Consider the following 56366-nt stretch of genomic DNA (forward strand, 5'->3'; position numbering starts at 1 on the left):
CCACAGGTCGAAGTTTCTTCGCATCTCGTCCAAGGCTCGATCTCCTTGCCTTTGCATGGTGGCTTTCCTTGAGATGGTAGATGCATGGTCAGACAACCCACCTCACTCGGAACTAGAGAGGTGGCTCGGAACCTCATGGCACTGCTGAGTCGAGTGGTCCGCTGGTTGTTCGATTGCTCCAAGGCCTGCTCGGTCGTCGTCGTGCCGAGGTGGCGCAGGTTAGATATCGCCGTGGCGATCGATGCATGGCCGATCCCGGGCTTGAACCGTAATGGGATGCGCTCCCTCGAGAGCCAGAGGCAGGACGCGTCACGCCGCAGGTCGTGGATGCGCCGAATCTTGCACCTATGGCACCAGGAATGACGCACAGCGCAGGACCTCCAGCGCCTTCACACTGAGAAATTCAGAGGTTCGAATCCCCTGGGCTCCGCCACTATTCGATCCTGATCTGTTTCGTCGGCCCGCTGTCCTCCGGCGGTGGCTTCTCCTGGCCATCCGCCTGATCGCTAACCTCGAGGCATGAACCGTTGGGAACGGCTGCTCGAGCCGACACCCTTCCAACGTTGGATCGACCGACGCGGACGCGCGATCATCCTCACCTCCCTCGCAGTGGCTGCCGTGTCTCTGTGGTTGTTCATCGAGATCGTCAGGCAGGACGGATGGGGATGGAGCGTGCTCTCGCCTCTCGCCTCTCGTCTCTATCTCGATCCTCGTGGTGCAGGTGCCCTTCACGGTGCGTCTGACGCGGCGGTACATCGCGGCCTACGAGGTGCAAGAGGCGCGATCCGCCGACGAGCGCTGATCTCCCGTGCCGCGGGCTCTTCCCCGGCCGCCCGCTGCTCCTGGATCAGATCCGCGTCAGTCCACCGGCTTCATGACGTCCACCCACGCCGCCCCGGTGAGCTCAGCGAGCTGGTCCGGGGTGGTCCGCACCGCGCTGCTCGGGCTGCCGCCCGCCGGGTAGACGACGTCGAAGGCGCGCAGCGACTCGTCGCAGCAGATCTCGACCCCCTCCGGATGGCCGAAGGGGGAGACCCCTCCGACCGGCTGACCGGTCAGCTCCTCGGCCTCCTCCCGCGCAAGCATCCGCGGCTTGGCGCCGAAGGCCGCGCGGAAGCGCGCGTTGTCCAGGCGTGCATCGCCGCGAGTGACCAGCAGCAGCACCCGCTCGCCCGCGCGCACTGCCAGGGTCTTGGCGATCTGCCCCGGCACCACCCCCAGCGCCGCGGCGGCCGCGTCGACCGTGGCCGTCCCCGCCTTCGGCTCGATCACCCGCAGCCCGGCGCCGCGCTCGTCGAGCCAGGCCTGCACGTGCTCGGTGCTCATCACGCCCCCTTCGCCCGTCCTGTCGACGTCGCCGCTCGTCACGTCTCGCCGCGATCCTGCCACGTCACCCGGAGCCGCTACCGTGGTCCGCAGGACCCAGCGACGGGGCCGCGGACGAGGGAGCAGTACCCGCACGGCGACAAGACTGACTCACGAAGGGGTGTCGTCATGGCCTGGTTGGTCCTCATCCTCTCCGGAGCGCTGGAGGCGGTGTGGGCCGCCGCGCTCTCCGCCTCCGAAGGCTTCCGCCGTCGCGGCCCGGCCGCCCTCTTCGTCGTCGGCCTCATCGGCAGCATCGGCGGCCTCGCGTGGGCGATGCGCGAGCTGCCCACCGGCACCGCCTACGCCGTCTGGGTCGGCGTCGGCGCCACCCTCACCGTGCTGTGGGGCTTCGTCACCAAGCAGGAGCGCCCGACCGCCGCGCGGATCGCCCTGCTGGTCGTGCTCGTCGGCTCGGTCATCGGCCTGAAGGTGGTGGGTTGAGCGATGCCGTGGATCATCCTGCTGATCAGCGCGGTCTTCGAGGCCGTGTGGGCGACCGCGCTCGGCATGACCGACGGGCTCACCGAGCCGCTGCCCACCCTCGTCTTCGCCGTCGCGCTGCTGCTGAGCATGCTCGGGCTGGGCAGCGCGCTGCGGCACATCCCGCTCGGCACCGCCTACGCGGTGTGGACCGGCGTCGGCGCGGCCCTGACCGTCGCCTACGCGATCGCCACCGGCGAGGAGAGCGTCTCGGTCGCCAAGCTCGTCTTCCTCGTCGGCATCGTCGGCGCGGTCGTCGGGCTCAAGCTCGTGCCGCACGACGAACCGGCCGAGGTGGACGGAGCCCCCGCCGACGCGGGCTGATCCGGTCGCCCTCGTGCCGGCTGCTCAGCCGCGGGTGATCTCGGCGACGGCTCCCTTCGCCGTCCTCCCGGCGCCGATGAGGGTGGCCGAGGCGAAGCCGGTCCGGTCGCCGTAGCCGAGCAGGTGCAGCCGCGGCTCGTCCAGGCAGCGGGTCACCTCGGTGCGCGGCATCCCGCCCTCGGTGGGCAGCCCGAGCGGCGCGAGGTGCGCCAGGTCGGGTGTGAAGCCGGTGCACCAGATGATCGCGTCGCAGGCGACGAACGAGCCGTCCTCCCAGGCCACCCCGTCCGGGGCGATCCGGTCGAACATCGGGTGCGCCACGAGCGCGCCACGGTCCCGGGCCGCCCGCACGCTCGGCACCATGACGATGTCCCCGAGCCCACCCAGCCCCTCGGCCTCCTGGCCGTGCCGGCGGGCGGCGGCGCGCTGGGTGGCGACGTCGAAGAGCACCCGCCCGTCGACGTCGTCCGGCATGAGCCGGGGCGGGCGCAGGGTGCACCACGTGGCCTCGGCGACCGGCGCGAGGTCGGCGAGGATCTGCGCGGCCGAGTTGCCGCCGCCGACGACGACCACCCGCTGCCCGGCGAAGGGGTCGGGCCGGCGGTAGTCCACGGTGTGCAGCTGACGCCCGGCGAAGTCCTCGCCGCCGGTCACCCGTGGGCGGTGCGGCCGCCGCCACGACCCGGTGGCGCTGATGACGTGCCCGGCCCGCCAGGTGCCGCGGTCGGTCTCCACGGCGAGCGCGTCGTCGTCGTCGCGGACGGCGCGCACGGTGACCGGCCGGCGCACCGGCAGCTCGTAGCGCCCCTCGTAGGCGGTGAGGTAGTCCACGACGTGGTCGGCGCTCGGGTACTCGACCCCGGGCTGGCGCGGCATCGGCCACCCCGGCAGCGGGCTGTGCGCCGCGGGGGAGAAGAGGTGCAGCGAGTCCCAGTAGTGCTGCCAGGCCCCACCGGGCCGGTCCTCCGCGTCGAGGATGACGAAGGGGGCTCCGGCCCGCCGCAGGAAGTACCCGGCGGCCAGCCCGGCCTGCCCGCCACCGATGACGACGACCTCGGTGTTGGTGACCTCCGGGTCGCTGACCTGGGGGCCGGGTGAGCTGGTCACGCGGGCCACTCTGCCAGCGCGGTCGGGAGCCCCTGCGGGATGATGCGGGCATGGACGTCGACGTCGCCGTGGAGCGGGTGATCGCCTGTCCGGTCGCCGAGGTCGCTGCCGTCGCCGGGGACCCGGGCAACGCGCCCCGTTGGTACCGCAACATCACCGAGGTGCGCTGGCGCACCGAGCCGCCGGTCGGGGTGGGCTCGCGGATGGACTTCGAGGCGCGCTTCCTCGGGCGGCGGCTGGCCTACACCTACGAGGCGGTCGCGCTCGAGCCCGGGCGGCGGCTGGTGATGCGCACCGCGGACGGGCCCTTCCCGATGGAGACGACCTACACGTGGGAGGCGTTGGGGGAGAGCGCGACCCGGATGACCCTGCGCAACCGTGGGACGCCGACGGGCTTCGCCGGCCTCACCGCGCCGCTGATGGAGCGGGCCATGCGCCGGGCGATGACCGGCGACCTCGCGGCGCTGGCCCGGCTGCTCGAGAGCTGATCTGCCCCGCCGTCGTCTCCCTTCGTCGCACCCTCGTCCCCCTTCACCGGCCGGCTGTCCTCGCGTCTGGAAGAAACTGCTGCTGGCAGCACGTTCGCCACCCAGCAGCAGCTCGAGGTGTGGCTGGCTCGCGGAACTGCTGCCGGCTGCTGACGCATTCACCCTGACGCATTCACCCTGACGCGCGCTACCACGCAGTAGGTGTCGTGATCACAGCACTTACTGCGTGGTAGCGCGCGTTCTAGGGGCGACACCAAGGTGCACGGCACAGGGCGAAGGGGGTTGGCCTCGGGACGAAGGGGAGTCGCTGGACACCGCCGAAGGTGCCCGAGCCGACCTGGCAGCATTGCTGGACGTGATCGCGCTCGTGCCGACCAAGGCGACCCAGGAGGCCAAGTCCCGCCTGGCGCTGCCCGCCCCGCTGCACGACGACCTCGTCACGGCGATGCGCGAGGACGTGCTCGCCGCCCTCAGCGAGAGTTCCCACATCGACCGGGTGGTCGTCGTCGACGAGGCGGGGGGCCTCAACGCCGCGCTGCAGGCCGCTTCCGCCCGGCTGAGTGCCACCGACCCCACGTCCCCGGTCGTCGTCGTCCCCGCCGACCTCGCCGCGCTCACCCCCGCCACCCTGGACGCGGCGCTCGCCGCCGCGACGACCGCGCTCGCCCCGACCGGGCTCGCCTTCGTCCGGGACGCCGAGGGCAGTGGCACCACCCTGCTCGTCGCCGCCACCCCGGACCGGCTCGACCCGCGCTACGGCCCGGGGTCGGCCGAGGCGCACGCCCAGATCGCCACCGAGGTCGACGCCGACCCGCGGGTGCGCCGCGACGTCGACACGCTCGCCGACCTCTACGCGGCCACCGCCCTCGGGCTCGGGCCTGCCTGCGCGGGCGCGCTCAGCGCAGCAGCAACGACAGGAGCTCGATGACCGCGATGAGTACCACCGCCGCGCTGTAGGCCGCCGCCCGCTGCCCCACCCGCAACCCCGGTGCCCCAGGCGCGAGCATCGCCGCCGCCACCGCGAGCACCCCGGCGGCAGCCACTGCCCAGGCGAGCGCTCCGAGGACGTCGACGTTCAGCCGGGCCATGAGCAGCAGCGAGACGGCCAGCGCCAGCCCGGTGCGGATCGCTGACAGCCTGGTCCGCTCCGGCTGCAGCCCCGGGTCCCGCGGCTGCCCCGTCTCCACGGTCACACCGCTCAGACCGCGACCGCGAGGATCAGCCCAAGCATCGCCATGAGCAGCACCGCGCCGGCCAGCACCAGGCCGGTGCGCATCCCGCCGATCGGTCGGTCCTCGCGCACCGCCCGCTCCACCCGCGCCCATCGCCGCCAGGCCATCACCGCGCTGAGCAGCGCGACGACGCTGAGGAAGCCCGCCGCGGTCCTGGTCAGCGGCTCGGGGTACCCGGTCGGCAGCGCGTCCACGGCCACCCCGGCCGCCAGCAGCGCGAGCGAGGTGCGGATCCAGGCGAGGAAGGTGCGCTCGTTGGCCATGGAGAAGCGGTAGTCCGGCTCCTCGCCGGTGCCGTAGACCGACCGGGGCCAGCGACGATCCGGCGCAGGTGACTCCACCTGCCCGACCTTATCCGTGCCCGCGCGGTCGTCCACCCTTCGCCGTGGGCCCGCCCTCTCGCGGCCGACCACGCGCCACTGGCCGCTAACGACCCGCCTACGCCGCGGGCTACCACGCAGTAAGTGCTGTGATCACGACACCTACTGCGTGGTAGGCGGGGATCAGGGGCCGCATCAGGTCAGCGCGTGGTCGCTGGGGATCAGCGTGGTGGCCGGGGGATCAGACCCAGCTCGGGAACCACATCCGCCAGCGCCAGTGGTCGTAGGGGATGACCTGCGCGGTCCAGATCGGCCAGAAGAAGGCGAAGTTGGCCAGCACGACGAGGCAGTAGGCGCCGACGACGAGGTACCCGATCTGCCGCCTTCGGGTGCTGGCGCCCGGCGCCCCGAGCGCCAGCCCCAGCAGGAAGACCACCGCGAGGATCACCCAGGGCTCGAAGGAGATCGTGTAGAAGGTGAAGATCGTGCGGTGCTGCAGGAAGAACCACGGCAGCCACCCTCCGGCGAAGCCCGCGAGGATCGCCCCGGCCCGCCAGTCCCGCTTGAAGATCCACCAGAAGAGCAGCACGACCAGCGCGATCGTGGCCACCCACCAGATCGAGACGGTGCCGACGCTGGAGATCGCCTTGCTGCACTTCTCCACGTCGCAGCCGGCCGCCGCCTCCGTCTTCGTCTCGTAGAAGAAGGACGTCGGCCGGGACTGGATCATCCACGACCACGGGTTCGACTCGTAGCTGTGCGGCGAGGTGAGGTTGTCGTGGAAGCTGAGGATCTCGGTGTGGTACTCCCACAGCGAGCGCAGCGCCGGCGGCAGCCACTGGATCCCTTCGCCAGGATGCTGCGCCGCCCAGTCCCGGTTGTAGCCCCGGTCGCCGAGGAACCACCCGGCGAAGGACCCGAGGTAGGTGGCCAGCACGATCACCGACATCGTCACGAAGGCCCACGGCCCGTCCTTGAAGATGCCCGCCACGACGAAGTTGCGCGCCCCGACCGCCCGCCGCGCCCCGACGTCCCACAGCACCGTCATCAGGCCGAAGGCGGCGAAGAAGTACAGCCCGGACCACTTCGTCCCGGTCGCCAGGCCGAGGCTGAGCGCGGCCACCAGCCGCCACGGTCGCCACAGCAGCCACGGACCGGTGGCGAAATGACGGACGTCGAGGCGGGCGACCTTGGTCGCCAGGCGTTCTCGTGACCAGTCACGGTCGATGAGCAGCGCGCCGAAGGCCGCCAGCGCGAAGAACATGAGGATGAGGTCCAGCAGCCCGGTGCGGCTGTGCACGAAGTGGTGCCCCTCGAAGACCATGAGGAAGGACGCCACCGTGCCCAGGACCGAGGAGCGGAAGAGCCGCCGCGCGATCCGGCCCACCATGAGGATCGAGATCGTGCCGAGCAGCGCCACGGCCACCCGCCAGCCCCAGCTGGAGTCGGCGCCGAAGACCCACTCGCCGGCCGCGATGATCCACTTGCCCACCGGCGGGTGGACCACCATGTCGCCCTGGGACTCCTGGAAGACGTCGATCGTCCCGGAGGTGAAGAGGGGGTCAACCTCCTCCCCTTCGCCGTCCCACTGCATCTCGGTGCCGAAGAGCAGCATCGAGGCGCCCTGCTTGACGTAGTACGTCTCGTCGAAGACCAGCTGGTGCGGGCGGTCCAGGCTCCAGAAGCGCAGGATCCCGCCGACGACGGCCATGGTCAGCGGGCCGAGCCAGCCAAGCAGTCGGTCGGAGGGGACGTACCCGAGCAGGCGCCATCGCAGCTGCTCCAGGCGGTCCATGGCGCTCAGCCTAGGTGAGGTCGCCGCGTCGGCCTGCAAGGATGCGCGCATGCCCCTGGTCCTGGCCGCCACCCCGATCGGAGACCCCCGCGACGCCGCCCCCCGGCTGGCCGACGAGCTGGCCGCCGCCGACGTCGTCGCCGCCGAGGACACCCGGCGGCTGCGCCGGCTGGCGGTCGACCTGCGGGTCGAGCCGCGCGGGCGGGTGCTCAGCTATCACGAGCACAACGAGGCCAGCCGCACCGAGGAGCTGGTCGCGGCCGTCGCCGCCGGGGAGCGGGTGCTGCTGGTCACCGACGCCGGCATGCCGTCGGTCTCCGACCCCGGCTACCGGGTGGTGCGCGCCTGCGTCGAGGCCGACCTGCCGCTGACCTGCGTGCCCGGGCCGAGCGCGGTGCTCATGGCGCTGGCCGTCTCCGGGCTGCCGGTGGACCGCTTCTGCTTCGAGGGCTTCCTGCCGCGCAAGCCGGGGGAGCGGGCGCGTGCGCTGGCCGCGCTGGCCGACGAGCCGCGCACGATGGTCTTCTTCGAGGCGCCGCACCGGGTCGCCGTCAGCCTGGACGCGATGGCTCAGGCGCTCGGCCCCGACCGGCCGGCCGCGCTGTGCCGCGAGCTGACCAAGACCTACGAGGAGGTGCGCCGCGGCGGGCTGGCCGAGCTCGCCGACGGCGCGCGGGAGGGCGTGAAGGGGGAGATCACTCTCGTCGTCGCCGGGGCCCCGCCGCGGGAGGTTCCGCTGCAGCAGGCGCTGGAGCAGGTGCAGGCGCTCGTCGCCGACGGGGTCCGGCTCAAGGACGCGACCCGCCAGGTGAGCGCGAGCACAGGGCTCTCCGCCAAGGCCCTCTACGACGCGGCCGTCGCCGCCCGCTGAGCCGCCCGCCCACCCTTTCGCAGCTGCCCGGGCAGTTGCGGGGCCGGTGCGAATTTGCCCGGGCAGTTGCGGTGGATCGTGTGAATTGCCCGGGCAGTTGCGGGGGCTGGTGTGATTTGCCCGGGCAGTTGCGGGGGCTGGTGCGAATCTGCCCGGGTGCGCGCGAGGCCGAGGTCACAGGGGACGTCTGCCTGACCCGGGGGCGAGAGCGGACCGCCTGCGCCACGATGGGTCGACATGAGGGTGCACCACATCAACGGCGCGATCATGACCCCTCCCGTCGTGGGACGGATCGTCGCTCACGTGCTGCTCGTCGAGCACCCCACCGGGCTCGTCCTCGTCGACCGGCTTCGGCCGGGCCGACCAGGCCGACCGCTCCCGGATCGGGCCGATGCGGGCGCTGCTGCGCCCGAGCCACGACGACGCCGACACCGCGGCCGCCGCGATCGAACGCCTGGGGCACCGCACCGAGGACGTCACCGACGTGGTGCTGACCCACCTCGACCTCGACCACGCCGGGGGCATCGCCGACTTCCCGGGCGCTCGGATCCATACGACCGCCGTCGAGCACCGGGCGGCGCTGCCGCGACCCCGTGGGCGGGATGCGCTGCGCTACCGGCCCGCCCAGCTGACCCACGACGCCCGCTGGGAGATCCACCCGGGGCCCCGGCGACCCGTGGTCCGGGCCTGGCGCGGCGGTGGATCTCAGCGGGATCGAGGTGCTGCCCGGCATCACCATGCTCCCGACCCACGGGCACACCCGGGGCCACACCGCGGTCGCCGTGCAGAGCGACCGGGGGCTGCTCGTGCACGCCGGCGACGCCGTCTTCGACGGCTCGGTGCTCACCGACGTCGACCCGGCCGGCCGGCGGATGAGGCCGCTGCGGGTGCTGCGCGCCTTCGAGCAGGTCATCGCCCACGACCGCTCGCGGATCGCCGGTAACCACGCGGCCCTGCGCCACCTTCAGGCCAGCGGCGAGGCGACGGTCATCCCGGCGCACGACCCACGGGTCTACGACGCGCTGCGTACGCTCGCCTAGTTCTCGCAGCTGCCCGGGCAGCTGCGCAGACCAGTGCGATTTGCCCGGGCAGTTGCGCAGGCCGGTGTGATTTGCCCGGGCAGTTGCGGGGGTGGGTGTGATTCGCCCGGGCAGCTGCGCAGGGAGGGTGGTGGGGAGGGCGGGCCACCCCACGGTGGCTTCTCAGGTGGGCCTGAGACACTGCGAGCATGGCTGCGCCTGACCTCGACTGCGATCCGGGACCGCGCGACCCCGAGGAGCCGGACCCGCAGTGGTCCGCACCGGACTCCGGCACCGACATCCCCGGTGCCCACGAGACCGAGCAGCAGGCCGACGCCGCTGCCGCCGAGGCCGCGGCTGGGCTCACCGAGGGCCACCACGAGGGCACCGCCCCGGTCGGCGACGAGACCACGGTGGTGCACCTGCTGCGCCACGGCGAGGTCTACAACCCGGAGAAGGTCCTCTACGGCCGCCTCCCCGGCTACCACCTCTCCGACCTCGGGCACGAGATGGCCGACGGGGTCGCCGCCCACCTCGCCGACCACGACCTCGGGCTCGTCGTGCACTCCCCGCTGGTCCGCACCGCCGAGACCGCCGCGCCCACCCTGGCCCGGCACGGGCTCACCGCGGTCGTCGACCCCCGGGTGATCGAGGCCGGCAACCGCTTCGAGGGGCGCCGCTTCCGCAAGCGCCTGCTGCTCGACCCGCGCCGCTGGTGGTGGATGCGCGACCCCACCAAGCCCACCTGGGGCGAGCCCTACCGCGCCATCGCCCGGCGGATGACCGCCGCCATCGAGGACGCCCGCGACCACGCCCGCGGCCGCGAGGTGCTCATCGTCAGCCACCAGCTGCCGATCTGGACCATCCGCAGCGCCCTCGAGCACGGCCGGCTCTGGCACGACCCGCGCCGCCGGCAGTGCAACCTCGCCTCCCTGACCAGCATCACCTTCACCGGCGACACCGTCACCGCCGTGGACTACACCGAGCCCGTCGCCCAGCTCTACCCGCGGGCGTCGGCGACCACCGGAGCCTGACCCATGACCCGCATCGCCCGCACCGCCCTGACGCCCCGCCCCACCGCCCGGCGCAGCACCCTCGGCCGCCGATCCGCCGTCGCCGCCCTCGCCGGTGCCGCGCTCGTGCTCACCGGCTGCACCGGGGGCGACTCCGTCGCCGAGCAGGCGAAGGCGGGCGACAACAAGGGCTACGTGGCCGGTGACGGGCAGATCGTGCAGTACGCCCCGGACGAGCGCGCCGAGCCGGTCGAGCTCGCCGGGGAGACCCTCGAGGGCGATACCTGGGAGACCAGCGAGCACGAGGGCTCGGTGGTCGTCGTCAACTCGTGGGCCAGCTGGTGCGGGCCCTGCGAGAAGGAGGCCCCCGAGCTGGTGGCCACCCACGAGGCCTACGCCGACGAGGACGACGTCGAGTTCATCGGCATCGACTACCGCGAGCCGTCGAAGGAGACCGGCCGCGCCCAGGCGCAGGCCTGGGGCCTGCCCTACGACTCCATCTACGACGACGCCGGCACCAGCGCCATCCAGATGCAGAGCAAGCTGAGCACCACCCCGGCGACCGCCGTGCTCGACCGGCAGGGCCGGATCGCCTCGGTCGTCCTCGGCCCGGTCACCGAGTCCACCCTCAGCTCGCTGATCGACGACGCCCTGGAGGAGACCTCGGGATGATCACCGCCCTCCCGGACACCGTCGCCGACGGTGCCCTGCCGCTCGCGGCCGTGATCGCCGCGCTCGCCGGGCTCGTCTCCTTCGCCACCCCCTGCGTGCTGCCGCTGGTGCCCGGCTACCTCGGCTACGTCACCGGCCTGTCCGAGACCTCCCTGGAGGAGCGGTCGAAGGGGCGGATGGTGCTCGGCACGCTGCTCTTCATCGCGGGCTTCTCCGCCGTCTTCATCATCGCCTCGATGTTCGTGGCGAGCATCGGCATGGTGCTGATCGAGCAGCGTCAGCTGCTCCTGCGCATCGGCGGGGCGCTGGTCATCGTCATGGCCCTGGTCTTCCTCGGGATGGGCAGCCAGCGCACCCTGCGGCTGCCGGTCAAGCCCGCCACCGGCCTGGCCGGCGCCCCCGTGCTCGGGGCGATCTTCGGCCTCGGCTGGGCCCCGTGCGTCGGCCCCACCCTCGGCGCGGTGCTGGCGCTCTCGCTGACCGAGGACTCCCTCGGCCGCGCCGTCGTGCTGGCGATCGCCTACTGCGTCGGTCTCGGTCTGCCCTTCCTGCTCATCGCCGCCGCCTACGAGCGCTGGGCCCCGGTCAGCTCCTGGCTGAGCCGGCACCAGCGCGGCATCCAGATCTTCGGCGGGGCGCTGCTGCTCGTCGTCGGCCTGCTGCTGGTCACCGGCGCCTGGGACAACCTCACCGCCTGGCTGCAGCGCCACCTCATCAACGACTTCAAGGTGATCATCTGATGGCCCGCGGCAGCGACGCGCAGATCACCCAGCCGCGGCTCGGGGTGGTCGGCTACCTGCGCTGGGGCTGGCGGCAGCTGACGAGCATGCGCACCGCGCTCTTCCTGCTGCTGCTCGTCGCGGTCGCCGCGGTGCCCGGCTCGGTCTTCCCGCAGCGCTCGATCGACCCCACCCGCACCGCCGACTGGATCGCCGAGCACCCCGACGCCGGCCCGATCCTCGACGACCTCGGCGCCTTCGAGGTCTACGGGACCCCCTGGTTCTCGGCGATCTACCTGCTGCTCTTCATCTCCCTCGTCGGCTGCATCGTGCCGCGCAGTATCGCCCACGCCAAGGCGCTGCGATCGGCCCCGCCGAAGGCCCCGCGCCGGCTCGCCCGGCTCGAGGCCCGGGCCGAGGGCGAGGCCCCCGGCACCGTCGAGGAGGTCCGCGAGGCCGCGCAGGCCGCGCTGAAGAAGCGCCGCTTCCGGGTGGCCAGCCACGACGACACCTCGGTCTCGGCCGAGTCCGGGCACGTCAAGGAGACCGGCAACCTCGTCTTCCACACCAGCCTGGTGGCCCTGATCATCGGCGTCGCCGTCGGCTACCTGTGGGGCTGGAAGGCCGACCTCATCGTGCCCGAGGGCACCTCCTTCGTCAGCACCTCGACCCGCTTCGACACCTACGCCCCCGGGCCGCTGGTCGACGACGAGTCGATCCCGCCCTTCCAGCTGACGGTCACCGAGATGACCGCCGACTTCAACGACCGGGAGCCGGGCACCCAGACCTTCGGCCAGCCCCGGGACTTCGAGGCCCACGTCGAAGGGAGCAGCGCGGACGGGACCCCGATCGAGGACGTCATCAAGGTCAACGACCCGCTGTCGGTCGACGGCGCCAACGCCTTCCTCCTCGGCAACGGCTACGCCCCCGTGGTCACCGTCGAGGACGTCGACGGCGAGGTGCTCTACGCGGGGCCGACCCCCTTCCTCGCCCAGGACGGCAACTACCGCAGCACCGGCGCGGTCAAGGTCGGCGCCGCCGAGCCGCAGCAGCTGGGCCTCATCGGGCTCTTCCTGCCGACCGCGGTGGTCGACCAGGAGCAGGGGCCGGTCTCGATCTTCCCGGACACCCGCAACCCCGCCCTGGCGATGAGCCTCTACGAGGGCGACCTCTTCCCCGACGGGGCTCCGCAGTCGGTCTTCTCCCTGGACACCGCCTCGATGACCGCGGTGCAGGCCGAGGACGGTGAGGACCAGGCGCGGCTGTGGCTGCAGCCGGGCGAGACCGCGCAGCTGCCCGGCGACCGGGGGAGCATCACCTTCGAGCGGATCGACCGCTACGCCGGGCTGTCCGTGCGGCACGACCCGGGGCAGGGGGTGACCCTCGTCGCGGCGCTGCTCGCGCTGGCCGGTCTGGTGGTCACCCTGACGATGAAGCGGCGCCGGGTCTTCGTCCGGCTGACCGACCGCGGCGACGGCACGACCGCGCTCGAGGTGGCCGGGATGAGCCGCGACGACGACGACCGGCTGGCCGAGATCGTCGCCGAGGTCCGTGACGACATCGAGGCCCGACGCGGGGCCGTGGGAGGATCGGGAGCATGACGAACGAGAGCCTGGCGACCTACGCCAACTACGCGCTGGCCTCGGCCGCGCTGGTGCTCACCCTGGCGATGCTCGGCTTCGCGCTCTATCTCGCCCGGGCCGTGCCGGTCCGCGAGGAGGCCGCCGCGCGGACCGCCGACCGGGTCGGAGCCCGCTCCGGCGCCGGGCGCGGCGGGGTGGACCTCGCAGACCGCGACGCGGACGGGGAGGGGTCCTCCGGCGCAGCGACCCGCGCCGACGCCGCTTCGGCGGCCGACGAGCCGGAGCAGACCTCGTTGCGCGGACGCCAGGCCGCCGGGATCGCCGGCTCGCTGACCTGGCTCGGCACGGGTCTGCTGCTGCTCTCCTCGGTGCTGCGCGGCCTGGCCGTCGAGCGCTTCCCGCTGGGCAACCTCTTCGAGTTCAGCGTCGTCGGCTGCCTCTTCGCCGTGGCCACCTTCAGCGCGGTCAGCCTGCGCCGGGACGTGCGCTGGCTCGGGCTCTTCGTCACCGGCTTCGTCGTGCTCGTGCTCATGGTCGCCCAGACCGCCTGGTACGTCCCCGCGGACGAGCTGGTGCCCTCGCTGAAGTCCTACTGGCTGCCGATCCACGTCACCGTGGCCACCCTGGCCGTCGGGATCTGCGTGGTCGCGGCGATCGTCAGCGCGCTCTACCTGCTCAGCGACCGGCAGGCGGTCTCGCCGCGCTTCTGGGCCAAGCTGCCCCCGGCGCCGCAGCTGGAGAAGCTCTCCTACGCGCTGCACATCATCGCCTTCCCGCTGTGGACCTTCACGATCATCGCCGGCGCGATCTGGGCGCACGAGGCCTGGGGCGCCTACTGGAACTGGGACCCCAAGGAGGTCTGGTCCTTCGTCATCTGGGTGGTCTACGCCGCCTACCTGCACGCGCGGGCGACGAAGAACACCTCGCGGCGCACCGCGAACTGGATCGCCCTGGCCGGCTTCGCCTGCATCGTCATCAACTACACCGTGGTGAACTTCTACTTCATCGGCCAGCACAGCTACGCCCAGTGAGCCGCGCGTGATCCGCTACACCCTCTTCCGGTTCCTCATCTTCTTCGGCTGCCTGGCGGCCCTCTGGCTGCTCGGGCTGCGCGGCCCGAACCAGCTGCCGTGGCTGGTGGTCATCGCCGCGTTGGCCTCGATGGTCATCTCCTACGTGGCGCTGCGACCGATGCGCGACGACGTCGTGCGCAAGATGGCTGCGCGCCAGGAGGAGCGGGCGCAGGCCAAGGCCCGTCGTCGGGACACCGACGAGGCCGTCGAGGACGGCAGCGGTGCGGACGGCACGCGCGAGGACGGGGCCGAGGACTTCCGCTGAGCCGTAGGTGCGCTCAGTGCGGTCGGCTGGGTAAGCGCGGTCAGCGCGCCAGCGGGTAGACCAGCAGCAGCGCCCAGACCAGCTCGGCGATGCCGGTGGTGGCGATCGCCGGGACCAGCGCCTTGCCGGTGGCCCCGGAGAGCACCGCCTTCAGCCCGGGCGCGGCGAGCAGCAGCCCGACGAGGGCGACCGGCGCGAAGGGGTGCCAGAAGGCCATCAGCCCGGTGGCCGCCGCGGCCACGACGAAGAGCCCGAGGTAGAGCCGTCGGGTCTTGGCGTCGCCGAGACGGACCGCGAGGGTCTGCTTGCCGGCGACGGTGTCGGAGGGGATGTCGCGCAGGTTGTTCGCCACGAGGATGGCGCTGGCCAGGCAGCCGACGGCGATCGCGCCGAGCACCCCGACGAGCGAGATCGCGTTGGCCTGGGTGTACTCGGTGCCGAGCGTGGCCAGCAGCCCGAAGAAGAGGAAGACGTAGACCTCGCCGAGGCCGCGGTAGCCATAGGGGTTGTCGCCGCCGGTGTAGCGCCAGGCCGCGACCACGGCCAGCGCGCCGAGCGGGATGAGCAACCAGGTCTGGGCCAGCGCCACCAGCGCGAGCCCGGCGAACGCACCGACGCCGAACCACAGGAAGGCCATGAGCTTGACGTTGTCGGGGTTGGCGATCCGCTGACCCACCAGCCGCACCGGACCGACCCGGTCCTCGTCGGTGCCGCGGATGCCGTCGCTGTAGTCGTTGGCGTAGTTCACCCCGATCTGCAGCGAGACCGCGACGATCAGCGCGAGGACGGCCAGCCCGAGCTGGGCGGTGTCCTCGGCGGCGGCCGCGGCGGTGCCGACGACGACGGGGGCGACGGCGGCGGGCAGGGTGCGCGGCCGGGCGCCGGCGACCCACTGGGCGAGGGATGCCATGACTGGTGGTGCTCGATCCTTCGGTGGGGCAGGGGCCTCAATCGTACGAAGGGGAGCCCGCGGTCGAGGTGATCCACGCCGTGGAAGGGGGCGCCGATCACCTCGACCCCGCTGCCGATGACTCAGGGGCAGATGACTCAGGGGCAGGTGACTCTGAAGCAGGTGGCTCAGGCGGAGGCGACGAGCTCGCGCGCAGCCGCCCGGTCCGGTTTGCCGGGGCCGCGGCTGGGCAGGGCGTCGACGACGAGCACCCGCCGCGGCAGGGCGTGGCCGGGCAGGTGCGGGCGCAGCATCTCCCGGATCTGCTCGACCCCGTCGGCGGGCACGCGGCCGGGCGGCGGGCCGCCGGGGGAGGTGACGACCACGAGGGTCACCGCCTGCCCCCACTCCGGGTCGGGGACGCCGACGGCCAGCGCCTGGGTGACCGCCGGGACGTGCGCCAGCGTCGCCTCCTCCAGCAGCCGCGGCGCCAGCTTGAGGCCGCCGGTGGTGATGAGGTCGTCGGCGCGGCCGAGCACCTGGACGGTGGTCCGGCCGTCGTGCTCGCCGACCTCGCCGAGGTCGTCGGTGGCGAACCAGCGGGTGCCGTCGGGTGCGGTGCGGAAGGAGGCGGCGGTCAGTTCGGGCCGGCCGAGGTAGCCGTGGGCGACCACGGGCCCGCCGAGCAGCAGCCGCCCTTCGTCGTCGGTGGCGACCTGCACGCCGTCGAGCGGCCGCCCGGCGTACACGCACCCGCCGCAGGTCTCGCTCATGCCGTAGGTGGTGACCACGCGGACCGAGCGCTCGCGGGCCCGCTCGAGCAGGTCGGGCGGGCTGGCGGCGCCGCCGACGAGCACGGCGTCGAAGCGGCGCAGCGCCTCGACCCCCAGCGGATCGTCGAGGAGCCGGGTCAGCTGGGTGGGCACGAGGCTGGTGTAGCGCCGTTCGCCGGTCATCGCCGCCGCGCCCTGGACGAGGTCGAAGGGGGTCATCCCCGCCGGGTCGAGGGCGATCGGGGTGGTCCCGGCGTGGACGGAGCGGGCCAGCACCTGCAGCCCGGCGACATGGTGGGTCGGCAGCGCGAGCAGCCACTGCCCCGGCCCGCCGAGCCGGTCGTGGGTGGCGGCGGCGCTGGCGGCCAGAGCGGCGGCGCCGAGCATGGCGAGCTTGGGGTCGCCGGTCGATCCGGAGGTACCGACGACGACCGCGAGGTCGTCGGGGAGATCGGTGTCGTCCGACCGGTCCGCCGCCGGTCCTGCGCCGGGCCCGCCGGAGCCATCGGCGGCGGGTGCGTCGTCAGCGGGGACGGGCCGGATCGGGGCACCACCGGCCAGCGCCCGCTCGAGCACCGGAAGCGCCTCGAGCACCGCGGGTCCGGTCGGCAGCGGCAGGTCGGTGATCCTCACCGCTCCATCCTCGCCCATGCCCGGCGGTTGCGCCGGGGCCCTCCACAGGCCCGGCGGGTCGCCCCCTTCACGGGTCGTCCCCGTCGAGCCATCCCCTTCTCGGGCCGTGCCGTTCTCCGCTGGACCTCTGCCGCGCCGTACCCCTGAGCGAACGAAACTGCTGCCAGCAGCAGTTCGGCGAGCCAGCCGCACCTCGTGCTGCTGCTGGCTCACGGAACTGCAGCCAGCAGCAGTTCCGTCGGTGGCCGCTCCGGGAGGACGTCGGCGCTACATCACCAGGCCGAGGGCGAGCACCATCGGCAGCGAGACGAGCGCGCCGAGGGACGTGGTCGCGGTGAGCGTCTTCAGCGCGCCCTGGGTGGACAGGCCGAGCAGGCTCTTGAACATCCAGAAGAAGTTGCTGTTGACGTGCAGCGCGAACATCGCGCCCGAGGCGATGGCCAGCCCGATCACCACCGGGTCGACGCCGGTGGAGGCGACGACCGGGGCGATGATCCCGGCGGCGGTGATCGCACCGACCGAGACCGAGCCGATCGCGAAGTGCAGCACCGCGGCGATGACCCAGGCGAGCAGGATGCTCACCAGCGCCGGGGCGCCGGCGTCCGCGGAGAAGAGGTCGGCCAGCGTGCCCTCCAGGCCGGTCTCGGTGATGACCGCGCCGAGCGAGCCGCCGATGCCGGTGATGAGCAGGATCTCGCCGGTGGTGCGGAAGCCGCTGCTCAGCGCGTCGCCGGTGGCGTCCGTGCCCAGCGACCAGCGGCCGATGACGAAGGCGAGCAGCAGCCCGATGAAGAGGGCGATGTTGGCGTCTCCGAGGAAGGCCAGGCGGTACTCGCCGAGGAACCGGACGAAGGGGTTGTCCGGCTCCATGAGCCCGGCGAAGGTGCCGGTGGCGATGAGCACCAGCGGCACGAGGATCGGCAGCAGCCGGACGATCAGCGGCAGGCCGAGCGCCTTCGCCGGGACGTCGTCGACGGCGAGGTCCTCGTCGAGGTCGGCGTCGGCGCCGGAGCGGCGGGCCGGCTGCGCGTCCACCTGGTGGCTGGCGAGGAAGGCCGCGTGGCCCGGGTTGTCCGGGTGCTCGGCCTCGTTCTCGTCGATGTCGGTGGCCGGCTTCCAGTAGCCGGTCTGCAGGATGAGCCGGAAGAGGAGCGTCGTCAGCAGCGCGGTGGCCAGGCCGATCGGCAGCCCGAGCACGAGGTAGCTGCCGAGGGGGACGTCGAGCAGCCCGGCGACGGCGACCGCTGCCAGGCCGGGCACGACGAAGACGTAGCCGGCGAAGATGCCGACGCCGATGGCGCCGGCCAGCCACGGCAGACCGCGCTTCTTGTCGATGACCGGGGCGGCCTGGCGGGCCATCGGCGAGGCGAGCACGACCTGCACGTCGACGTAGATCGACGGGAAGATCGTCGCCAGGGCCGCGGACATCGCGTAGGGCAGCTTGCCGCCGACCCGGTGGGCGATCACCTCGACGAGGGCGCGGAAGGTCCCGGTGGCCTGCAGCAGGCTGCCGGTGAGCACGCCGAAGCCGATGAGCAGGCCGACCTCGGCCATGATCTCGCCGAAGCCGGTGGTGATCGCGGTGACCGTGCCGGTGTAGCCGACGCCGGTGGCCAGACCGAGGTAGACCGAGCTGATGATCAGCGAGATCACCGGGTCGACCTTGAACCGGATGATGAGCAGGATCGCGGCGAGGATCGCGATCGCGGTGTGCAGGACCTCCATCCTGCGCACCCTAGGGTCTGGTGACCTGGCTCACGACCTGGGAGGACGCTGGGGCGAGGCGGGTCGGTCGGGGGAGCGCCGAGCGGTCGCCGTGGCGCGCCCGGCGGTCGTCTCGAGGTGGTGGCCGCCGGTCCGGCCGCGGGGCACCTGTCTCAATGGTCGCTGTGCGCGTGGGTGTCAGCCGATCCAGCCGAGGCCCTCGGCGATGAGCACCGCGCCGAAGGCGAAGAAGAGGACCGCCGCGCCGATGGTGATGGCCCGTTCGGGCAGCTTGCGGCCCAGCAGGGCGCCGACGGCGATGGCCAGGGCGTCGGCGGCGACCATGCCGAGGGTGGAGCCGATCCACGTGCCGAACCATCCCTCGCGGGTGGCCAGGGTGATCGTGGCGAGCATCGTCTTGTCGCCGAGCTCGGCGAGGAAGAAGGCGGTGCCGACGGCGAGGATCGCGGCCCCCTTCGCCCGTCTGGCCTTGTCGGCCTCCTCGTCGGTGAGCTCGTCGCCGCGCAGGGTCCACAGCCCGAAGACGACGAAGGCGAGGCCGGCGATGATCGCGATCCAGTCCTGGTGCTCGGCGAAGGCGTCGCCGATCCAGAAGCCGATGCCCACCGAGGCGAGGTGGACGATGAGGGTGGCGCCGGTGATCGCGAGCAGCACGTCGCGGGCGCGGTAGCGGGCGGCGAAGGTCATCGCCATGAGCTGGGACTTGTCGCCGAGCTCGGCGACGAAGATCACGGCGGTGGAGATCAGGAAGGCGGTCACGCGGGTCCTCTTCGTGGTGCTGGTGCCGGACCGGGGCTGTCGGTGACGACGACCTCGACCAGGCACGCCGTCATGGGTCGTCGTGCTGGTCGACAGTCTCGTCCGCCACGGGTCCGTGGCCTGCCGTGCCGGTCGCCTCGCCCGTGGGCTCGGCGGCAGTGTGTCGACACGACCGTTGAGGACTACTCCCTCTCGATGGGGCGAGTCTACGGGTGCGGTGAGCGCCAGGGTGCACCGGGGCGCCGAGAACCTCTCGCTCCCCGGAGAAGCCTTCCCCGGGGAGCGAGCCTTTATCGGGTTACCCGATAAAGGCTCGGAGGGTCAGAAGTACCAGGGGAAGGGGGACCAGTCCGGCTCGCGCTTCTGCAGGAACTGGTCGCGGCCCTCGACGGCCTCGTCGGTCATGTAGGCCAAGCGGGTGGTCTCGCCGGCGAAGACCTGCTGGCCCATGAGCCCGTCGTCGAGGAGGTTGAAGGCGAACTTCAGCATCCGGATCGCCTGCGGCGACTTGCCCATGATCTCTCGGGCCACGCCGAGCGCCTCGGCCTCGAGCTCGGCGTGGTCGAAGACCATGTTCACCGCGCCCATGTCGTGCATCTGCTCGGCGGTGTAGGGGCGGCCGAGGAAGAAGATCTCCCGGGCCCGCTTCTGCCCGACCTGCTTGGCCAGGTAGGCGCTGCCGTAGCCACCGTCGAAGGAGCCGACGTCGGCGTCGGTCTGCTTGAAGCGGGCGTGCTCCCGGCTGGCCAGGGTCATGTCGGCGACGGCGTGCAGGCTGTGCCCGCCGCCGGCCGCCCACCCGTTGACCAGGGCGATGACGACCTTCGGCATGGTCCGGATGAGCCGCTGCACCTCGAGGATGTGCAGCCGGCCCCCCTCGGCCTTGACCCGACGCTCGTCGACGCCCTCGGCGGTGGCGTCGCCGCCGGGGTCCTGCGCGTACTGGTAGCCCGAGCGCCCCCGGATCCGCTGGTCGCCGCCGGTGCAGAAGGCCCAGCCCTGGGTGGTCGCGCTCGACCCCTCCCGCGGGGACGGGCCGTTGCCGGTGAGCAGCACGACGCCGACGTCCGGGCTGCGGCGGGCGTGGTCGAGGGTGCGGTAGAGCTCGTCGACGGTGTGCGGGCGGAAGGCGTTGAGCACCTCCGGCCGGTCGAAGGCGATCCGCACGACCCCCGACGCCGCGCCCTCCCCGGTCGCCCGGTGGTACGTGAGGTCGGTGAGGTCCGCGAAGCCGGGGACCTCCTGCCAGGCCTCGGGGTCGAAGGTCTCGCTGACGCCGTCCAGTGCACTCACGGTCGGCGAGCCTAGTCGCCGTGCCCGGATGAGCGACGTCTGCTTGGCTGACGACATGGTGGACGTGCGGTGGATCTGGCTCTTCCTGCACCACGAGGTGGGCGAGGACGGCTACCGCTCCGCGCGTGCCGACGCGGCCTGGGCCTTCTGGGCCCAGCAGACCGGCCAGCAGCCGTCCCCGGCCCGCGGCACGAAGGGGGAGTTCACCACCCTCGTCCCGGCCGAGGGCGACGGTTGGATCAAGCTGCAGCGCACCGGGTCCGGTGACGGCATCCACCTCGACCTCGTCGTCGAGGACGTGGACGCGGCGGCCGAGGAGGCGGTCGGGCTGGGCGCGACGCTCGTCGACCGCTACGCGCGCGTCCGGGTGCTGCGCAGCCCGGGCGGCTTCGTCTTCTGCTTCACCGACTGGGACGCCGAGGGCCGCCCGTCGCTGCAGCTGCGCACCGGCGACGAGCTGGTCGACCAGGCGTGCCTGGACATCCCGGCGCCGCGCTACGCCGACGAGATCGCCTTCTGGTCGACGCTGACCGGCTGGGAGGCGGTGCAGAGCACGCGGGCCGAATTCCGCGCGCTCCGTCGACCCGAGTCGCTCCCGGTCCGGGTGCTGCTGCAGCGGCTCGAGGACGCCGCCGTGGACGAGCCGGTGACCGGGCACGTCGATGTCGCCTGCGACGACCGGGCCGCGGCCACGCCGCGCTGGGAGGACGCCGGTGCCGACGTCGTGGCGCAGGAGGCCTTCTGGACGGTGCTGCGCGACCCGGCCGGGGTCCCCTTCTGCCTCACCGACCGCGACCCGCAGACCGGGCTGCTGCCCGGACCCGGCTGAGCAGCGCCGACAGTCGAAGGGGGAGAGCGGCGGTGGTCGACGTGCTGACCTGGGCGGCCTGGACGCTCACCCTGGCCGGCGGGCTGCTGCTCGCGGGCGCCGCGCTCGGGCACCTGCGCGACTCGGCGATGCTCCGGGCCACCCTCGCCGCCCAGGGTCTGCTCCCGGCACGCCAGCACGCCCTCGTCAGCGTGACCCTCGGGCCGGTCGAGCTCGGGCTGGCCGTCGCGCTGCTGCTCGGCTGGCTGCTGCCGCTGCCGCTCCTGGCGCGCGTCGCCGCGCTGGCGACCGCCCTGCTCATGGCCGCCTTCGCGGGCTACCTCGCGCTGCTGCTGCGGCGCCGCCTAGGAGCTCCCTGCGGGTGCTTCGGGTCCGGGACGGTATCTGTGACGGCGGTGGCCCGGGCCGCGCTGATCGCACCCTTCGCCCTGCTCGCGGCCGTGCTCGGTCCGGCCGGTCCCGATCTGGTGACCGCCGCGTCCGCGGTGCTCGTCGCCGCGATGCTCTGGGTGCTGCCGCAGATCAGCGCGCTGAGCTCCGAGCGACCCCCCACTGCTGCATGAGGACCAGCGCCTCGTCGCGCGAGGACGGCATGGTGACCTCGCGGGCGGCGCCGCTCTTGTCGAGCAGCAGCAGCACCGGCGGGGAGAGATGGGCGATCTGCTGCCAGGCGTCCTCGTCCTGGACGTAGCGCAGCCGCTCGTCGAGCTCGCCCCACTCCTCGCGGGCCTGGTAGCCGAGCACGAGGGCGGGCGCGTCGAGCTGCGCGTGCTGCTCCGCCAGCGTCGCGGTGAGCAGCCGGCACATCGGGCAGCTGCTGTCCGCGGCGAGCACCAGCGTGGGACCGCCGGAGCAGGCGAGCCCGGGCATCGACACGACCTCGTCCACCTCGCGGGGGTCCCACGAGGTGGTGGCGGTGGCGACCTCGCGGCGCAGCATCCGCACCTCGCGCAGCACCGCCGCCAGGCCGAGGTAGAGCACGACGATCGCCAACCAGCTGAGGACGACGAGGGCGATCAGGGGGTCCATGCGGGTGTCCTCTCATGACGGTGGTCCCGGGGTTGCCGGGCGGCGCTGGCGGGGACAGGGTCATCCGCCCAGTCCCGGGATGCCCAGCGGGCCGGCCAGCACGACCACGGTGGCCAGGGCGTAGAGGGCGGCCAGCGCGACGTGCAGCGCCCGCTGGTGGGCCACCCAGGCGTCGTCCCACTCCGCGTCGGCGCCGTAGCCCAGCGAGGACAGCGTCATCAGCGCGCGCCCGGCGCCGAAGCCGAGCCCGGCCAGCAGCGCCTGCCACGGGTCGGCGACCAGCGCGAGCGCCACGAGCAGCGCGTAAGGGAGCCCGCTGGTGACGAAGGTCCGCATGCCCGTGCCCATCTCGATGCCGAACTGCATCGGGCCCAGCACCGGGCCGTGCCGGAAGACCGTCTCCGGGACGAGCCGGGCGTTCTGCGGCAGCGCGAAGGAGACCAGCCCCAGCTCGCGGACGAGGATCACCGCCGTCCAGGCGATCACCAGACCCGCCGCGACCGGCACCGGCAGCGGCCAGCGCAGCAGCGACCCCACCAGCATGATGCCCAGGGCGCTGATCACGCCGCCGATCAGTAGACCGGCGCTGAAGCCGTACTTCCCACGATCTCGCCAGACCGACGAGCTCAGCACGAGGGCCGAGTTCCGCGATCATGTCGAGCCGCTCGTGGAGAAGCCGGCGAGCATGGCCAGCGCGAGCCAGCCCACCGGCCCGGACCAGGCGTCGCCGCGGACCCCGCCGGTCACGCTCAGCAGGGTCACCGCCGCCAGCGCGGCCACCCCGGTGGCGGGGTGCAGCGCGAGACGGCGCGCGCGGACGGCGCGGGCAGGGCTGGTCACGAGGCGTCGTCGACGGGCGTCGTCGGTGGCGTCGGCGCGTGGGGGTCAGACCGCGGCGCGGCAGATCGAGAGATAGCTGCGCGTCCAGATCCAGAAGACCGGCTCGGTCGTGCGGCCGTCGGAGCACCGGTAGGTCACCCCGTCGACCGTCCACTTCCAGGCGTTCTTGCCCGAGCACGACCCGGAGACGGGGCGGTAGGTGGTGCTGCCGACGCTGTCGGCCCGGTGCCAGCCGTCGGCGTCGCAGTTGTCGGAGCCGATCGCGCTGCCGCCGAAGCAGGCGCCCGCGATGTTGCGGTACTGGCCGGTGTTGTCCCGCTGCTCGCGGTAGCCGCGCGGGTAGGCGTCGCTGCAGTCGTTGCGGTCCCAGCCGTCCAGGCCGCTCGGGCTGGTCTCGGCGACGGCCGGAGCAGCGGCGCTGCCCCAGGTCAGGGCGGTGGCGCCCAGGGTCATCCCGGACAGGGCCACTCCCTTGAGCACGCCGCGTCGTCCGGGGCGGACCGACGGCAGGTCGGAGAGCGCGATCCCGGGGCCGCCGGAGGCGGGGGCGTCGCTGTCAGGGATGGTGTCGAGGTCGAGCGTCATGTCCGTGTCCTCTCAGGTCCAGGCGATGTCGATGCTGTCGACCCAGTCGAGCAGCGTGCGCGAGCTGATCTTCGACTCCGGGCCAGCGACGGCCTCGCCGATGCCCTTGCGGGTGCCGACGATGTAGGCGTAGTCGTGGGCGGTGCGGGAGCGCCGGCCGTGGTGCAACGGACGCCGCCACACCTCGCCGTGGGCGGTGTCCGCCCCCTTCGACCGTGGCTTCATCCGGCGGGCCTCGGCCGGGACCGGCAGGTCGAGCGAGCTGTGCGACTCCCCGACGAGCAGCACGTGCTCGTTGACGGCCTCGAGCAGCGTGTTGCGCTCCGGCCGGACCACCATGCCGCTGGTGGAGTCGCTGACCCTCAGCACCCCGAAGAGGCCGGTGAGCGTGTGGTCCGTCGGCGCCGGCCCGGAGAAGACCGTCATCAGCTCGTGCCGCGGACCGATCAGCGAGGCGATCGTCGTGCGCTTGTCGGCGCCCGTGGCGATCCGCAGCTCGCGGCCGCGGACCCGCAGGCGGCGATGGCTGGCGGAGCGAAGGTGATGCTCCGCGGCGAAGTCGTGGAAGCCGGTCGTCCCGATCTGGAAGCCGCGGCCGTAGGAGCTGCCGACGAAGCGCACCCCGCTGACCTCGCTGGAGAGCCGCTCGTCCGCCCAGCTCGCCTGGACGTCGCGGCCGCTGGGCGCGACCCGGCTGAAGGTGTATCTCATGTCATCCCCCGATGCTGATCGTCGTCGTGCTGATCGTCGTCTCGCTGTGCCTCCCCGGCCCGTCCAGCACCGGGTGGCTCCTCCCCGGGATGCAGGATGGCACCGAGCGGCCGGGCTCGCGCGTCGAGCGGGACGCGCCCGTCTCAGGCGCCGAGACGGGCAGATGGTCACGGGTACGACCGGGGGTGTCGAGCCCGTGACGGACCCGTCGCGCCGGCCGCGTCACACAGATTTCACACGGGAACGGCCCACCCACGACCACGGGGACGACCCGAGGGGGCAGGCTGTGCGCATGGGTAACTCGACTCCGACGACCGTCGTCCTCTTCGGCGCCACCGGCGACCTCGCCCGGCGCAAGCTGCTGCCGGGGCTGCTGCACCTGGTCAAGACCGGGCTGCTGGAGCAGGTGCAGATCGTCGGCACCTCCCTCGACGACATCGACCGCGACCAGTTCGTGGAGATCGCCCGGGAGGCGGTGCACGAGTTCGGCGACGACAGCGACGTCGAGGCCTGGCCGCAGTTCGAGCCGCTGCTGCACTGGGTGCGCGGCTCCGACGGACCGCAGGCGCTGCGCGACGAGGTCCTGCAGATCGAGAGCGAGTGGGAGGGCCAGGACCCGCAGCGGTTGCACTACCTCAGCGTCCCGCCGAAGGCGGCGCTGTCGGTGGTCCACGAGCTCCGCGACGCCGGGCTCGTCGAGCGCAGCCGGATCATCATGGAGAAGCCCTTCGGCACGGACCTGGTGTCGGCCCGCTCGCTGAACCGGCAGCTGCACGAGGTCTTCGACGAGGAGCAGATCTTCCGGATCGACCACTTCCTCGGCAAGGAGGCCGCCCAGAACATCCTGGCGTTCCGCTTCGCCAACGGCCTCTTCGAGCCGATCTGGCACCGCAGCCACATCGACCACGTCCAGATCGACGTGCCCGAGTCGCTGGGCCTGGAGACCCGGGCCGACTTCTACGAGGCCACCGGCGCCTACCGGGACATGGTCGTCACCCACCTCTTCCAGGTGATGGCCTTCATCGCGCTGGAGCCGCCGACCTCGCTGGAGCCGCACGCCATCACCGAGGAGAAGAACAAGGTCTTCCGGTCGATGAAGCCGATCGAACCGTCCGACGTCGTCCGCGGCCAGTACGTCGGCTACCGGGACATCGAGGGCGTCGCCGAGGAGTCCGAGACCGAGACCTTCATCGCGCTGAAGTGCTTCGTCGACAACTGGCGCTGGGCCGGGGTCCCCTTCTACCTGCGGACCGGCAAGCGGCTGTCGGAGAACGCCCGGATCATCTCGATCGCCTTCAAGGAGCCGCCGCAGTCGATGTTCCCCTCCGGCTCCGGGGTCGGTGACCACGGGCCGGACCACCTCACCTTCGACCTGGCCGACGAGTCCCGGATGTCGCTGTCCTTCTACGGCAAGCGGCCCGGACCGGGGATGAAGCTGGACAAGCTGTCGATGCAGTTCGCCATGCACGACACCGGCTGGGCCGGCTCGGTGCTCGAGGCCTACGAGCGGCTCATCTACGACGCCGCCCGCGGTGACCGGACCCTCTTCACCTCCGCGGAGGGCATCGAGCGGCTCTGGGAGATCTCCCAGCCGCTGCTGGAGAACCCGCCGGTGGTCCGGGCCTACGAGCAGGAGTCGTGGGGCCCGAACCAGATCCACCAGCTCATCGCCCCCTTCACCTGGAGGCTGCCCTTCGAGCGGCGCTGGCGCGACCCGAACTCCGCCGGGGCCTGACGAGCCTGGCGGGGCCCTGACAGGCGCCCGACCGGCGAGGGATCAGGCGTGGGCCCGGCCCGCTCAGACCAGGGCGCCGACCCGGGCCTCGAGCAGCCCGAGGAAGGCACCGAGGGTGACCAGCTCGCGGCTGCTGCGCGGGGCGGCGTCGGCGAGCACCGGTGACATCACGACGAAGGCGGCGTGCTGCCCGCGCGAGACGGCGACGTTGAGCCGGTGCCGGTCGAGCAGGAAGCCCAGGCCGCGGCTGATGTCGTGCGCCGACGAGGCGGACATCGAGACGATGACCACCGGCGCCTGCTGCCCCTGGAAGGAGTCGACGGTGCCGACCCTGGCCTGCTCCAGATGGTCCCGGGCCAGGGCGTCCTGCAGCGCGGCCACCTGGTGGTTGTAGGGGGCGACGACGAGGACGTCCGCCGGGGTCAGCGGGCGGGTGCCCGCACCGTCGGTCCAGGGCCGGCCCACCAGGTCCGCCACCAGCTGCGCCACCCGCTCGGCCTCCTCGGGCGACTCGGTGGTGCGCCCGGCGTGCTCGACCTCGACGACGTGCAGGCCCGGGGCGATCCCGGCGAGGTCGCGGCCGGTGGTCACCTCCTCGCGGGAGCGCAGCCGATCGTCGTAGGCGAGCCGGGAGACCGGTGCGGTGAGCGCGGGGTGCATCCGCCAGGTCTGCGCGAGGAAGTAGCCGAGCTCGTCGGGGATCGTCTCGGCGTCGCCGAGCAGCCAACCGAGCGCGGAACGGTCCACCGGCTCCGGGTGGGTGCCCTGGGAGACCTGGGGCAGCTGCTGCGGGTCGCCGAGCAGCAGCAGCCGGGCACCGGCGGTGGAGACCCCGATCGTCGGCGCGATCGCCAGCTGACCGGCCTCGTCGACGACCACGAGGTCGAGCTGTCCGGCCTCGATCCGGGTGCGGTTGGTGAGGTCCCAGGCGGTGCCGCCGAGCACGTAGCCGCGTCCGGCAGCGGCGTGCTCCGCGGCGAAGGGTGCGTACCCGGTCGACGTCAGCTCGGTCCAGGTGCGCTCGCCCTCGCCCTTGGGTGACTTGCCGACCTGCTCCGCCGGGACGCCCGCTGTGACGATCGCGTCGAGCATGTTCTCCACCGCCGCGTGGCTCTGCGCGACGACCCCGACCCGCCAGCCGTGCTCGCGGACCAGGGCGCTCACGACGTGCGCGCCGACGTGGGTCTTGCCGGTGCCGGGCGGGCCCTGCACGGCCAGGTAGGAGCGGTCCAGGGACAGCAGCGCGTCCCGCACGTCGGCGACGTCGTCACCGGTGCGGGGGAGCTCGGCGGTCGCGTCGTCGCTCTGGTGAGCCGTCGTCCGAGGCGCACGGCGGGCCAGCAGGTCCAGCGCCGGGCCGGGCGGCAGCACCGGCTCGTGCGGCGGCACCCGGTGGTTCGGCGGTGCCGGCGTGGTCCTCTCGCCCGTCTGGGCGTCCAGGACCTGCTGGGCGACGTCGCTGATCGCGGTCACGATGTTGTCGGCCCGAGGCGGGGCGTCCGGCCCGAGACCGACCGGCAGATCGGGGTAGCCGCTGGTGCCTCGCGGAGCGCTCTCCTCGACGGTGACCGCCACCAGCTCGGCGCCGGACGGGTCGATCACCTCCTCGCGCGCCAGCAGCCGGACCGCGCGGTGGGCCCCGACCTGGCCCTCCTGCGCCACGTCAGCCGGGGGGTCGTGGTAGACGGCGACCAGCCCCCGTCCGGACAGCCCACGGTCCTCGCCGACGACGCGCAGGGTGCGCCGCGGCGAGCTGCGCGGGGTCGGTGCCACCCACTCGGTGAGCTGCTCGACACGGTCGCCGCGCAGCACGTCGGTGCCGGCCGCCCACTCCTCGACCGGGGAGCCGAGACGGTCGAAGTGCCCCCACCAGTACGGCTTGTCCTCACGGCGGTGGTACCCGACGGCCGCGGCGAGCATCGCCACCGCCTGCTGCTGCGGGCTACGCTCGTGCGCGGGGTCGTCCCCGACGAGGGCGAGCAGCTCCTCGGTGCGCTCAGCCGGCGGCTCCACCGCGGCGTCCGGGTCCTCGCCCTGTCCGCCGGGACGGTCGGCGACCTGGTGCTCGTCGGCGCGGGCGCGCAGCCAGTCCCGCAGCCGCAGCGTGGAGAGGCAGTCGTACTCGTTGTACTGACGGATGTCCTCCAGCCGCTCGGCGGCCAGCACGGCGTCGCCGTCGACCAGCGCCTGCACGTAGCGGTGGTACTCGACGATCGAGTCGCCGCCGCCGGTCACCCCGTCGGCGGCGCGCAGCTCGTCGCCCATGTAGAGCGGCTCGAGCTGCTTGATCGAGTACGAGCCGGTCCCGACCCGGACAGACTGCTTGACCGTGGCGTAGAGATCGACGAGGACCCGGTCGCGCAGCAGCCCGTCGACCTCCTCCTGGCCCTCACCGTGCCGCGCCGCCAGCCGCAGCAGGGCCGAGCGCTCGTAGCCGGAGTAGTGGTAGACGTGCAGGTCGGGCCAGCGGCGCCGACGCTGCTGCAGCCAGTCGAGGAAGGCCCGCAGCGCCGCACCCTCCTGCCGCCGGTCGTGCGCCCAGAAGGCGGTGAAGGCGGTGCTCCCGTCCGGCTCGAGCGTCAGGCAGCCGAAGAGGTACTCCAGGCCCCAGGTGCGCGAGCCCGGCTCGTGCCACATCGGGTCGGCCTCGAAGTCGAAGAAGACGTCGCCCGGGCTGGGGGTCGGCAGCGCCAGGGCGGCCGGGGTGACCACCTCGTGGGTCAGCGTGCCGGCCTCGCGCGCCGCCAGCTGCAGCCGCGCCTGCGCCCGCAGCCGGTCCCGCACCTGGGCTCGCAGGCCCGGCACGACGGTGTCCTGGGGCAGCGCGGCCAGGTCGCCGACCGTGACGACGCCGACCTCGGCCAGCGCGGTCCGCTGCGCGGCGTGCACGCCGGCGACGAGCAGCACGTCGTCCTCGCCGTGCAGCTGGGCCTGGCAGGTGTCGCAGACCAGGCACGCGGCGACCGACGCGTCGTGCAGGTCGGCCGCGCCCGGACCCTGCAGGTGCGTCGTGACGAGCTCGCTCAGCCGGGCCCGCCGGGCGCGCACCACCGGGAGCACGTCGTCGAGGCGGGTCTCCCGGGCGTCCTCGTCGCCGAGGACGAGCCGCAGCACCGGCGACACCGGGACGCCGCCGCGCTGCAGGATGTCGGCATAGGCGCCGACCTGCAGCAGCGCCTCGACGCTCTCCCGGCGGGCCAGCTTGGCGTCGCAGACCACCCACCGCCCGTCCTCGCCGCGCAGCAGGAAGTCGGCGACCCCGACGAACCCGGGCTCGGCGATCACCGCCTGGACGACGAGGTCGACCGCGGGGTCGGCGAGCCAGGCCAGGGTCTGGGCGTGCGCGGCCGCGTAGCCCTCGGGCGTCGGCTCCGGCCGGGGCGCGCTGCGCACCGCACCAGGACGCTCGGCCGCGAGCGCCCGCAGCACCCGCTGCTCGTGGGCGTGACCGAGCTCGGCGACCCGGGCGAGCACCTCGTCCTCGACCGGCTCGGGGGCCGGTCGGCGGTCCAGGGCGACGTCGAGGTCGGCCAGCAGCGCGTGCTCGCACCCGGCGGCGCGGCGCAGGTCGCTGGCCGAGAGCAGCACCTCGGGCGACGTGCCGGGGACCTGGATGATCTGCATGCCGCCACCCTACGAAGGGGGACCGACACCGTCGGCCCGCCCGGTGCGCCCCGTGGCCGGCCCGGTGGCAGCGACGGTCGGCGCGCCGTAGCGTGCTCGGACCGCGGTCGTCGCCGACCGCGGTCTCGAGGAGCCGAGAGCCAGGAGCAGCCGCCATGCGCCGCATCAGCCGGGACGCCGAGGGGTGTCCGAGCCACCCGGACGACCAGGGGCAGGCGTCATGAGCAGCGGGACCGAGCAGCAGCCGGCCGCCCGGTGGTCGCTCGTCGGCCCCGGGATCATCGTCGCGGCCACCGGGGTCGGCGCGATCGACCTCGTGGCCACCCTCGTCGCCGGCAGCTCCTACGGCTACGGGCTCTTCTGGTGCGTGCTGGCCGGGTGCCTGATGAAGATCGTGCTCGTCGAGGGCGCCGGTCGCTACTCGCTGGCGTCGGGCCGCACGATCTTCGAGGGCTGGAGCAGCCTGGGGCGCTGGACCCACGTCTACTTCGTGCCGTACATCGTCATCTGGGGGTTCGTCTACGGGGCGGCGGCGATGGCCGGGACCGGCCTGCCGCTGCACTCGCTCTTCCCGGTGCTGCCGGTGGAGGCGTGGGGCATCCTCGCCGGCCTGGCCGGGGCCGCGCTGGTGTGGCTCGGCCGGTACGGGATCTTCGAGAAGGTCTGCGCCGCGCTCGTCGGGCTGATGTTCGTCACGATGGTCGGCGCCGCCGTCATGACCGTGCCCAACCTCGGGGACATCGTCGCCGGGCTGCGCCCGTGGGTGCCCGACGACGGGCTGGTCACCGTGCTCGCGCTGGCCGGCGGGGTCGGCGGCACCATCACGCTGGCCGCCTACGGCTACTGGCTGCGGGAGAAGGGGTGGGCCACGCCCTCCTTCATGCGGGTGATGCGGATCGACAACGTCGTCGCCTACACGATCACCGGGGTCTTCGTCGCGGCCACCCTGGTGGTCGGTGCGGAGCTGCTCTACTCCGCGCAGATCGCCATCGCCGACGGCGACGAGGGGCTGCTCGATCTCTCCGAGGTGCTCGCCGAACGCTACGGCGAGTGGTCCGGCACGGTCTTCCTCGTCGGCTTCTTCGCGGCGGCCATGTCCAGCCTGCTCGGGGTGTGGAACGGGGTCTCGCTGATGTTCGCCGACCTCGTCGGGCACCTGCGCGGCCTGGATGCGGACGCGCCCGAGCGTCGCATCGGCGGACGCTGGTACCGCGCCTACATCCTGTGGCTGACCTTCCCGCCGATGATCATGCTCTTCCTCGGCCGGCCGGTCTGGCTCATCCTCGCCTACGGGGTGCTCGGCTCGCTCTTCATGCCCTTCCTGGCCATCACCCTGCTGTGGTTGCTCAACACCGACCGGGTGCCGCAGCGCTGGCGCAACCGGTGGTGGACCAACCTCGCGCTCGTGCTGTGCGCGGCGGTCTTCGCCTGGCTCGCGGTCACCGAGCTCGTCGAGACCGTCCGGGGCGCCTTCGACTGACCGACTCTGCGCTGTTCCCGCCCGACCGTCACCCCGTGCAACCGTCACCCACAACCACCGGGCTACCACGCAGTAAGTGTCGTGATCACAGCACTTACTGCGTGGTAGCCGGCGTCCTGGGCGGCGACGAAGGGGGTGGCGGCGACTGATCCGTCCGGGCCTTGCCGTGGGGTGCCCTCACTCCGATAGCCTGTAGTAGGTCAGCTGTCCACAGGTAGACGCAGCTGCCCGGCGAGGGGATGGCCGTCGCGGCTGCACCGATGCAGAGGTGATGAGTTCCATGACCCAGCCCGCTTCCACGAGCCGACCGCTGGTCGTCGGCTACGACGGCTCCGACGGCGCCGAGAAGGCCGTCCGTTGGGCGGCCGCGGCCGCCGCCCACGCCGGCGCCCCGCTGGTCGTGCTGCACGCCGCCGACAGGATCCAGTACGCCCACGACGCCGGTGTCGGCATCTGGGACCCCACCAAGGCCCTGGAGAGCTCGCGCAAGGCGGCCGAGGCCGGTGCGCGGATCGCCCGCGAGCAGGCGTCGGGCCTGGAGGCCACCGCCCGCGGCTCCCTGCTCGGCCCCCGCCAGGCCCTCGACGAGGCCTCCGCCGGCGCGGCCGGCGTGGTGGTCGGCACCCGCGGCCTGGGCCGGGTGCGCAGCACCCTGCTCGGCGCCACCGCCTACGGGGTCACCGGTCACGCCCGCTGCCCGGTCACGGTCGTGCCCTCCTCGGCCCGGCTGCCCGGACCGGACGCTCCGGTCGTCGTCGGTGTCGACGGCTCGGTCTCGGCCGAGCGAGCCGCCGAGTCCGGCGCCCAGCAGGCGGCCGCCTGGGGAGCCCGGCTGCACCTCATGACCTGCTGGAAGAAGGCGGACAAGGACCCGTGGGGTATCGACCCCGCCGGCTTCGACAGCGAGGAGGACGCGGCCAGAGCCTTCGAGGAGGCCGCGCTGAAGATCGCCGACGAGGCCAAGTCCCGCGTCGTCGAGCAGCACCCGGACCTGGAGGTGACCACCAGCGCCCCCTCGGGCCGCGCGGACGAGGCTCTGCTCGACGCCAGCTCCGAGGCCGGGCTGCTCGTCGTCGGCACCCGCGGCGGTGGCGGCTGGCTCTCCTCCGAGCACGGCTCCACCTCCCGGAACCTGCTGCACCTGAGCAAGGTGGCCGTCCAGATCGTCCCCTGACCCCGCGGCAGCACCCCTGACCGGGGCCCGGCGTCGACGCGCCGGGCCCCGGTCGCTGCGACGGGCAGGGCTGTCGGTGTCCTCTGGCAGGGTGAGTGCATGAGCCTGCGCTGGTACACCGTGGTCGTCGACGCCACCGACATCGCCTCGCTCGGCCGGTGGTGGGCCGAGACCCTGGGGTGGAGCATCGTCTACGAGGACGAGCACGAGGTGGCCGTCGCCGCGGACCCCGACGCCGAGGAGCGGGTGATCGAGGACCTGCCGACGTGGCTGGCTCAGCGACCGGCGCTGGTCTTCGTCCCCGTCCCCGAGGCGAAGGGCGTGAAGAACCGGCTGCACATCGACCTCGCCCCGCACACCAGCCAGGAGCGCGTCGCCGAGATCGCCGCGCTGCTCGAGCGCGGAGCGACCCGCGTCGATGTCGGGCAGAGCGCCGACGTCACGTGGGACGTGCTGGCCGACCCCGAGGGCAACGAGTTCTGCGTGCTCTCCACCCGCGACCGGTGACCCCGTCCGACCTGTCCGGCCGACCCACCGTGCCCGACCTGCCGCAGCTGCCGAACCTGCCGGAGCTGCCCGACCTGCTCGGGTCGCTGCACGTGGTGCGGCTGCCGCTGCGGGTGCGCTTCCGCGGGATCGAGCAGCGCGAGGTGGCGCTGCTGCGCGGCCCCTCGGGCTGGGGCGAGTTCGCCCCCTTCGTCGAGTACCCGCCGACCGAGGCCGCCGCCTGGCTGGCCGCCGCGATCGAGGCCGGGTGGGGGGAGTGGCCCACCCCGGTGCGCGACGAGGTGCCGGTCAACGCCACCGTGCCGGCGGTACCGGCCGCACGGGTGCCCGAGGTGCTGGCCCGCTTCGAGGGCTGCACCACGGCCAAGGTGAAGGTGGCCGAGGCCGGCCAGACGCTGTCCGACGACCTCGACCGGGTCGCCGCCGTCCGCGAGGTGCTCGGGGCGACCGCGCGGATCCGGGTGGACGCCAACGGGGCGTGGTCGGTGGACCAGGCCCGCGAGGCGGTCGCCGCCCTGAGCCGCTTCGGCCTGGAGTACGTCGAGCAGCCCTGCGCGCAGGTCGCCGAGCTGGCGGCGCTGCGCCTGGCGCTGGCCCGCGACCGGGTGGAGGTGCCGGTGGCCGCGGACGAGTCGATCCGCAAGGCCCAGGACCCGCTGGAGGTCGCCCGGCGCGGGGCCGCCGACGTGGTCGTCGTCAAGGTCGCTCCGCTCGGTGGGGTGGCGCGGGCGCTGGCGGTCGTGCAGGACTGCGGGCTGCCCGCGGTGGTGTCCTCGGCGATCGACTCCAGCGTCGGGATCCGTGCCGGGGTGGCGCTGGCCGCCGCCCTGCCGGACCTGCCGCACGCCTGCGGGCTGGGCACCGTGCGGCTCCTGGAGGAGGACGTCAGCGGTGAGCCGTTGGTCCCGGTCGGCGGGGCGCTGCCGGTGCGCGATCCCGCCGTGGACCCCGCTGCCCTGGCCCGGCACCGGGTCGAGCCCGAGCGCGAGACCTGGTGGCGCGAGCGGCTGACCGCGGCCCACGCGGTGCTGGCGGGCTGAGCCAGGAGAGGGCGCTGCCGTCCTGGCCTGGATCCTCGCTGCCCGGTCTCGACCTGCGCGACGCTCGTCCCCAGCCGTCCCCGTCCCGTACCGGCATCCCCAGACTTCGGCGACGCCTGGCGGCGCCCGCACCGCTGCGGTGGGCTGTCGGCCATGGACCCCTTCGACCTCTCCGGCGTCGCCACCCGGCTCGACAGTGCTGCCCGGCTCCTGCACGAGCTGGCCTCGGACGTGGCCGGCACGGCCGAGGTGCGCTGGCGATCCGGTGCTGCCGACCTCTTCCGGGAGCAGGTCGACGCGAGAGCTCGGCGGCTGCTGGACCTGGCCCGGGACGCCGAGGATCTGAGCGGGGAGACGCTCGCCCTGGAGCACGCTGCGCGCGAGCGGGCGAGCCTCGCCGCCGAGGTGGCCGAGACCATCGCCGTCGTGGCCCGGCCGAAGGGACCGCTGCTGTGAGCGCCGGCACCGGCGGCCTCGACGTCGCCGGGGGCAGCCACGGCCTCGCCGTCTCCCTCGACGAGATGGCCTGGGCCGCGCGCCGGCTGGACCGGGTCGCCGACCAGCTGCAGGGGCTGCTGGCCGAGCTGCTCCTGCTCGAGGTGCACCCCCGGCTCCAGGCGGCCTCGCTGGTGGCTCCCGACCGAGGACTGCCCCTGCAGCTGGGCCTGGCGCGCCTGTGCAGCCCGGTCGGGATCGGCGGCAGCGCGCTGGCCCTGGAGGTGCTCGCCGACGGGGTGGCCGAGGCGCTCGCGGTCTACGACGACGTGGAGCGGCTGGTGGACGGCGCCATCGACACCGTCGAGGTGGGCGTGGGCATCGGGCTGGGCGCCACCGCGCCGCTCACGGTGCCGGCCCTCGGCCTCGGCGTGGCCGTGGCCAGTCCCGAGCGGGTCGACGCCTGGCTCTTCGACCACCCCTGGGTGGTGCCGCACACGATGGACGGGCTCGAAGGGGTCGTCCTCGGCCTGGGTCTCGGCGTGCCCGTGGCCGGTCCCTGGCTGCTCGGTCGGTCGCTCGGCGCGGGCGGCTACCCGCCGCGCTCGCAGCCCGAGGCGGTCGAGGCGCTGCTGCTCGGGCTGGCAGGCACCGGGCTGATGGACGAGTCCGGCCACCGCGCCTCGGTGGTGCCCGGCGCGCGGCAGCCCGGCCGGGGTCCGCGCTCGGTCGCGGACCTGGTCGCCCGGGACGGGCCCAGCGCCGGCGGCCAGAAGGTGCGGGTCACCCGCGTCGCACGGCCCGACGGGACCTCCGCGTGGATCGTCGACGTGCCCGGCACCCAGACCTTCGACCCCCGGACCGGCCGGACGATCTACGACATGACGAGCAACGCTCGGCTCGCCGCCAACCAGCGCACGCTCTCCACCCAGGCGATCGCCGACGCGCTCGGCGACGCCCAGGCGCGGATGGGCGGACCGGGCGCGCGCCACGAACCGATCCTGCTCAACGGGCACAGCCAGGGCGGCCTCACCGCCGCCGCCCTGGCCGCGGACCCCCGCGTGCGACGGCGGTTCCCCGGGGCACGGCACGTGGTGACCACCGGCGCGCCGGTCGCGACCGTCCCCGTCGGCCGCGACGTCTCGGTGCTCTCGGTCGAGCACGACCAGGACCTCGTGCCCGGCCTGGACGGCGCGGACAACCCGGACCGGGAGCAGTGGGTCACGGTGCGCCGGGACGTCGCCGAGGACCTCGACGAGGACGCGGGCGCCACCGAGGCTCACGACAACGACCTCTACGAACGCACCGCCGCCCAGATCGACGACGCCGGCGACCAGGACCCCTCGCTGCGGGACTGGCGGGCGGGCGCGGCTCCCTTCCTCGACGGGGGTGAGGCCGAGACGATCGACTACGAGATCACCCGCGAGCGCCGGTGAACGCCGGTGAGCGCGGTCGCACGCCCGACGGGCTGGCAGGATCGACCCTCGTGACCCCCTCGCTGACCGCAGCCCGCGTGCTCCTCGACGAGCTCGTCCGGCTCGGGGTCCGCGACCTCGTGCTCTGCCCGGGTTCGCGGTCCGCGCCGCTGGCCTACGCCGCGCACGAGCTGGACGAGGCCGGTCGGCTGCGGCTGCACGTGCGGGTCGACGAGCGCTCCGCCGCCTTCCTCGCGCTGGGCCTGGGCAAGCGCTCGCGGCGGCCGGCGGTGGTCGTGACGACCAGCGGCAGCGCGGTGGGCAACCTGCACCCGGCCGTCCTCGAGGCCCACCACGCGGCCGTCCCGCTGATCCTGCTCACCGCCGACCGGCCGCCCGAGCTGCGTGGGGTGGGTGCCAACCAGGCCACACAGCAGCCGGGGATCTTCGGCGGGTCGGTGCGGCTCGCGCTCGACCTGGAGACCCCGGCCGAGCCCGCCCGCCAGGCCGCCACCTGGCGCAGCGCCGCCGGTCGTGCCGTGGCTGCCGCCACCGGGGCGCTCACCGGGCCCGGGCAGGCCGGGCCGGTGCACCTCAACCAGCCCTTCCGCGACCCGCTCGCACCGGGCAGCGACGACCCGTTGGTCGATGGTGGCGAAGCCGGTGCCGGTGCCGGTGGTGGTGGCGGGAGCGCCGAGGGCGGCGACCCGGTGCGCGGACGTCCGGACGGCGCCCCGTGGGTGACCCTGCCCGGCGCCATTGCCGGACCGGTGCCCGACGGGCATCCCCCGCTGGCCAACGACGAGCGCACTCTCATCGTCATCGGCGAGCTGCCCACGCCCGGGCTGCGCCGCGCCGCGCTCGACTGGGCGGCCCACCACGGAGCGCCGGTCGTCGCGGAGCCCGGCCCGGGCACGCACGACCTCGTGCTCCCGCACGGCGCCCTGCTGCTCACCGCGCACGCCTGGGTCGAGGCGCACCTGCCCTCGCGGGTGCTCGTCGTGGGCCGCCCCACGCTCGGTCGAGCCGTGCCGGCGCTGACCCGGCGTCCGGGGGTGCGCGTCGAGGTGATCACCCCGGGCGAACCCGCCGCCGACGGCTGGGCCGACGCCACCAGCACCGCCGCCGCCGTGCACCCTGTCTCCGCGCTGGTCCTCGATGGCGACCCGGGCCCGCCGGCGGACCCGTCGGCCTGGGCCCGTGAGTGGCTGGACGCCGGTGAGCGGATGGCCGCCGCGCTCGACCCCGACGCGGCCCGCGCCGCGACCGCCCCCATCGAGACCGGCGTACCGACCCCGCCCGCCATGCCGGCCGCACCGACCCCGCCCGCCCCCCTGGACGCACCGACCCCGCGCGCGACGCTGGACGGGCCGACCGTCGCGGCGCTGCTGAACGACGCCCTGCCCACGGGCGCCCGGCTGCTGCTCGGCAGCAGCAGCGTGGCCCGCGACTGGCACCTCGCGCTGCCTCGGCCCCGGCCGGACCTCGACGTCGTCACCAGCCGTGGTCTGGCCGGCATCGACGGGCTGGTCAGCACCGCGGCCGGTCTGGCGCTGGCCGACCCGCAGACCCCGACGGTCGCGCTGCTCGGCGACCTCAGCTTCCTGCACGACGCCGGCGGGCTCGTCATCGGCCCGGACGAGCCGACCCCGGACCTGACGATCGTCGTCGTCGACGACGACGGCGGCAGCATCTTCACCACCCTGGAGCACGGGGCCGACGCGCTGGCCGCCCCCTTCGCCCGGATCTTCGCCACCCCCACCCGAAGCGACGTCGCGGCCGTGGCCCGGGCGCACGGGGCCGCGGTCGTCGAGGTCCGCGCCGCCGCCGACCTGGCCGCAGCGGTGTCAGCGGCTCCCGAGGGCCTGCGGGTGGTGCGGGTCCCGGTCGACCTGCACGGTCGCCGCTCGGCGGACCAGCGACGGCGCGACCGGGTGGCGAGGGTGCTGGCTCAGCCGCCGAGCGCCTGACGCATCGGCAGCAGCTTGGCCTCGGACTCGGCCACCTCTTCGTCCGCCCGGGACCCGGCGACGATCCCGCAGCCGGCGTAGAGCCGCAGCCGGTCGGGGGCCTGGTAGCGCCCCGAGCGCAGGGCGATGCCCCACTCCCCGTCGCCGCTGGCATCCATCCAGCCGACCGGCCCGGCGTAACGACCCCGGTCGAGGTGCTCGAGCTCGCTGATCAGCGCGTCCGCGGCCGGGGTGGGGGTGCCGCAGACCGCGGCCGACGGGTGCAGCGAGCTGGCCAGGGCCAGCGACGTCGAGTCGTCGTCGACCACCCCGGCGACGTCGGTGGCCAGGTGCATGACGTTGCTCAGGTGCAGCACGAAGGGGGACTCCGGCACGTTGACCGAGGAGGTGTGCGCGGCGAGCGCGTCAGCCACCGAGCGCACCGCGTACTCGTGCTCCTCGAGGTCCTTGCTGCTGCGGGCCAGCGACGCCGCCAGCGCGAGGTCGTGGCTGTCGTCGCCGCTGCGCCGGATCGTCCCGGCGAGCACCCGGGAGGTGACCAGGCCCCGCTCGAGCCGGACGAGCATCTCCGGGGTGGCCCCGACCATCCCGTCCACGGCGAAGACCCAGGTCGTCTCGTAGCCCTCGGCCAGCCGCCGCAGCAGCCAGCGCGGGTCGACCGGTGCCTCGGCCCGCGCCTGCACCGAGCGGGCGAGCACCACCTTGTCCAGGGCGCCCGCGTTGATCCGGGCCACCGCCTCCTCCACCGCGGCCGCCCACGAGGTGGCGTCGAGGCGCCCGTCGCCGATCTGCACCGGGCCCGGCGCCGGGGGCGGGGTGCGCCGTCCGGGGACGACGTCGGCCGGGGGCACGGTGGCGTCCACGGTCATCGTCGTCACCCAGGCCTGCCGGCCGCGGCGCCCGACGAGCACCTCGGGCACGACGAGCGTGGACTCCTCCTGCGAGCTGCCCGAGTAGGTCATGGTGCCGAAGGCGACCGGTCCGGTGCCCGGCAGGTCGACGTCGTCGCGGACGATGCACTCCCGGGTGGTCTCCCGCCACCAGCGCGCCGCGTCGGCGAAGCGGTCCGGGCCGGAGGTGCTGACCGAGGCCACCCGACCCCAGCCGACGAGGCCCTCGCCCCGACGGACCCAGGAGACCACCGCGGCGGGGTCGGCGGTCGGCGGGAGCACGTCCAGCAGGTCCCCGACACGGGCCGCGGGGACGGCGGTCGTCCGGGCGATGAGCGGGGACGGTGCCGCCGGGGAGGGTGACGTCATGGCTGCTCCAGGGTACGACCAGTGCCCGGCGCGGGTGCGAGGATGTGCCGCATGACCCGCGCCTCCCTCGCCAAGGACCCCCAGGCGGTCGCGTCGATGTTCGACGAGACCGCGGCGAAGTACGACCTCATGAACGACGTGATGTCGCTCGGGCAGACCCGGCTGTGGCGGCGCGCGGTGACCGCGGCGATCGACCCGGCGCCGGGGGAGCGGGTGCTGGACATCGCGGCCGGCCCGGGGTCGTCCTCGGTGTCGCTGCGGGCCGCCGGCGCCGACGTGGTCTCGGCGGACTTCTCGCTCGGGATGCTCCGGCAGGGGCGCACCCAGCGGCCCGACCTCGACTTCGCCGCGGCGGACGCGACCCGGCTGCCCTTCGCCGACGCCTCCTTCGACGTGGTGACGATGTCCTTCGGCTTCCGCAACGTCGGCGACCAGGAGGCGGCCCTCGGCGAGTTCCTGCGGGTGACCCGCCCCGGCGGGCGGCTGCTGATCTGCGAGTTCAGTCAGCCGACCAACCGCTGGTTCCGCACCGTGTACTCCGAGTACCTCATGGCCGCCTTCCCCCCGGTGGCCCGGGCGATCAGCTCCAACCCGGAGAGCTACGTCTACCTGGCCGAGTCGATCCAGGCCTGGCCGGCCCAGCGCGAGCTGGCGACCCGGATCGCCGCCGCCGGATGGACGGACGTCGCCTGGCAGAACCTCACCGGCGGCATCGTCGCGCTGCACCGCGCGATCCGCCCCTGACCCGCGGCCGACACGCGACCCACCTACGACGACGCGACCCACCTACGACGCGACCCACCTACGACGCGACCCACCTACGACGCGAGCTACCACGCAGTAAGTGTCGTGATCACAGCACTTACTGCGTGGTAGCCGGGGGCTTGGGGGCGGGCGGGGGTTAGGTAGGCCTTCGTGAACAGGTCTGGTTCCGCGGGAGTAGTGTGCCGAGCAGTTCGTGAAACACTTCACAAGCCGCCGAGGAACTCGTGACCAGCACTCCTGAGCGTCCCACCGTCGATCGCTCCGCCGACGTCGTCGTCGTCGGTGCCGGTCCCGGTGGCAGCGCCACCGCCGCCTGGCTGGCGAAGGCGGGCCTGGACGTCGTGCTGCTGGAGAAGTCCACCTTCCCCCGGGACAAGGTCTGCGGCGACGGGCTCACCCCGCGGGCGGTCCGGCAGATCGAGGCGCTGGGCATCCCGTCGGCCGAGACCGACGGCTGGGCGCACAACAAGGGCCTGCGGATCATCGCCGGCGGCATGCGCCTGCAGCTCGACTGGCCCGAGGTCACCTCCTTCCCCGGCTACGGCATGGCCCGGGCCCGTGGCGACCTCGACGAGGTGCTCGCCCGGCACGCCGCCCGCTGCGGCACCGAGCTGCTGGAGCGGCGCAACGTCACCGGCCCCGTCCTGGACGAGTCCGGCCGGGTCAGCGGCGTCGAGGCGAAGGTGGTCGACGAGCGCGGCCGGGCCACCGGCGAGCGCGAGACCTACCGGGCCCCGGTCGTCGTCGCCGCCGACGGCGTCTCCTCGCGCCTGTCCATCGGGGTGGGCCGGGAGAAGCGTGAGGACCGCCCGATGGCGGTCGCGGTGCGCGCCTACTACGAGACCCCGCGCCACGACGACGACTACATGGAGAGCCACCTCGAGCTGTGGACCACCGGCGAGGACGGGCAGCGCATCCTCATGCCCGGCTACGGCTGGCTCTTCGGCCTCGGCGACGGCCGCAGCAACATCGGCCTCGGCGTGCTCAACACCTCCGAGGCCTTCGGCCGCACCGACTACAAGGACGTCATGCGGCGCTGGGTCGAGACGATGCCTCCCGAGTGGGGGATCAACGAGGACACCATCACCGGCCCGATCCAGGCGGCCGCGCTGCCGATGGCCTTCAACCGCCAGCCGCTCTACGCCGACGGTCTGCTGCTCGTCGGCGACTCCGGCGGCATGGTCAACCCCTTCAACGGCGAGGGCATCGACTACGCCCTGGAGGCCGCGCACGAGGCGGCCGAGATCATCGGCGACGCGCTGCGCGCCCCCACCCCGGCCGCCCGCGAGGAGGCGCTGCAGCGCTACCCCGAGCGGATGCGCGAGCTGCACGGCGGCTACTTCCGGCTCGGGGCCGAGTTCGCCAAGCTCATCGGCCGACCGGAGATCATGCGCCTGGCCACCCGCTACGGGCTGCCGCGGCGCACCCTCATGAAGTTCATGCTCAAGCTCATGGCCAACCTGCCCGAGGAGAAGGGCGGCGGTCTCGACGACCGGGCCATCCAGCTGATGACCCGACTGGCCCCGAGCGCATGAGCGCCACGACGGTCGACGCCCCGGTCCTCCCGGGCGCGACGGGCACCGCCACGGCCCCGGGTGTGACCTGGGACACCTCCGGGCGCCTAGTATCGGACCAGGTCGCAGAGACGGAAGCGAGGCGCTGACGAGATGAACCCGTACATCCCGTTGCTCATCTTCTTCGCCATCGGCGTCGGCTTCGCCGCCGTGTCGGTGGTGACCAGCCTCGTCGTCGGCCCCGCCCGGGCGAACGTGGCCAAGTCGCAGGCCTACGAGTGCGGCATCCAGCCCACCCCCCAGGCGGCCGAGGGCGGCCGCTTCCCGGTGAAGTACTACCTCACCGCGATGCTGTTCATCATCTTCGACATCGAGGCGCTCTTCCTCTACCCCTTCGCGGTCGCCTTCGACCAGCTCGGGGCCTTCACCCTCGGTGCCGTCGTCCTCTTCCTGTTCAACGCGTTCTTCATCGCCGACGCCTACGTGTGGCGCCGCGGCGGGTTCGAGTGGGACTGAGAGAGGGAAGGGAGAGAGAATGGGACTCGAGGAGAAGCTGCCGGCCGGCATCGCGCTGACCACCCTGGAGAACGTCGCCGGGTACATGCGCAAGGCGTCCATCTGGCCGGCCACCTTCGGCCTGGCGTGCTGCGCCATCGAGATGATGGCCGTCGGCACCCCGCACTACGACCTCGCCCGCTTCGGCATGGAGCGCTTCGCGGCCACCCCGCGGCAGGCCGACCTGATGATCGTCGCCGGACGGGTCAGCCAGAAGATGGCCCCGGTGGTCCGTCAGGTCTACGACCAGATGGCCAACCCCAAGTGGGTCATCTCGATGGGCGTCTGCGCCAGCTCCGGCGGGATGTTCAACAACTACGCGATCGTCCAGGGCGTCGACCACATCATCCCGGTGGACATCTACCTGCCGGGCTGCCCGCCGCGCCCGGAGATGCTGCTCAACGCGATCATCGAGCTGCACGAGCAGATCCAGTCCAGCAAGCTCGGCGTGAACCGGGTGGCCGCCGCCCGCGCCGCCGAGCAGGCCGCGCTGGGCGCCGCCCCCACCGAGGCGATGGCCCCGACGCACGACCACGAGTCGCTGCTCGGAAGGAACCTGCTGGCATGAGCGAGAAGGACGTCACCCCGGGCCAGGCCGAGGAGGCCGGCCCGACCCCCGCCGAGCTCGTCGAGGCCGACCAGCCCGACGGGCCGGTGCAGGTCTCGCAGCGCCGCGGCATGTTCGGCGCCGGGCAGAGCCAGGACACCTCCGGCTACGGCGGGCTGCGCACCCCGGTGCTGCTGCCCGGGGAGGCCGAGCGCCCCTACGGCGGGTTCTTCGACGAGGTCGTCGACGCCCTGGACGCAGCCACCGCCGGAGACGGTGCGGGCAGCCTGGTCGAGCGGGTGGTCGTCGACCGCGGCGAGCTCACCCTCTTCGTCGACCGCGACGACCTGCGCCCGGTGATGCAGGCGCTGCGCGACGTGCCGGCGCTGCGCTTCGAGATGTGCATGTCGGTCTCCGGCGTGCACTGGCCCGAGCAGACCGGTCGCGAGCTGCACGTGACCTACGAGCTGCTCTCGATCACCCACGGCAGCCGCCGGCTGCGGGTGGAGGTCACCGCCCCGGACGCCGACCCGCACATCCCCAGCGTCGTCGGGATCTACCCGGCCGCCGACTGGCACGAGCGGGAGACCTGGGACATGTTCGGCGTGGTCTTCGACGACCGCCCCGACCTCACCCGCATCCTCATGCCCGACGACTGGCCGGGCCACCCGCAGCGCAAGGACTACCCGCTCGGCGGGATCCCGGTGGAGTACAAGGGCGGCACCGTCCCGCCGCCCGACGAGCGGAGGTCGTACAGCTGATGTCGCCCACCACCCAGCAGTCCGTGCCCAGGACCCCCCGCGGGGTCCGCGCCACCCCGGGGGCCGACGACGCCGCCGAGGGGCGGATCGTCAACGTCTCCGGCGGCGACTGGGACGAGCAGATCGACGAGCTCGGGATGAACCCCGAGGAGCGGATCGTCGTCAACATGGGCCCGCAGCACCCGTCCACGCACGGCGTGCTCCGGCTCATCCTCGAGCTCGACGGGGAGACGGTCACCGAGACCCGTGCCGGCATCGGCTACCTGCACACCGGCATCGAGAAGAACATGGAGTTCCGCACCTGGACCCAGGGCGTGACCTTCTGCACCCGGATGGACTACCTCACGCCGATGTTCCAGGAGGCCGCCTTCTGCCTCGGCGTGGAGAAGCTGCTGGGCATCACCGAGCAGATCCCGGAGCGGGCCAGCGCCATCCGGGTGCTCATGATGGAGCTCACCCGGATCTCCTCGCACCTGATCTGCCTGGGCACCGGCGGCATGGAGATGGGCGCCACCACGGTGATGACCATCGGCTTCCGCACCCGCGAGGAGATCCTCTCGATCATCGAGAACATCACCGGGCTGCGGATGAACAACGCCTACATCCGCCCCGGCGGCGTCGCCCAGGACCTCCCCCCGGGCGCCATCGACAAGATCCGCGAGACGCTGCCGGAGATCCGCCGCGGCATCGGCGAGCTGGAGAAGCTGCTGCTGGAGAACCCGATCCTCAAGGGGCGCACCAAGGAGGTCGGCTACCTCTCGCTGACCGGGTGCACCGCGCTGGGGATCACCGGACCGGTGCTGCGCTCCACCGGCCTGCCGCACGACCTGCGCAAGTCGGCGCCCTACTGCGGCTACGAGAAGTACGACTTCGACGTCGTCACCGGCACCGGCTGCGACAGCTACGACCGGCTGGCCATCCGGCTCGGCGAGATGCACCAGTCGCTGCGGATCATCGAGCAGGTCACCGACGAGCTGCAGGCCAACCCCGGCCCGGTCATGGTCGCCGACAAGAAGATCGCCTGGCCCGCCCAGCTCGCCGTCGGCGGCGACGGGATGGGCAACAGCCTGGACCACATCCGGGAGATCATGGGCACCTCGATGGAGGCCCTGATCCACCACTTCAAGCTCGTCACCGAGGGCTTCCGGGTGCCGCCCGGCCAGGCCTACCAGGCGGTCGAGTCGCCGAAGGGGGAGCTCGGCTGCCACGTCGTCTCCGACGGCGGCACCCGCCCCTACCGGGCCCACTTCCGCGACCCGAGCTTCAACAACCTGCAGGCCGCGGCGGCGATGTGCGAGGGCGGCAACCTCGCCGACGTCATCGTCGCGGTGGCCTCGATCGACCCGGTGATGGGAGGCGTCGACCGATGAGTGGTGACGGCTACGGCGAGCAGAGCGCCTCCGGGCACCTGCACGTGCCCGCGGAGAGCAAGGAGCCCTACCCCGGCGAGGTCCTCGAGCGGCTCGCCGCCGAGGCCGAGCAGGTCATCGCCCGCTACCCGCAGAAGCGCTCGGCGCTGCTGCCGCTGCTGCACCTGGTGCAGTCCGTCGACGGCTACGTCACCGGCCGCGGCATCGACTTCTGCGCCGAGGTGCTCGACCTGACCACGGCCGAGGTCTCCGGGGTGGCCACCTTCTACACCCAGTACAAGCGCCACCCCAACGGCGAGTACACCGTCGGGGTCTGCACCAACACGCTGTGCGCGATCATGGGCGGCGACGAGATCTTCGACCGGGTCAGCGAGCACCTCGGCGTCGGTCACGACGAGACCACCGCCGACGGCAAGATCACCCTCGAGCGGGTCGAGTGCAACGCCGCCTGCGACTACGCCCCGGTGGTCATGGCCAACTGGGAGTTCTTCGACAACCAGACCCCCGAGTCGACGATCCGCCTCGTCGAGGACCTCGCCGCCGGGGCGCCGGTCGCGCCCACCCGCGGGCCGAGCCGGGTGTGCACCTTCCGGCAGGTCTCCCGGGTGCTGGCCGGCTTCCCCGACGGTCTGGCCGACGAAGGGGTCAGCGCCGGCGAGCCGTCGCTGCGCGGCCTCGAGGTGGCCCGCCGCGAGGGCTGGGTCGCTCCCGGCGACCAGCGCGACGACACCGCCGCGTCGAGCGCGGGCCAGCAGGTCGACGGCCTCGCCGCCGGCATGCCCAGCTCGGTGAACGCCCCGACGAACGAGCCCGACGAGCTGCCCGGCGGGGTCGACGCCCAGGCGGCCCAGGAGACCCGGCTGGCCGACGACGACGCCAAGGGCGAGGAGGATCCGGCGTGACCACCCTGACCCCCATCCTCACGAAGTTCTGGGACCACCCGCGGTCCTGGACGCTGGCCACCTACGAGGAGAACGACGGCTACTCCGCGCTGCGCACCGCGCTGGCCGGCGACCCCGCCGACCTCGTCCAGGCCGCCAAGGACTCGGGGCTGCGCGGCCGCGGCGGCGCAGGCTTCCCCACCGGCATGAAGTGGGGCTTCCTGCCGCCCCCGGACGGCGGCCCCCGCTACCTCGTCGTCAACGCCGACGAGTCCGAGCCGGGCACCTGCAAGGACATCCCGCTGATGATGGCGGCGCCGCACTTCCTCATCGAGGGCGTGGCGATCACCTCCTTCGCCATCGGCTGCCACCACGCCTTCATCTACCTGCGCGGCGAGGTCGTGCACGTCTACCGCCGGCTGATGCGCGCCGTCGAGGAGGCCTACGCGGCCGGCTACCTCGGCAAGGACATCATGGGCACCGGCTACGACCTCGACGTCACCGTGCACGCCGGCGCCGGGGCCTACATCTGCGGCGAGGAGACCGCGCTGCTGGACTCCCTCGAGGGTCGTCGCGGGCAGCCGCGGCTCAAGCCGCCCTTCCCCGCGGTGGCCGGTCTCTACGCCCGCCCGACCGTGGTCAACAACGTGGAGTCGATCGCCTCGGTGCCGCTGATCGTCGGCCGCGGCGCCGACTGGTTCTCCGACATGGGCACCGAGAAGTCCCAGGGCTTCGGCATCTTCTCCCTCTCCGGGCACGTCAAGCACCCCGGCCAGTACGAGGCGCCGCTGGGGATCACCCTGCGCGAGCTCATCGACATGGCCGGCGGCATGCGCGACCCGGACAAGAAGCTGAAGTTCTGGACCCCGGGCGGCAGCTCCACCCCGATCTTCACCGACGCCCACCTGGACGTGCCGCTGGACTTCGAGTCGGTGGCCGCCGAGGGCTCGATGCTCGGCACCCGGGCGCTGCAGATCTTCGACGAGACCGTCTCGGTGGTCCGCGCGGTCAGCCGCTGGACCGAGTTCTACAAGCACGAGTCCTGCGGCAAGTGCACCCCCTGCCGGGAGGGCACCTGGTGGCTCGCCCAGATCCTCGAGCGGATCGAGCACGGGCGCGGCACCACCGAGGACATCGACAAGCTCGTCGACATCTGCGACAACATCCTCGGGCGCAGCTTCTGCGCCCTCGGTGACGGCGCCACCAGCCCGATCACCTCGGCCGTGCAGTACTTCCGGGAGGAGTTCGAGGCGGGCTGCCACACCCCGGCCGCCGAGCTCTTCCCGCCGGCCGCCGCCACCCTCTTCGGATCCCGAGGCTCCCAGGAGCAGGACGCGATGGTGACCCGATGACCGTCACGAGCCGCAGCGAGACCGAGCAGACCCCGGTCGAGATGGTCAACCTGACCATCGACGGGGTCCCGGTCAGCGTGCCCAAGGAGACCCTGGTCATCCGGGCCGCCGAGGAGGCCGGGATCCAGATCCCGCGCTTCTGCGACCACCCGCTGCTCGACCCGGTCGGCGCCTGCCGGCAGTGCCTGGTCGAGGTGGCCACCCCGGACCGCGAGGGCAACGTCAAGCCGATGCCCAAGCCGCAGGCCAGCTGCACCATGGCGGTCAGCGAGGGCATGCAGGTCAGCACCCAGCAGACCTCCGAGGTGGCCGACAAGGCCCAGCAGGGCGTCATGGAGCTGCTGCTGGTCAACCACCCGCTGGACTGCCCGGTCTGCGACAAGGGCGGGGAGTGCCCGCTGCAGAACCAGGCGATGAGCAACGGCCGGCCGACCTCCCGCTTCGAGGACGTCAAGCGCACCTACCCCAAGCCGATCAACATCTCCTCGGCGGTGCTGCTGGACCGGGAGCGCTGCGTGCTCTGCGCCCGCTGCACCCGCTTCTCCGACCAGATCGCCGGCGACCCCTTCATCGCGCTCGTCGAGCGCGGCGCGCTGCAGCAGGTCGGCATCTACGAGGAGCAGCCCTTCGAGAGCTACTTCTCTGGCAACACCGTGCAGATCTGCCCGGTGGGCGCGCTCACCGGCGCCGCCTACCGCTTCCGCTCCCGCCCCTTCGACCTCGTCTCCACCCCGAGCGTGTGCGAGCACTGCGCCAGCGGCTGCGCGATCCGCACCGACCACCGCCGCGGCAGCGTGCTGCGCCGGATGGCCGCGCTGGACCCCGAGGTCAACGACGAGTGGATCTGCGACAAGGGCCGCTGGGCCTTCCGCTACCCCGACGTCGGGGACCGCTTCGAGCTGCCGATGGTCCGCGAGGACGGCGAGCTGCGCCCCGCCTCGTGGCAGGAGGCGCTGGCCGTCGCCGCGGACGGGCTGCGCGCGGCGCAGGGCCACGGCGTGCTCGTCGGCGGCCGGGTCAGCGTCGAGGACGCCTACGCCTACGGCAAGCTCGCCCGCGGCGTGCTCGGCACGAACAACATCGACTTCCGCGCCCGCCCGCACTCGGCCGAGGAGGCCGACTTCCTCGCCGACCACGTCGTCGGCACCACCCCGGAGACCGGCGGGGTCCGCTTCGCCGACCTCGAGCGGGCCGGCTCGGTGCTGCTCGTCGGGCTGGAGTCCGAGGAGGAGTCGCCCAGCGTCTTCCTGCGGCTGCGCAAGGCCTTCCGCAAGAGCGGCACCCAGGTCTTCTCGGTGGCCCCGCTGGCCACCCGTGGCCTGACGAAGGCGGGCGGCACCCTCGTCCCGGCGGCACCCGGCACCGAGACCGAGGTGCTGCGGGCGCTGGCCGGCGAGGGCAGCGCCGAGGCGATGGGCGGCGACGGCTTCGCCGCCACCCGCACCGCGCTGCGCGAGCCGGCGGCGATCATCCTCGTCGGCGAGCGGCTGGCCACCGTGCCCGGTGCGCTGACCGCCGCCGCGGCGCTCGCCGAGAGCACCGGCGCCCGGCTGGCCTGGGTGCCGCGACGGGCCGGGGAGCGCGGCGCCCTCGAGGCCGGCGCGCTGCCCGGGCTGCTGCCCGGCGGCCGCCCGGTCACCGACGCCGGCGCCCGCGAGGCGCTGGCCACGCTGTGGCAGACCGACGCCGCGCTGCCCACCGAGGCCGGCCTGGACACCACCGGCATCGTCGGAGCGGCCCGCACCGGACGCCTCGGCGGCCTCGTCGTCGGCGGCGTGGACGCCGACGACCTCGCCCTGCCCGGCGCGCACGAGGCGCTGCGGCGGGCCTTCGTCGTCTCCCTCGACCTGCGCCCGAGCACGGTCACCGCGCACGCCGACGTCGTGCTGCCGGTGGCCCCGCACGCCGAGCGCTCCGGAGCCTTCGTCAACTGGGAGGGTCGGGTCCGCGAGTTCGAGGCGGCGCTGTCGACCAACGCGATGGCCGACCACCGGGTGCTGCACATGCTCGCCGACGAGCTCGGCGGCTTCCTCGGCACCCGGACCCAGGCCGAGGTGCGCGGCGAGCTCGACCTGCTCGAGCGCGGCCCGGCCACCCGCCCCGAGCGCGCCGTGCCCGGCACCCCCGAGGTGCCCACCCTCGGCGCCGACGAGCTCGTCCTGGCGACCTGGCACCAGCTGCTCGACAAGGGCTCGCTGCAGGACGGCGAACCCTTCCTCGCCGGCACCGCGCACACCCCGAAGGCGTGGGTCTCCCCGCGCACCGCGCAGGCCCTCGGCGTCATCGAGGACGACTTCGTCACCGTGCAGGGCGGCGAGGTGCGGGTGACCGCGCCGGTGCACGTCGCCGACATGGTCGACCACGTGGTGTGGCTGCCGACGAACTCCGAGAGCTGCGACCTGCGCAGCCTGACCGGGCACGTCGGCCCGGTCGTCACCGTCACCAGGGGTGGAGCCGCATGAGCAGCCTGACGATCCTGCCGACGCTCACCACGGCCGCCCCGGGGCCGGCCGACTTCAGCGACACCCCGGTGTGGCTGTCCCTGGTCAAGGCGCTGCTGCTCTTCGTCTACCTGCTGCTCAGCGTGCTGCTGGCGATCTGGTTCGAGCGTCGGGTCATCGGCCGGATGCAGCAGCGTCCCGGCCCGAACCGCAACGGTCCCTTCGGTCTGCTGCAGACCCTCGCCGACGGCATGAAGTCGATGCTGAAGGAGGACGTGCGGCCGAAGGCGGCGGACGCCTTCATCTTCACCATGGCCCCGATGCTCTTCGCGTCGATGGCCTTCGTCGCCTTCGCGATCATCCCGCTCGGCGGCGACGTGTGGATGTTCGGCCACCGCACCCCGCTGCAGCTGACCGACCTGCCGGTGGCCAGCCTCGTCGTGCTCGCCGCCGCCGGGATCGCCGCCTACGGGATCGTCCTCGGCGGCTGGTCGGCCGGCTCGACCTACCCGCTGCTCGGCGGGCTGCGCTCGACCGCGCAGATCATCTCCTACGAGATCGCCATGGGCCTGGCGCTGGTCGCGGTCTTCCTCTACGCCGGCTCGATGTCCACATCGGAGATCGTCGCCTCGCAGAGCGACCTCTGGTACATCGTCCCGGCCTGCGTCTCCTTCGTCATCTACGTCATCACCATGGTCGGCGAGACCAACCGGCTCCCGGTGGACCTCGCCGAGGGCGAGGGCGAGATCGTCGGCGGCTACTTCACCGAGTACTCCGGCATGCGCTTCGCGATGTTCTTCCTCGGCGAGTACATCAACATGCTCACCGTCTCGGCGCTGGCCACGACGCTCTTCCTCGGCGGCTGGCAGGCGCCCCCCGGGTTCGCCGCGATCGGCGACGGCATGCTGAACGAGGGCTGGTGGGGCCTGCTGTGGTTCACCATCAAGGTCTGGCTCTTCATGTTCTTCTTCGTCTGGCTGCGCGGCACCCTGCCGCGCACCCGGTACGACCAGTTCATGCGCTTCGGCTGGAAGTTCCTCATCCCGGTCACCGTCGTCTGGGTCGTCGCGGTCGCCTTCATCCGGGCCGCCGACCTCGGCTTCTTCGGCGACTCCACGGTCAACCTCGCCGGGCGCGCCTTCCCGGTGGCCTCGCTGATCATCGTCGGGGTCATCGCCGTGCTGGTGCTCGGCGCCACCTGGATCTGGGAGAACCGGGTCGAGGCCCGGGCCCAGGCCGAGGAGGAGGCCGCCGAGACCCCGGAGGAGATCGACCCCTTCGCCGGCGGCTACCCGGTCCCGCCGCTGCCCGGCCAGCGCCTCGTCGAGCCGGAGCACCGCGCCGGCAGCACGCGCCAGGTCGAGCCGGCCGGGGCCACCCGGGCCACCGCCACCGAGACCACGACCGCCACCACGAGCGAGGAGGAGCCCCGTGGCTGACGATCAGAGCAAGGGCGGGTTCTTCGCGGACCTGTTCGCCCCGGTCGCCGGGTTCGGCGTGTCCTTCGGGACGATGTTCCGCAAGGTCGCCACCCAGGAGTACCCCGAGGTCAAGTGGCCCACCCAGCCACGCTTCCACGGCCGCCACCAGCTCAACCGGCACCCGGACGGGCTGGAGAAGTGCGTCGGCTGCGAGCTGTGCGCCTGGGCCTGCCCGGCGGACGCGATCCTCGTCCAGGGCGAGGACAACGACGACGAGCGGGGGCTGCGGTTCAGCCCCGGCGAGCGGTACGGGCGGATCTACCAGATCAACTACCTGCGCTGCATCTTCTGCGGGCTGTGCATCGAGGCCTGCCCCACCCGGGCGCTGACGATGACCAACGAGTACGAGCTCGCCGACAACAACCGCGCCGACCTCATCTTCACCAAGGAACAGCTGCTCGCGCCGGTGCAGGAGGGCATGCTGCCCGCCCCGCACCCGATGGTCGACAACATGGAGGAGCGGGACTACTACCAGGGCAAGGTCACCGCGGCCACCCCGGAGCAGCGCGAGTGGGTCGAGGCGGCCGCCGCCACCCGCCGTCGCGCGGACGCCGAGGCGCAGGAGGAGCAGTCGTGACCGGTACCGGTGAGGCCGTCGCCTTCTGGGCGCTGGCGATCGTGGCGGTGCCCGCGGCGCTGGCGCTGCTCTTCGCGAAGCGTGCGGTGCACGCGGCGATCGGCATGGTCGTCACGATGATCATCCTCGGCGCCTTCTACCTGCTGCAGGAGGCGCCCTTCCTCGGGGTGGTGCACATCTTCGTCTACACCGGCGCCGTGATGATGCTCTTCCTCTTCGTCGTCATGCTCGTCGGCGTCGACCACTCCGACAGCCTCGTCGAGACCCTCACCGGGCAGCGCTTCCTCACCGTGCTGCTCAGCCTGGCCACGGTGGCGCTGCTCGTCGGGGCCATCTCCGGGGTGACCTACGAGGGCGACCCCAACCTCAGCGCGGTCAGCGCCGACCCCGGCAACGTCGAGGCCGTCGCCTACCTCATCTTCGGCCGCTACGTCTGGGTCTTCGAGGTGACCACCGCGCTGCTGGTCACCGCCGCCATCGGGGCGATGGTGCTCGCCCACCGCGAGCGGATCGTGCCCCGCCCCACCCAGCGGCAGTGGATGGAGCGCCGCTTCCGCGAGGGCCAGCACCTCTCCGGCCTGCCGGCCCCCGGCGTCTACGCCCGGCACAACGCCGTGGACACCCCGGCGCTGCTGCCCGACGGCACCGTCTCCGAGCTCTCCCTGAACCGGGTGCTCGTCGCCCGTGACCAGGTCACCGCGCCCACCCGGTACGTCGAGGTGGACGAGGCGGCCGCGGACACCGCCCCGGACCGGGAGATCGCCGACACCCGGGAGCGCCACCTGCACGACACCGGTGAGCAGCTGCCGCCCAGCGCGGACCTGCCCAGCCTGCGTCGCGAGGGTGCCCAGCACGACGGGGGCCACCCGCAGAGCGGCGACGACGCGACCCGTGACGACGAGGGGAGCGCCCGATGAGCCCGATGAACTACGTCTACCTGGCGAGCATCCTCTTCGCCATCGGCGGCGCCACCGTGCTGCTGCGGCGCAACGCGATCGTCGTCTTCATGGGCGTCGAGCTCATGCTCAACGCGGCCAACCTCGTCTTCGTCACCTTCGCCCGGATGCACGGCAGCGTCGAGGGACAGGTCATCGCGCTCTTCGTCATGGTGGTCGCGGCCGCCGAGGTGGTCATCGGCCTGGCCATCATCATGGCGATCTTCCGTGCCCGACGCTCGGCCTCGGTCGACGACGCCAACCTGCTGAAGCTGTAAGGAGCGACGACCGTGCTCACCGCACTCCCTGCGCTGACCGCTGACGCCGTGCTGACGGCCGACGCCGCCGCGGCGCACGAGGCCACCGGGGTCACCGCCCTCGGCTGGCTGCTCGTGGGCCTGCCGCTGGCCGGCGCCATCATCCTGCTGCTCGGCGGCCGGGCGACCGACTCCTTCGGCCCGTACCTGGCGACCGCGCTGTCCTGGGGGTCCTTCCTCCTCGGCGGCGCCATCGTCCTCTCCATGCTCGGCGAGGACCCCGAGCAGCGGGTCAGCTCGCTGGCGCTGTGGGACTGGGTGCCGGCCGGCAGCGTCGACGTCACCGCCGGGCTGACCCTGGACCCGCTCTCGCTGTCCTTCGTCCTGCTGGTCACCTTCGTCGGCTCGCTGATCCACGTCTACTCGCTGGGCTACATGGCCCACGACCCGGACAAGCGGCGCTTCTTCGCCTACCTCAACCTCTTCGTCGCCTCCATGCTGCTGCTGGTGCTGGCGGACTCCTACCTGCTGCTCTTCGTCGGCTGGGAGGGCGTCGGCCTGGCGTCCTGGCTGCTCATCGGCTTCTGGAACCACAACCCCGCCTACGCCACCGCGGCGAACAAGGCCTTCGTCGTCAACCGCGTCGGCGACCTCGGGATGATCCTGGCGATGGCGGTCATGCTGGCCACCTTCGGCACCCTGGACATCGCCGCCGTCGGCGCCGCCGCGCCGGGCGCCAGCGACGGGGTGCTGCTGGCGATCGGCATGCTGCTGCTGCTCGCCGCCTGCGGCAAGTCGGCGCAGTTCCCGCTGCAGAGCTGGCTCGGCGACGCGATGGCCGGCCCCACCCCGGTCTCGGCACTGATCCACGCGGCGACCATGGTCACCGCCGGCGTCTACCTCATCGTGCGCAGCCACGGCATCTTCGACGCCTCCGAGGGCGCCCGGCTCGCGGTCACCATCGTCGGTGCCATCACCCTGGTCTACGGAGCGGTCGTCGGCTGCGCCAAGGACGACCTGAAGAAGGCGCTGGCCGCCTCGACGATGAGCCAGATCGGCTACATGATGCTGGCCGCCGGTCTGGGACCGATCGGCTACGCCTTCGCCATCTTCCACCTGGTCACCCACGGCTTCTTCAAGGCCGGGATGTTCCTCGGCGCCGGCTCGGTGATGCACGGGATGAACGACCAGGTCGACATGCGCCGCTTCGGCGGGCTGGCCACGGTCATGAAGATCACCTGGATCACCTTCGGCCTGGGCTGGCTGGCGATCCTCGGCGTCCCGCCCTTCTCCGGCTACTGGTCCAAGGACAAGATCATCGAGTCGGCCTTCGTCGGCGACGGCTGGCAGCCGTGGGTCTTCGGCACCGCCGCGCTGCTCGGCGCCGGGGTGACCGCCTTCTACATGTCCCGGCTGTTCTTCATGACCTTCCACGGCAAGCGCCGCTGGGTCACCGAGGGCGAGGAGGCGGTGCACCCGCACGAGTCCCCGCTGACGATGACCGTCCCGATGATCGTGCTCGCCGTGGGCTCGGTCGCGCTCGGCTGGGCGCTGGCCGCCGGCGACACCTTCACCACCTGGCTGGAGCCGGTGCTCGGCCACCACGAGCACGAGGAGCCGGTGATCGCCGTGCCGGTGATCATCGCCCTCACCCTGCTGCTGGTCGTCCTCGGCGCCGGCCTGGCGTGGTTCATGTACCTGCGCCAGGACGTGCCGGAGACCGCGCCGAAGGGGTCGGTGCTGACCCGGGCGGCCCGCGCCGACCTCTACCAGGACGAGCTGAACTCGGCCCTCTTCGTCGGGCCCGGCGTCGGCCTGACCCGGGCCCTGGTCGAGGGTGACCGGGACGGGGTCGACGGCGGCTTCGACGGCCTGGCCTCCGGGGTGCGGGCCACCTCCTCCTGGCTGCGCCGGGCCCAGACCGGCTTCGTCCGCTCGTACGCGCTGACGATGCTCGCCGGTGTCGTCGTGATCCTGGCCGCGCTGAGCCTGCTGAACTGATGGGTGATGAACTGATGACCGATCTGCCCTGGCTCTCGCTGCTCATCGTCGTGCCGCTGCTCGGCGCGCTGGTGGTGGCGGTGCTCCCCTCGAAGGGTGGCCTGGCCAAGCCGGTGGCGCTGGGCGTCTCCCTGCTCACCCTGGGCATCGCGGTGGCCGCCACCGCGACGAGCTTCACGCGGGGGAGCGACCAGCAGTTCCAGATGGTCGAGCAGCACGAGTGGATCCCGCAGTTCGGGGTCTCCTACGCGCTCGGCGTCGACGGGATCTCGCTGGCGCTCATCCTCATGGCGCTGGTGCTGACCCCGGTGTGCCTGCTCGCCGCCTGGAACGACATCCCCGAGGGCGGTGGCCGGGAGAAGACCTACTACGCGCTGCTGCTGTCGCTGGTGCCCTTCATGGTCGGCGTCTTCGCGGCCACCGACGTCTTCCTCTTCTACGTCTTCTTCGAGGCGATGCTCATCCCGGTGTACTTCCTCATCGGGATGTTCGGCGGCGAGCGCCGCCAGGCCGCAGCGGTGAAGTTCCTGCTCTACAGCCTGGCCGGCGGGCTGATCATGCTCGTCGGGGTCATCGCCCTGTACTTCCAGGGTCCCGGCGGCTCGGAGGGCTTCCTCGTCGAGCGGCTCACCGGGCTGAGCATCGACCCGACCACCGAGAAGTGGCTCTTCGTCGCCTTCTTCGTCGCCTTCGCCGTCAAGGCCCCGATGTGGCCGGTGCACGCCTGGCTGCCGGACGCGGCCAGCGCCTCCCGGCCGGCGGTGGCCACGCTGCTCGTCGGCGTGCTCGACAAGGTCGGCACCTACGGGATGATCCGCTTCTGCCTGCAGCTCTTCCCGGGGGCCAGCGAGTGGGCCACCCCGGTGGTGCTCACCCTGGCCGTGGTCTCGGTGCTCTACGGCGCGATCCTGGCGATCGGCCAGACCGACCTCATGCGCCTGGTCGCCTTCACCTCGATCAGCCACTTCGGCTTCATCGTCATCGGCATCTTCGCGGTGACCTCGGCCTCGCAGACCGGCAGCAACCTCTACATGATCAACCACGGCTTCTCCACGGCCGCGCTCTTCCTCGTCGCCGGGATGCTCGTCGCCCGCCGCGGCACCGCGCGGATCGACGCCTTCGGCGGCTGGCAGCGGGTCACCCCCGCGCTGGCCGGGGTCTTCCTCGTCGCCGGGCTGTCCGCGCTGGCGCTGCCGGGGCTGTCCAGCTTCGTCTCGGAGTTCCTCGTCATCGCCGGCACCTACCCCACCTACCCGGTGGTCACGGTGGTCGCGGCGCTGGGCGTCATCCTGGCCGCGCTCTACGTGCTGCTGGCCTACAAGCGGATGATGACCGGCCCGCCGCCGGTGATCGGGGGGACCGAGGGGTCCTCGGTGGTCCCGGGCAGCACCGACGTCGAGCTGCGTGCCGACGCCGCGGGCACGTCCGTCGCCGGCGACGAGCCGGCCGAGGACCTGCCGTACGTGCGCGAGGACCTCGACGAAGGGCGTCGCCGCGGCCGCCTCGCCGCCGCGGTGCCGGACCTCAGCTGGCGAGAGAAGGTGGTCGTCGCCCCGCTGATCGCCAGCTTCCTCGTGCTCGGGGTCTACCCGAAGCCGGTGCTGGACACCCTCACCCCTGCGGTCGAGCGCACCCTGGAGATCGTCGGGGTGAGCGACCCCGCACCTGAGGTGCCGGCCGACTCCACCTCGACCAGCGGAGGCACGCACTGATGAACTCCTTCGAGATGGTCGACATCGACTACGTCGCCCTCGCCCCGATGATCGTCGTCTTCGCCGGCGCCCTCGTCGGCGTCGTCGTCGAGGCCTTCGCCCCGCGCCGGGTGCGGCACGTCGTCCAGGTGGCGCTGAGCGTGCTCACCCTGGTCGGCGCCTTCGCCGCGCTGCTGCTCATCG

The 56366-nt window shown here is 73.0% G+C and carries 57 protein-coding genes, 1 pseudogene and 1 riboswitch (2 of these 59 only partly in view); of the genes and pseudogenes, 40 read left to right on the plus strand and 18 right to left on the minus strand.

The genetic code is table 11. The features are described from left to right. Positions 1-24: the 5' end (the start) of a restriction endonuclease gene (locus BJY28_RS07605; RefSeq protein WP_246313677.1), read on the minus strand. The gene continues 852 nt to the left of window position 1, outside the view; only the first 24 of its 876 coding nucleotides appear in the window; it begins with the start codon at positions 22-24; the stop codon falls past the left edge of the window. A gap of 834 nt (positions 25-858) precedes the next feature. Beyond that, a complete protein-coding gene (locus BJY28_RS07610) occupies positions 859-1368 on the minus strand; it encodes a YbaK/EbsC family protein (RefSeq protein ID WP_218875245.1) in 510 nt (169 codons plus the stop codon). A gap of 48 nt (positions 1369-1416) precedes the next feature. After that, positions 1417-1481: riboswitch (guanidine-III (ykkC-III) riboswitch) on the plus strand. Positions 1482-1494: 13 nt separating this feature from the next. On the opposite strand from BJY28_RS07610, the gene BJY28_RS07615 reads away from it, so the two are divergent. Together BJY28_RS07615 and BJY28_RS07620 are read left to right on the plus strand one after the other, a co-directional pair. Continuing rightward, positions 1495-1809 (plus strand): DMT family transporter, encoded by a 315-nt coding sequence (locus tag BJY28_RS07615; protein ID WP_179462480.1) that lies wholly within the window; start codon positions 1495-1497, stop codon positions 1807-1809. A gap of 3 nt (positions 1810-1812) precedes the next feature. Next, positions 1813-2172 carry a DMT family transporter gene (locus BJY28_RS07620; RefSeq protein WP_179462481.1) on the plus strand — a complete coding sequence of 120 codons (360 nt, stop codon included), beginning with the start codon at positions 1813-1815 and terminating at the stop codon, positions 2170-2172. Positions 2173-2196: 24 nt separating this feature from the next. On the opposite strand, the gene BJY28_RS07625 is transcribed toward BJY28_RS07620, so the two are convergent. Beyond that, complete coding sequence (locus tag BJY28_RS07625; RefSeq protein WP_179462482.1) at positions 2197-3279, minus strand: ArsO family NAD(P)H-dependent flavin-containing monooxygenase; 1083 nt, start codon at positions 3277-3279, stop codon at positions 2197-2199. Between the two features lie 50 nt (positions 3280-3329). Between BJY28_RS07625 and BJY28_RS07630 the strand changes: the two genes are divergently transcribed. Together BJY28_RS07630 and BJY28_RS07635 are read left to right on the plus strand one after the other, a co-directional pair. Further along, complete coding sequence (locus BJY28_RS07630) at positions 3330-3767, plus strand: SRPBCC family protein (protein WP_179462483.1); 438 nt, start codon at positions 3330-3332, stop codon at positions 3765-3767. A 355-nt stretch (positions 3768-4122) separates the two neighbouring features. Then, positions 4123-4695 carry a glycosyltransferase family protein gene (locus BJY28_RS07635; RefSeq protein WP_179462484.1) on the plus strand — a complete coding sequence of 191 codons (573 nt, stop codon included), beginning with the start codon at positions 4123-4125 and terminating at the stop codon, positions 4693-4695. On the opposite strand, the gene BJY28_RS07640 is transcribed toward BJY28_RS07635, so the two are convergent. The 3 genes from BJY28_RS07640 to BJY28_RS07650 all read right to left on the minus strand — a co-directional run bounded on the left by BJY28_RS07640 (position 4664) and on the right by BJY28_RS07650 (position 7114). Beyond that, the gene (locus tag BJY28_RS07640) at positions 4664-4954 is read right to left on the minus strand and encodes a DUF202 domain-containing protein (RefSeq protein ID WP_179462485.1); all 291 of its coding nucleotides are present in this window, start codon (positions 4952-4954) and stop codon (positions 4664-4666) included. The genes BJY28_RS07635 and BJY28_RS07640 overlap by 32 nt on opposite strands. Before the next feature lie 11 nt (positions 4955-4965). After that, positions 4966-5340, minus strand: coding sequence for a YidH family protein (locus BJY28_RS07645; protein ID WP_343037010.1), 375 nt, complete (start codon positions 5338-5340; stop codon positions 4966-4968). Between the two features lie 220 nt (positions 5341-5560). Further along, positions 5561-7114 carry a dolichyl-phosphate-mannose--protein mannosyltransferase gene (locus BJY28_RS07650; protein WP_179462486.1) on the minus strand — a complete coding sequence of 518 codons (1554 nt, stop codon included), beginning with the start codon at positions 7112-7114 and terminating at the stop codon, positions 5561-5563. A 49-nt stretch (positions 7115-7163) separates the two neighbouring features. Here BJY28_RS07650 and rsmI point away from each other — a divergent pair, with 49 nt between their 5' ends. The 9 genes and pseudogenes from rsmI to BJY28_RS07690 all read left to right on the plus strand — a co-directional run bounded on the left by rsmI (position 7164) and on the right by BJY28_RS07690 (position 14329). Continuing rightward, a complete protein-coding gene (gene rsmI, locus BJY28_RS07655) occupies positions 7164-7985 on the plus strand; it encodes a 16S rRNA (cytidine(1402)-2'-O)-methyltransferase (protein ID WP_179462487.1) in 822 nt (273 codons plus the stop codon). 391 nt (positions 7986-8376) lie between these two features. Beyond that, positions 8377-8676 (plus strand): annotated as a pseudogene (locus tag BJY28_RS17035) (MBL fold metallo-hydrolase); the annotation flags it as partial. A 7-nt stretch (positions 8677-8683) separates the two neighbouring features. Continuing rightward, positions 8684-9025 carry an MBL fold metallo-hydrolase gene (locus tag BJY28_RS16255; protein WP_246313366.1) on the plus strand — a complete coding sequence of 114 codons (342 nt, stop codon included), beginning with the start codon at positions 8684-8686 and terminating at the stop codon, positions 9023-9025. A 188-nt stretch (positions 9026-9213) separates the two neighbouring features. After that, on the plus strand, positions 9214-10038 hold the full coding sequence (locus BJY28_RS07665; protein WP_179462489.1) for a histidine phosphatase family protein: 825 nt from the start codon (positions 9214-9216) through the stop codon (positions 10036-10038). A gap of 3 nt (positions 10039-10041) precedes the next feature. Then, positions 10042-10689, plus strand: a complete 648-nt coding sequence (locus BJY28_RS07670; RefSeq protein WP_179462490.1) for a TlpA family protein disulfide reductase — start codon at positions 10042-10044, stop codon at positions 10687-10689. Then, positions 10686-11429 carry a cytochrome c biogenesis CcdA family protein gene (locus BJY28_RS07675; RefSeq protein WP_179462491.1) on the plus strand — a complete coding sequence of 248 codons (744 nt, stop codon included), beginning with the start codon at positions 10686-10688 and terminating at the stop codon, positions 11427-11429. The genes BJY28_RS07670 and BJY28_RS07675 overlap by 4 nt, the downstream gene beginning before the upstream one ends. Then, positions 11429-13009 (plus strand): cytochrome c biogenesis protein ResB, encoded by a 1581-nt coding sequence (gene resB, locus BJY28_RS07680; RefSeq protein ID WP_179462492.1) that lies wholly within the window; start codon positions 11429-11431, stop codon positions 13007-13009. Before BJY28_RS07675 ends, resB begins: the two co-directional genes overlap by 1 nt. Beyond that, positions 13006-14022, plus strand: coding sequence for a c-type cytochrome biogenesis protein CcsB (gene ccsB / locus BJY28_RS07685; RefSeq protein WP_179462493.1), 1017 nt, complete (start codon positions 13006-13008; stop codon positions 14020-14022). The genes resB and ccsB overlap by 4 nt, the downstream gene beginning before the upstream one ends. A 7-nt stretch (positions 14023-14029) precedes the next feature. Then, positions 14030-14329 (plus strand): DUF4229 domain-containing protein, encoded by a 300-nt coding sequence (locus BJY28_RS07690; RefSeq protein ID WP_179462494.1) that lies wholly within the window; start codon positions 14030-14032, stop codon positions 14327-14329. A gap of 40 nt (positions 14330-14369) precedes the next feature. Here the strand turns inward: BJY28_RS07690 and BJY28_RS07695 are convergent, their stop codons facing one another. From BJY28_RS07695 to BJY28_RS07715, 5 genes are all read right to left on the minus strand, one after another. Then, a complete protein-coding gene (locus tag BJY28_RS07695) occupies positions 14370-15239 on the minus strand; it encodes a 1,4-dihydroxy-2-naphthoate polyprenyltransferase (RefSeq protein WP_179462495.1) in 870 nt (289 codons plus the stop codon). Positions 15240-15406: 167 nt separating this feature from the next. Next, the gene (gene menE, locus BJY28_RS07700; protein WP_343037011.1) at positions 15407-16624 is read right to left on the minus strand and encodes an o-succinylbenzoate--CoA ligase; all 1218 of its coding nucleotides are present in this window, start codon (positions 16622-16624) and stop codon (positions 15407-15409) included. 267 nt (positions 16625-16891) lie between these two features. Continuing rightward, positions 16892-18349, minus strand: coding sequence for a GntP family permease (locus tag BJY28_RS07705; protein ID WP_179462497.1), 1458 nt, complete (start codon positions 18347-18349; stop codon positions 16892-16894). Positions 18350-18526: 177 nt separating this feature from the next. Continuing rightward, positions 18527-19108, minus strand: coding sequence for a TMEM165/GDT1 family protein (locus tag BJY28_RS07710; protein ID WP_179462498.1), 582 nt, complete (start codon positions 19106-19108; stop codon positions 18527-18529). A 321-nt stretch (positions 19109-19429) separates the two neighbouring features. Beyond that, the gene (locus BJY28_RS07715) at positions 19430-20401 is read right to left on the minus strand and encodes a 1,4-dihydroxy-2-naphthoyl-CoA synthase (RefSeq protein ID WP_343037012.1); all 972 of its coding nucleotides are present in this window, start codon (positions 20399-20401) and stop codon (positions 19430-19432) included. Between the two features lie 28 nt (positions 20402-20429). On the opposite strand from BJY28_RS07715, the gene BJY28_RS07720 reads away from it, so the two are divergent. Further along, positions 20430-21230, plus strand: a complete 801-nt coding sequence (locus BJY28_RS07720; RefSeq protein ID WP_246313368.1) for a VOC family protein — start codon at positions 20430-20432, stop codon at positions 21228-21230. A 32-nt stretch (positions 21231-21262) separates the two neighbouring features. Further along, on the plus strand, positions 21263-21793 hold the full coding sequence (locus BJY28_RS07725; protein ID WP_179462501.1) for a MauE/DoxX family redox-associated membrane protein: 531 nt from the start codon (positions 21263-21265) through the stop codon (positions 21791-21793). Here the strand turns inward: BJY28_RS07725 and BJY28_RS07730 are convergent. The 5 genes from BJY28_RS07730 to BJY28_RS07750 all read right to left on the minus strand — a co-directional run bounded on the left by BJY28_RS07730 (position 21753) and on the right by BJY28_RS07750 (position 24395). After that, positions 21753-22259: a hypothetical protein gene (locus BJY28_RS07730; protein ID WP_179462502.1), complete on the minus strand. Its 507-nt coding sequence runs from the start codon at positions 22257-22259 to the stop codon at positions 21753-21755. The two genes, BJY28_RS07725 and BJY28_RS07730, sit on opposite strands and share 41 nt — an antisense overlap. 60 nt (positions 22260-22319) lie before the next feature. Next, positions 22320-22823, minus strand: coding sequence for a hypothetical protein (locus BJY28_RS07735; protein WP_218875247.1), 504 nt, complete (start codon positions 22821-22823; stop codon positions 22320-22322). Positions 22824-22910: 87 nt separating this feature from the next. Continuing rightward, on the minus strand, positions 22911-23099 hold the full coding sequence (locus BJY28_RS07740) for a hypothetical protein (protein ID WP_179462504.1): 189 nt from the start codon (positions 23097-23099) through the stop codon (positions 22911-22913). A 45-nt stretch (positions 23100-23144) separates the two neighbouring features. Then, a complete protein-coding gene (locus BJY28_RS07745; RefSeq protein ID WP_179462505.1) occupies positions 23145-23684 on the minus strand; it encodes a hypothetical protein in 540 nt (179 codons plus the stop codon). 12 nt (positions 23685-23696) lie between these two features. Next, the gene (locus BJY28_RS07750) at positions 23697-24395 is read right to left on the minus strand and encodes a hypothetical protein (protein WP_179462506.1); all 699 of its coding nucleotides are present in this window, start codon (positions 24393-24395) and stop codon (positions 23697-23699) included. Between the two features lie 11 nt (positions 24396-24406). Between BJY28_RS07750 and BJY28_RS07755 the strand changes: the two genes are divergently transcribed. Beyond that, positions 24407-24595, plus strand: a complete 189-nt coding sequence (locus BJY28_RS07755) for a hypothetical protein (protein WP_179462507.1) — start codon at positions 24407-24409, stop codon at positions 24593-24595. Between the two features lie 92 nt (positions 24596-24687). Beyond that, a complete protein-coding gene (gene zwf / locus BJY28_RS07760; RefSeq protein WP_179462508.1) occupies positions 24688-26130 on the plus strand; it encodes a glucose-6-phosphate dehydrogenase in 1443 nt (480 codons plus the stop codon). Between the two features lie 63 nt (positions 26131-26193). Here the strand turns inward: zwf and BJY28_RS07765 are convergent, their stop codons facing one another. Next, positions 26194-29754 carry a TM0106 family RecB-like putative nuclease gene (locus BJY28_RS07765; protein WP_179462509.1) on the minus strand — a complete coding sequence of 1187 codons (3561 nt, stop codon included), beginning with the start codon at positions 29752-29754 and terminating at the stop codon, positions 26194-26196. Between the two features lie 220 nt (positions 29755-29974). On the opposite strand from BJY28_RS07765, the gene BJY28_RS07770 reads away from it, so the two are divergent. From BJY28_RS07770 to menD, 7 genes are all read left to right on the plus strand, one after another. Next, positions 29975-31234, plus strand: coding sequence for an Nramp family divalent metal transporter (locus BJY28_RS07770; protein WP_179462510.1), 1260 nt, complete (start codon positions 29975-29977; stop codon positions 31232-31234). 280 nt (positions 31235-31514) lie between these two features. Further along, entirely contained in the window at positions 31515-32408 is an 894-nt protein-coding gene (locus BJY28_RS07775) for a universal stress protein (protein WP_179462511.1), read from the plus strand. Positions 32409-32507: 99 nt separating this feature from the next. Then, positions 32508-32915, plus strand: a complete 408-nt coding sequence (locus tag BJY28_RS07780; protein WP_179462512.1) for a VOC family protein — start codon at positions 32508-32510, stop codon at positions 32913-32915. A 47-nt stretch (positions 32916-32962) separates the two neighbouring features. Continuing rightward, on the plus strand, positions 32963-33955 hold the full coding sequence (locus tag BJY28_RS07785; protein ID WP_179464002.1) for an o-succinylbenzoate synthase: 993 nt from the start codon (positions 32963-32965) through the stop codon (positions 33953-33955). Between the two features lie 153 nt (positions 33956-34108). Then, positions 34109-34411, plus strand: coding sequence for a hypothetical protein (locus tag BJY28_RS07790; protein WP_179462513.1), 303 nt, complete (start codon positions 34109-34111; stop codon positions 34409-34411). Continuing rightward, positions 34408-35826: a hypothetical protein gene (locus BJY28_RS07795; RefSeq protein WP_179462514.1), complete on the plus strand. Its 1419-nt coding sequence runs from the start codon at positions 34408-34410 to the stop codon at positions 35824-35826. The genes BJY28_RS07790 and BJY28_RS07795 overlap by 4 nt, the downstream gene beginning before the upstream one ends. 50 nt (positions 35827-35876) lie before the next feature. Beyond that, on the plus strand, positions 35877-37775 hold the full coding sequence (menD, locus tag BJY28_RS07800) for a 2-succinyl-5-enolpyruvyl-6-hydroxy-3-cyclohexene-1-carboxylic-acid synthase (RefSeq protein WP_343037013.1): 1899 nt from the start codon (positions 35877-35879) through the stop codon (positions 37773-37775). Here the strand turns inward: menD and BJY28_RS07805 are convergent. Then, positions 37757-39034, minus strand: a complete 1278-nt coding sequence (locus BJY28_RS07805) for an isochorismate synthase (protein ID WP_179462515.1) — start codon at positions 39032-39034, stop codon at positions 37757-37759. The genes menD and BJY28_RS07805 overlap by 19 nt on opposite strands. 51 nt (positions 39035-39085) lie before the next feature. Here BJY28_RS07805 and BJY28_RS07810 point away from each other — a divergent pair, with 51 nt between their 5' ends. The 16 genes from BJY28_RS07810 to nuoN form a co-directional block, all read left to right on the plus strand. Next, on the plus strand, positions 39086-39778 hold the full coding sequence (locus tag BJY28_RS07810; RefSeq protein WP_179462516.1) for a demethylmenaquinone methyltransferase: 693 nt from the start codon (positions 39086-39088) through the stop codon (positions 39776-39778). Positions 39779-40023: 245 nt separating this feature from the next. Then, positions 40024-41334, plus strand: a complete 1311-nt coding sequence (locus BJY28_RS07815; RefSeq protein WP_179462517.1) for a geranylgeranyl reductase family protein — start codon at positions 40024-40026, stop codon at positions 41332-41334. 132 nt (positions 41335-41466) lie between these two features. Continuing rightward, complete coding sequence (locus BJY28_RS07820) at positions 41467-41829, plus strand: NADH-quinone oxidoreductase subunit A (protein WP_179462518.1); 363 nt, start codon at positions 41467-41469, stop codon at positions 41827-41829. A gap of 19 nt (positions 41830-41848) precedes the next feature. Continuing rightward, complete coding sequence (locus BJY28_RS07825) at positions 41849-42436, plus strand: NuoB/complex I 20 kDa subunit family protein (RefSeq protein WP_179462519.1); 588 nt, start codon at positions 41849-41851, stop codon at positions 42434-42436. Further along, positions 42433-43176 carry an NADH-quinone oxidoreductase subunit C gene (locus tag BJY28_RS07830; protein WP_179462520.1) on the plus strand — a complete coding sequence of 248 codons (744 nt, stop codon included), beginning with the start codon at positions 42433-42435 and terminating at the stop codon, positions 43174-43176. Before BJY28_RS07825 ends, BJY28_RS07830 begins: the two co-directional genes overlap by 4 nt. Beyond that, positions 43176-44546, plus strand: a complete 1371-nt coding sequence (locus BJY28_RS07835; RefSeq protein ID WP_179462521.1) for an NADH-quinone oxidoreductase subunit D — start codon at positions 43176-43178, stop codon at positions 44544-44546. Before BJY28_RS07830 ends, BJY28_RS07835 begins: the two co-directional genes overlap by 1 nt. Next, positions 44543-45448, plus strand: a complete 906-nt coding sequence (gene nuoE / locus BJY28_RS07840; protein ID WP_179462522.1) for an NADH-quinone oxidoreductase subunit NuoE — start codon at positions 44543-44545, stop codon at positions 45446-45448. The genes BJY28_RS07835 and nuoE overlap by 4 nt, the downstream gene beginning before the upstream one ends. After that, positions 45445-46779: an NADH-quinone oxidoreductase subunit NuoF gene (gene nuoF, locus BJY28_RS07845; RefSeq protein WP_179462523.1), complete on the plus strand. Its 1335-nt coding sequence runs from the start codon at positions 45445-45447 to the stop codon at positions 46777-46779. The genes nuoE and nuoF overlap by 4 nt, the downstream gene beginning before the upstream one ends. Continuing rightward, the gene (locus BJY28_RS07850; RefSeq protein WP_179462524.1) at positions 46776-49241 is read left to right on the plus strand and encodes an NADH-quinone oxidoreductase subunit G; all 2466 of its coding nucleotides are present in this window, start codon (positions 46776-46778) and stop codon (positions 49239-49241) included. Before nuoF ends, BJY28_RS07850 begins: the two co-directional genes overlap by 4 nt. After that, complete coding sequence (gene nuoH / locus BJY28_RS07855) at positions 49238-50659, plus strand: NADH-quinone oxidoreductase subunit NuoH (RefSeq protein WP_179462525.1); 1422 nt, start codon at positions 49238-49240, stop codon at positions 50657-50659. The genes BJY28_RS07850 and nuoH overlap by 4 nt, the downstream gene beginning before the upstream one ends. After that, positions 50652-51278 carry an NADH-quinone oxidoreductase subunit NuoI gene (gene nuoI / locus BJY28_RS07860; protein WP_179462526.1) on the plus strand — a complete coding sequence of 209 codons (627 nt, stop codon included), beginning with the start codon at positions 50652-50654 and terminating at the stop codon, positions 51276-51278. The genes nuoH and nuoI overlap by 8 nt, the downstream gene beginning before the upstream one ends. Next, complete coding sequence (locus BJY28_RS07865; RefSeq protein WP_179462527.1) at positions 51275-52195, plus strand: NADH-quinone oxidoreductase subunit J; 921 nt, start codon at positions 51275-51277, stop codon at positions 52193-52195. The genes nuoI and BJY28_RS07865 overlap by 4 nt, the downstream gene beginning before the upstream one ends. Beyond that, on the plus strand, positions 52192-52491 hold the full coding sequence (gene nuoK, locus BJY28_RS07870) for an NADH-quinone oxidoreductase subunit NuoK (RefSeq protein ID WP_179462528.1): 300 nt from the start codon (positions 52192-52194) through the stop codon (positions 52489-52491). The genes BJY28_RS07865 and nuoK overlap by 4 nt, the downstream gene beginning before the upstream one ends. A 12-nt stretch (positions 52492-52503) precedes the next feature. After that, positions 52504-54471, plus strand: coding sequence for an NADH-quinone oxidoreductase subunit L (gene nuoL, locus BJY28_RS07875; protein WP_425485700.1), 1968 nt, complete (start codon positions 52504-52506; stop codon positions 54469-54471). A 14-nt stretch (positions 54472-54485) separates the two neighbouring features. Then, a complete protein-coding gene (locus tag BJY28_RS07880; protein WP_179462529.1) occupies positions 54486-56183 on the plus strand; it encodes an NADH-quinone oxidoreductase subunit M in 1698 nt (565 codons plus the stop codon). Beyond that, positions 56183-56366, plus strand: partial view of an NADH-quinone oxidoreductase subunit NuoN gene (gene nuoN, locus BJY28_RS07885; RefSeq protein WP_179462530.1) — the beginning only. Its footprint extends 1367 nt past the window's final position; only the first 184 of its 1551 coding nucleotides appear in the window; it begins with the start codon at positions 56183-56185; the stop codon falls past the right edge of the window. Before BJY28_RS07880 ends, nuoN begins: the two co-directional genes overlap by 1 nt.

The sequence above is a fragment of the Janibacter alkaliphilus genome (assembly GCF_013408565.1).
Taxonomy (GTDB): Bacteria; Actinomycetota; Actinomycetes; order Actinomycetales; family Dermatophilaceae; genus Janibacter; species Janibacter alkaliphilus.

Coding starts and splice junctions, on each gene's coding strand:
- BJY28_RS07615 (WP_179462480.1), top strand. CDS start 1,495: ATGGCCTGGTTGGTCCTCATCCTCTCCGGAGCGCTGGAGGCGGTGTGG.
- BJY28_RS07620 (WP_179462481.1), top strand. CDS start 1,813: ATGCCGTGGATCATCCTGCTGATCAGCGCGGTCTTCGAGGCCGTGTGG.
- BJY28_RS07630 (WP_179462483.1), top strand. CDS start 3,330: ATGGACGTCGACGTCGCCGTGGAGCGGGTGATCGCCTGTCCGGTCGCC.
- BJY28_RS07650 (WP_179462486.1), bottom strand. CDS start 7,114: ATGGACCGCCTGGAGCAGCTGCGATGGCGCCTGCTCGGGTACGTCCCC.
- rsmI (WP_179462487.1), top strand. CDS start 7,164: ATGCCCCTGGTCCTGGCCGCCACCCCGATCGGAGACCCCCGCGACGCC.
- BJY28_RS07665 (WP_179462489.1), top strand. CDS start 9,214: ATGGCTGCGCCTGACCTCGACTGCGATCCGGGACCGCGCGACCCCGAG.
- BJY28_RS07670 (WP_179462490.1), top strand. CDS start 10,042: ATGACCCGCATCGCCCGCACCGCCCTGACGCCCCGCCCCACCGCCCGG.
- BJY28_RS07675 (WP_179462491.1), top strand. CDS start 10,686: ATGATCACCGCCCTCCCGGACACCGTCGCCGACGGTGCCCTGCCGCTC.
- resB (WP_179462492.1), top strand. CDS start 11,429: ATGGCCCGCGGCAGCGACGCGCAGATCACCCAGCCGCGGCTCGGGGTG.
- ccsB (WP_179462493.1), top strand. CDS start 13,006: ATGACGAACGAGAGCCTGGCGACCTACGCCAACTACGCGCTGGCCTCG.
- BJY28_RS07695 (WP_179462495.1), bottom strand. CDS start 15,239: ATGGCATCCCTCGCCCAGTGGGTCGCCGGCGCCCGGCCGCGCACCCTG.
- BJY28_RS07705 (WP_179462497.1), bottom strand. CDS start 18,349: ATGGAGGTCCTGCACACCGCGATCGCGATCCTCGCCGCGATCCTGCTC.
- BJY28_RS07720 (WP_246313368.1), top strand. CDS start 20,430: ATGAGCGACGTCTGCTTGGCTGACGACATGGTGGACGTGCGGTGGATC.
- BJY28_RS07730 (WP_179462502.1), bottom strand. CDS start 22,259: ATGGACCCCCTGATCGCCCTCGTCGTCCTCAGCTGGTTGGCGATCGTC.
- BJY28_RS07745 (WP_179462505.1), bottom strand. CDS start 23,684: ATGACGCTCGACCTCGACACCATCCCTGACAGCGACGCCCCCGCCTCC.
- BJY28_RS07750 (WP_179462506.1), bottom strand. CDS start 24,395: ATGAGATACACCTTCAGCCGGGTCGCGCCCAGCGGCCGCGACGTCCAG.
- BJY28_RS07755 (WP_179462507.1), top strand. CDS start 24,407: ATGCTGATCGTCGTCGTGCTGATCGTCGTCTCGCTGTGCCTCCCCGGC.
- zwf (WP_179462508.1), top strand. CDS start 24,688: ATGGGTAACTCGACTCCGACGACCGTCGTCCTCTTCGGCGCCACCGGC.
- BJY28_RS07765 (WP_179462509.1), bottom strand. CDS start 29,754: ATGCAGATCATCCAGGTCCCCGGCACGTCGCCCGAGGTGCTGCTCTCG.
- BJY28_RS07770 (WP_179462510.1), top strand. CDS start 29,975: ATGAGCAGCGGGACCGAGCAGCAGCCGGCCGCCCGGTGGTCGCTCGTC.
- BJY28_RS07775 (WP_179462511.1), top strand. CDS start 31,515: ATGACCCAGCCCGCTTCCACGAGCCGACCGCTGGTCGTCGGCTACGAC.
- BJY28_RS07780 (WP_179462512.1), top strand. CDS start 32,508: ATGAGCCTGCGCTGGTACACCGTGGTCGTCGACGCCACCGACATCGCC.
- BJY28_RS07790 (WP_179462513.1), top strand. CDS start 34,109: ATGGACCCCTTCGACCTCTCCGGCGTCGCCACCCGGCTCGACAGTGCT.
- BJY28_RS07805 (WP_179462515.1), bottom strand. CDS start 39,034: ATGACGTCACCCTCCCCGGCGGCACCGTCCCCGCTCATCGCCCGGACG.
- BJY28_RS07810 (WP_179462516.1), top strand. CDS start 39,086: ATGACCCGCGCCTCCCTCGCCAAGGACCCCCAGGCGGTCGCGTCGATG.
- BJY28_RS07820 (WP_179462518.1), top strand. CDS start 41,467: ATGAACCCGTACATCCCGTTGCTCATCTTCTTCGCCATCGGCGTCGGC.
- BJY28_RS07825 (WP_179462519.1), top strand. CDS start 41,849: ATGGGACTCGAGGAGAAGCTGCCGGCCGGCATCGCGCTGACCACCCTG.
- BJY28_RS07830 (WP_179462520.1), top strand. CDS start 42,433: ATGAGCGAGAAGGACGTCACCCCGGGCCAGGCCGAGGAGGCCGGCCCG.
- BJY28_RS07835 (WP_179462521.1), top strand. CDS start 43,176: ATGTCGCCCACCACCCAGCAGTCCGTGCCCAGGACCCCCCGCGGGGTC.
- nuoE (WP_179462522.1), top strand. CDS start 44,543: ATGAGTGGTGACGGCTACGGCGAGCAGAGCGCCTCCGGGCACCTGCAC.
- BJY28_RS07850 (WP_179462524.1), top strand. CDS start 46,776: ATGACCGTCACGAGCCGCAGCGAGACCGAGCAGACCCCGGTCGAGATG.
- nuoH (WP_179462525.1), top strand. CDS start 49,238: ATGAGCAGCCTGACGATCCTGCCGACGCTCACCACGGCCGCCCCGGGG.
- nuoK (WP_179462528.1), top strand. CDS start 52,192: ATGAGCCCGATGAACTACGTCTACCTGGCGAGCATCCTCTTCGCCATC.
- BJY28_RS07880 (WP_179462529.1), top strand. CDS start 54,486: ATGACCGATCTGCCCTGGCTCTCGCTGCTCATCGTCGTGCCGCTGCTC.